The sequence below is a fragment of the Synechococcus sp. O70.2 genome, assembly GCF_047462135.1.
Lineage (GTDB): Bacteria > Cyanobacteriota > Cyanobacteriia > Thermostichales > Thermostichaceae > Thermostichus.
Genome location: NZ_JANSIS010000001.1, coordinates 114,888 through 172,230 on the forward strand (window position 1 = coordinate 114,888; position 57,343 = coordinate 172,230).

At 60.9% G+C, this 57,343-nt stretch carries 49 protein-coding genes and 1 other RNA gene (2 of these 50 only partly in view); 27 read left to right on the forward strand and 23 right to left on the reverse strand.

Features of this window, described 5'->3' with window-relative positions; all coding sequences use genetic code 11:
* Together NW812_RS00520 and NW812_RS00525 are read right to left on the reverse strand one after the other, a co-directional pair.
* Positions 1-136: the beginning of a nitrate reductase associated protein gene (locus tag NW812_RS00520; protein ID WP_011429093.1), read on the reverse strand. It extends 338 nt beyond the left edge of the window; 136 of the gene's 474 nt are visible here — the first part of the coding sequence; the start codon lies at positions 134-136; its stop codon lies off the left edge, out of view.
* Entirely contained in the window at positions 133-2,211 is a 2,079-nt protein-coding gene (locus NW812_RS00525) for a molybdopterin oxidoreductase family protein (RefSeq protein WP_414393104.1), read from the reverse strand. Before NW812_RS00525 ends, NW812_RS00520 begins: the two co-directional genes overlap by 4 nt.
* Before the next feature lie 501 nt (positions 2,212-2,712).
* Between NW812_RS00525 and NW812_RS00530 the strand changes: the two genes are divergently transcribed.
* The 7 genes from NW812_RS00530 to NW812_RS00560 all read left to right on the forward strand — a co-directional run bounded on the left by NW812_RS00530 (position 2,713) and on the right by NW812_RS00560 (position 8,203).
* Positions 2,713-2,823 carry a type IV pilin protein gene (locus tag NW812_RS00530; protein WP_414393106.1) on the forward strand — a complete coding sequence of 37 codons (111 nt, stop codon included), beginning with the start codon at positions 2,713-2,715 and terminating at the stop codon, positions 2,821-2,823.
* 42 nt (positions 2,824-2,865) lie between these two features.
* Positions 2,866-3,147: a hypothetical protein gene (locus tag NW812_RS00535; protein ID WP_414393108.1), complete on the forward strand. Its 282-nt coding sequence runs from the start codon at positions 2,866-2,868 to the stop codon at positions 3,145-3,147.
* 121 nt (positions 3,148-3,268) lie between these two features.
* Positions 3,269-4,591 carry a dihydroorotase gene (locus NW812_RS00540; RefSeq protein ID WP_414393109.1) on the forward strand — a complete coding sequence of 441 codons (1,323 nt, stop codon included), beginning with the start codon at positions 3,269-3,271 and terminating at the stop codon, positions 4,589-4,591.
* A 40-nt stretch (positions 4,592-4,631) separates the two neighbouring features.
* Positions 4,632-5,633: an RNase adapter RapZ gene (gene rapZ, locus NW812_RS00545; RefSeq protein ID WP_414393111.1), complete on the forward strand. Its 1,002-nt coding sequence runs from the start codon at positions 4,632-4,634 to the stop codon at positions 5,631-5,633.
* Positions 5,626-6,984: a gluconeogenesis factor YvcK family protein gene (locus NW812_RS00550; RefSeq protein ID WP_414393112.1), complete on the forward strand. Its 1,359-nt coding sequence runs from the start codon at positions 5,626-5,628 to the stop codon at positions 6,982-6,984. Before rapZ ends, NW812_RS00550 begins: the two co-directional genes overlap by 8 nt.
* A 257-nt stretch (positions 6,985-7,241) precedes the next feature.
* Complete coding sequence (locus NW812_RS00555; RefSeq protein WP_414393114.1) at positions 7,242-7,943, forward strand: protein-L-isoaspartate(D-aspartate) O-methyltransferase; 702 nt, start codon at positions 7,242-7,244, stop codon at positions 7,941-7,943.
* A 74-nt stretch (positions 7,944-8,017) separates the two neighbouring features.
* Positions 8,018-8,203 carry a hypothetical protein gene (locus NW812_RS00560; protein ID WP_414393115.1) on the forward strand — a complete coding sequence of 62 codons (186 nt, stop codon included), beginning with the start codon at positions 8,018-8,020 and terminating at the stop codon, positions 8,201-8,203.
* Here the strand turns inward: NW812_RS00560 and NW812_RS00565 are convergent.
* The 5 genes from NW812_RS00565 to NW812_RS00585 all read right to left on the reverse strand — a co-directional run bounded on the left by NW812_RS00565 (position 8,200) and on the right by NW812_RS00585 (position 11,519).
* Positions 8,200-8,769: a peroxiredoxin gene (locus NW812_RS00565; RefSeq protein WP_414393117.1), complete on the reverse strand. Its 570-nt coding sequence runs from the start codon at positions 8,767-8,769 to the stop codon at positions 8,200-8,202. The two genes, NW812_RS00560 and NW812_RS00565, sit on opposite strands and share 4 nt — an antisense overlap.
* 42 nt (positions 8,770-8,811) lie before the next feature.
* Positions 8,812-9,318, reverse strand: coding sequence for a GNAT family N-acetyltransferase (locus tag NW812_RS00570; RefSeq protein WP_414393119.1), 507 nt, complete (start codon positions 9,316-9,318; stop codon positions 8,812-8,814).
* Between the two features lie 188 nt (positions 9,319-9,506).
* A complete protein-coding gene (locus NW812_RS00575; RefSeq protein WP_414393121.1) occupies positions 9,507-9,659 on the reverse strand; it encodes a hypothetical protein in 153 nt (50 codons plus the stop codon).
* A 646-nt stretch (positions 9,660-10,305) separates the two neighbouring features.
* Positions 10,306-11,055: a precorrin-2 C(20)-methyltransferase gene (locus NW812_RS00580; protein WP_414393122.1), complete on the reverse strand. Its 750-nt coding sequence runs from the start codon at positions 11,053-11,055 to the stop codon at positions 10,306-10,308.
* A gap of 20 nt (positions 11,056-11,075) precedes the next feature.
* Entirely contained in the window at positions 11,076-11,519 is a 444-nt protein-coding gene (locus NW812_RS00585; RefSeq protein ID WP_414393124.1) for an STAS domain-containing protein, read from the reverse strand.
* Positions 11,520-11,923: 404 nt separating this feature from the next.
* Between NW812_RS00585 and NW812_RS00590 the strand changes: the two genes are divergently transcribed.
* Positions 11,924-16,717: a translocation/assembly module TamB domain-containing protein gene (locus NW812_RS00590; protein WP_414393125.1), complete on the forward strand. Its 4,794-nt coding sequence runs from the start codon at positions 11,924-11,926 to the stop codon at positions 16,715-16,717.
* 120 nt (positions 16,718-16,837) lie between these two features.
* Here NW812_RS00590 and NW812_RS00595 read toward each other — a convergent pair whose 3' ends face one another.
* The 3 genes from NW812_RS00595 to NW812_RS00605 form a co-directional block, all read right to left on the reverse strand.
* Positions 16,838-17,122, reverse strand: a complete 285-nt coding sequence (locus tag NW812_RS00595; RefSeq protein ID WP_414393127.1) for a hypothetical protein — start codon at positions 17,120-17,122, stop codon at positions 16,838-16,840.
* A 14-nt stretch (positions 17,123-17,136) separates the two neighbouring features.
* Positions 17,137-18,066 carry a hypothetical protein gene (locus tag NW812_RS00600; protein ID WP_414393128.1) on the reverse strand — a complete coding sequence of 310 codons (930 nt, stop codon included), beginning with the start codon at positions 18,064-18,066 and terminating at the stop codon, positions 17,137-17,139.
* 155 nt (positions 18,067-18,221) lie between these two features.
* Positions 18,222-19,670, reverse strand: a complete 1,449-nt coding sequence (locus NW812_RS00605; protein ID WP_414393130.1) for a carotenoid oxygenase family protein — start codon at positions 19,668-19,670, stop codon at positions 18,222-18,224.
* Between the two features lie 183 nt (positions 19,671-19,853).
* On the opposite strand from NW812_RS00605, the gene ffh reads away from it, so the two are divergent.
* The 3 genes from ffh (at position 19,854) to recF (ending at position 23,100) form a co-directional block, all read left to right on the forward strand.
* Complete coding sequence (ffh, locus tag NW812_RS00610) at positions 19,854-21,287, forward strand: signal recognition particle protein (RefSeq protein ID WP_414393132.1); 1,434 nt, start codon at positions 19,854-19,856, stop codon at positions 21,285-21,287.
* Between the two features lie 9 nt (positions 21,288-21,296).
* On the forward strand, positions 21,297-21,749 hold the full coding sequence (locus tag NW812_RS00615) for a tRNA (cytidine(34)-2'-O)-methyltransferase (protein WP_414393134.1): 453 nt from the start codon (positions 21,297-21,299) through the stop codon (positions 21,747-21,749).
* Positions 21,750-21,975: 226 nt separating this feature from the next.
* Positions 21,976-23,100, forward strand: coding sequence for a DNA replication/repair protein RecF (gene recF, locus NW812_RS00620; RefSeq protein ID WP_414393779.1), 1,125 nt, complete (start codon positions 21,976-21,978; stop codon positions 23,098-23,100).
* Here the strand turns inward: recF and NW812_RS00625 are convergent.
* Complete coding sequence (locus tag NW812_RS00625) at positions 23,097-24,656, reverse strand: YifB family Mg chelatase-like AAA ATPase (RefSeq protein ID WP_414393136.1); 1,560 nt, start codon at positions 24,654-24,656, stop codon at positions 23,097-23,099. The two genes, recF and NW812_RS00625, sit on opposite strands and share 4 nt — an antisense overlap.
* A 196-nt stretch (positions 24,657-24,852) precedes the next feature.
* On the opposite strand from NW812_RS00625, the gene NW812_RS00630 reads away from it, so the two are divergent.
* Together NW812_RS00630 and NW812_RS00635 are read left to right on the forward strand one after the other, a co-directional pair.
* Positions 24,853-26,709: a peptidase M3 gene (locus NW812_RS00630; RefSeq protein WP_414393137.1), complete on the forward strand. Its 1,857-nt coding sequence runs from the start codon at positions 24,853-24,855 to the stop codon at positions 26,707-26,709.
* A gap of 44 nt (positions 26,710-26,753) precedes the next feature.
* Positions 26,754-27,587, forward strand: a complete 834-nt coding sequence (locus NW812_RS00635; RefSeq protein ID WP_414393139.1) for a DNA adenine methylase — start codon at positions 26,754-26,756, stop codon at positions 27,585-27,587.
* Between the two features lie 10 nt (positions 27,588-27,597).
* On the opposite strand, the gene NW812_RS00640 is transcribed toward NW812_RS00635, so the two are convergent.
* Positions 27,598-28,029: a hypothetical protein gene (locus NW812_RS00640; protein WP_414393141.1), complete on the reverse strand. Its 432-nt coding sequence runs from the start codon at positions 28,027-28,029 to the stop codon at positions 27,598-27,600.
* A 186-nt stretch (positions 28,030-28,215) separates the two neighbouring features.
* On the opposite strand from NW812_RS00640, the gene NW812_RS00645 reads away from it, so the two are divergent.
* Positions 28,216-28,743, forward strand: a complete 528-nt coding sequence (locus tag NW812_RS00645) for an adenine phosphoribosyltransferase (RefSeq protein WP_414346831.1) — start codon at positions 28,216-28,218, stop codon at positions 28,741-28,743.
* A 12-nt stretch (positions 28,744-28,755) separates the two neighbouring features.
* Here NW812_RS00645 and NW812_RS00650 read toward each other — a convergent pair whose 3' ends face one another.
* The 3 genes from NW812_RS00650 to glyA form a co-directional block, all read right to left on the reverse strand.
* The gene (locus NW812_RS00650; protein ID WP_414393142.1) at positions 28,756-29,316 is read right to left on the reverse strand and encodes a hypothetical protein; all 561 of its coding nucleotides are present in this window, start codon (positions 29,314-29,316) and stop codon (positions 28,756-28,758) included.
* Between the two features lie 65 nt (positions 29,317-29,381).
* Complete coding sequence (locus tag NW812_RS00655; protein WP_414393143.1) at positions 29,382-30,476, reverse strand: MraY family glycosyltransferase; 1,095 nt, start codon at positions 30,474-30,476, stop codon at positions 29,382-29,384.
* Positions 30,477-30,500: 24 nt separating this feature from the next.
* The gene (gene glyA, locus NW812_RS00660; RefSeq protein ID WP_414393144.1) at positions 30,501-31,826 is read right to left on the reverse strand and encodes a serine hydroxymethyltransferase; all 1,326 of its coding nucleotides are present in this window, start codon (positions 31,824-31,826) and stop codon (positions 30,501-30,503) included.
* Positions 31,827-32,033: 207 nt separating this feature from the next.
* Here glyA and psaM point away from each other — a divergent pair, with 207 nt between their 5' ends.
* The 3 genes from psaM (at position 32,034) to purL (ending at position 36,985) form a co-directional block, all read left to right on the forward strand.
* Positions 32,034-32,126 (forward strand): photosystem I reaction center subunit XII, encoded by a 93-nt coding sequence (gene psaM / locus NW812_RS00665; RefSeq protein WP_414332959.1) that lies wholly within the window; start codon positions 32,034-32,036, stop codon positions 32,124-32,126.
* A 136-nt stretch (positions 32,127-32,262) separates the two neighbouring features.
* Positions 32,263-34,686, forward strand: a complete 2,424-nt coding sequence (gene recG / locus NW812_RS00670) for an ATP-dependent DNA helicase RecG (protein WP_414393146.1) — start codon at positions 32,263-32,265, stop codon at positions 34,684-34,686.
* 4 nt (positions 34,687-34,690) lie between these two features.
* Positions 34,691-36,985, forward strand: coding sequence for a phosphoribosylformylglycinamidine synthase subunit PurL (gene purL / locus NW812_RS00675; protein WP_414393147.1), 2,295 nt, complete (start codon positions 34,691-34,693; stop codon positions 36,983-36,985).
* An 8-nt stretch (positions 36,986-36,993) separates the two neighbouring features.
* Here the strand turns inward: purL and trxB are convergent, their stop codons facing one another.
* Entirely contained in the window at positions 36,994-38,412 is a 1,419-nt protein-coding gene (gene trxB / locus NW812_RS00680; protein WP_414393149.1) for a thioredoxin-disulfide reductase, read from the reverse strand.
* 283 nt (positions 38,413-38,695) lie between these two features.
* Between trxB and glnA the strand changes: the two genes are divergently transcribed.
* From glnA to NW812_RS00695, 3 genes are all read left to right on the forward strand, one after another.
* Positions 38,696-40,120, forward strand: coding sequence for a type I glutamate--ammonia ligase (gene glnA, locus NW812_RS00685; RefSeq protein WP_414393151.1), 1,425 nt, complete (start codon positions 38,696-38,698; stop codon positions 40,118-40,120).
* Positions 40,121-40,401: 281 nt separating this feature from the next.
* A complete protein-coding gene (locus NW812_RS00690; protein ID WP_414393153.1) occupies positions 40,402-40,983 on the forward strand; it encodes a hypothetical protein in 582 nt (193 codons plus the stop codon).
* Positions 40,984-41,049: 66 nt separating this feature from the next.
* Positions 41,050-41,778 (forward strand): SDR family oxidoreductase, encoded by a 729-nt coding sequence (locus tag NW812_RS00695; RefSeq protein ID WP_414393155.1) that lies wholly within the window; start codon positions 41,050-41,052, stop codon positions 41,776-41,778.
* 227 nt (positions 41,779-42,005) lie between these two features.
* Here NW812_RS00695 and recR read toward each other — a convergent pair whose 3' ends face one another.
* Complete coding sequence (recR, locus tag NW812_RS00700) at positions 42,006-42,605, reverse strand: recombination mediator RecR (RefSeq protein ID WP_414393157.1); 600 nt, start codon at positions 42,603-42,605, stop codon at positions 42,006-42,008.
* 4 nt (positions 42,606-42,609) lie between these two features.
* The gene (locus NW812_RS00705) at positions 42,610-42,939 is read right to left on the reverse strand and encodes a YbaB/EbfC family nucleoid-associated protein (RefSeq protein WP_414393158.1); all 330 of its coding nucleotides are present in this window, start codon (positions 42,937-42,939) and stop codon (positions 42,610-42,612) included.
* Positions 42,940-43,097: 158 nt separating this feature from the next.
* Between NW812_RS00705 and pyrE the strand changes: the two genes are divergently transcribed.
* Both pyrE and malQ read left to right on the forward strand, forming a co-directional pair.
* Positions 43,098-43,712, forward strand: coding sequence for an orotate phosphoribosyltransferase (gene pyrE / locus NW812_RS00710; RefSeq protein WP_414393160.1), 615 nt, complete (start codon positions 43,098-43,100; stop codon positions 43,710-43,712).
* Between the two features lie 83 nt (positions 43,713-43,795).
* Positions 43,796-45,424 (forward strand): 4-alpha-glucanotransferase, encoded by a 1,629-nt coding sequence (gene malQ / locus NW812_RS00715; RefSeq protein WP_414393162.1) that lies wholly within the window; start codon positions 43,796-43,798, stop codon positions 45,422-45,424.
* On the opposite strand, the gene thrS is transcribed toward malQ, so the two are convergent.
* On the reverse strand, positions 45,402-47,213 hold the full coding sequence (gene thrS, locus NW812_RS00720) for a threonine--tRNA ligase (protein ID WP_414393164.1): 1,812 nt from the start codon (positions 47,211-47,213) through the stop codon (positions 45,402-45,404). The two genes, malQ and thrS, sit on opposite strands and share 23 nt — an antisense overlap.
* Before the next feature lie 172 nt (positions 47,214-47,385).
* On the opposite strand from thrS, the gene NW812_RS00725 reads away from it, so the two are divergent.
* Complete coding sequence (locus NW812_RS00725) at positions 47,386-49,098, forward strand: HD domain-containing protein (RefSeq protein WP_414393165.1); 1,713 nt, start codon at positions 47,386-47,388, stop codon at positions 49,096-49,098.
* 285 nt (positions 49,099-49,383) lie between these two features.
* Positions 49,384-50,787 carry a pentapeptide repeat-containing protein gene (locus tag NW812_RS00730; RefSeq protein ID WP_414393167.1) on the forward strand — a complete coding sequence of 468 codons (1,404 nt, stop codon included), beginning with the start codon at positions 49,384-49,386 and terminating at the stop codon, positions 50,785-50,787.
* Between the two features lie 130 nt (positions 50,788-50,917).
* On the opposite strand, the gene NW812_RS00735 is transcribed toward NW812_RS00730, so the two are convergent.
* On the reverse strand, positions 50,918-52,528 hold the full coding sequence (locus tag NW812_RS00735; protein ID WP_414393169.1) for an S-layer homology domain-containing protein: 1,611 nt from the start codon (positions 52,526-52,528) through the stop codon (positions 50,918-50,920).
* A gap of 322 nt (positions 52,529-52,850) precedes the next feature.
* Between NW812_RS00735 and NW812_RS00740 the strand changes: the two genes are divergently transcribed.
* A complete protein-coding gene (locus NW812_RS00740) occupies positions 52,851-53,078 on the forward strand; it encodes an indolepyruvate ferredoxin oxidoreductase subunit alpha (protein WP_414393171.1) in 228 nt (75 codons plus the stop codon).
* A 3-nt stretch (positions 53,079-53,081) separates the two neighbouring features.
* On the opposite strand, the gene NW812_RS00745 is transcribed toward NW812_RS00740, so the two are convergent.
* On the reverse strand, positions 53,082-53,606 hold the full coding sequence (locus NW812_RS00745; protein ID WP_414393172.1) for a hypothetical protein: 525 nt from the start codon (positions 53,604-53,606) through the stop codon (positions 53,082-53,084).
* A 186-nt stretch (positions 53,607-53,792) separates the two neighbouring features.
* On the opposite strand from NW812_RS00745, the gene ssrS reads away from it, so the two are divergent.
* Positions 53,793-53,978, forward strand: a non-coding RNA gene (gene ssrS, locus NW812_RS00750) — 6S RNA.
* Positions 53,979-54,024: 46 nt separating this feature from the next.
* On the opposite strand, the gene NW812_RS00755 is transcribed toward ssrS, so the two are convergent.
* Complete coding sequence (locus NW812_RS00755; RefSeq protein ID WP_414393174.1) at positions 54,025-55,902, reverse strand: protein kinase domain-containing protein; 1,878 nt, start codon at positions 55,900-55,902, stop codon at positions 54,025-54,027.
* 123 nt (positions 55,903-56,025) lie between these two features.
* Here NW812_RS00755 and NW812_RS00760 point away from each other — a divergent pair, with 123 nt between their 5' ends.
* Positions 56,026-56,862 carry an inositol monophosphatase family protein gene (locus NW812_RS00760; RefSeq protein ID WP_414393176.1) on the forward strand — a complete coding sequence of 279 codons (837 nt, stop codon included), beginning with the start codon at positions 56,026-56,028 and terminating at the stop codon, positions 56,860-56,862.
* Here the strand turns inward: NW812_RS00760 and NW812_RS00765 are convergent.
* Positions 56,817-57,343 carry the 3' portion of a glycosyltransferase family 2 protein gene (locus NW812_RS00765; protein WP_414393178.1) on the reverse strand. It continues 457 nt past the right edge of the window, so the window shows 527 of its 984 coding nt (coding positions 458-984); the start codon falls outside the window, past its right edge — the gene reads right to left on this strand; its stop codon occupies positions 56,817-56,819. The two genes, NW812_RS00760 and NW812_RS00765, sit on opposite strands and share 46 nt — an antisense overlap.

Consider the following 57,343-nt stretch of genomic DNA (forward strand, 5'->3'; position numbering starts at 1 on the left):
TTTGGCGCTGCTGGTAACTAAAACGCAGCCACTGATGTAACTTGAGCTTGATGCCGCACTGATCGAGCTTTAAGCGCACGATCATGGGAATGCAGCGAAGGCTGTCGGCAAAGTCTTGCTCAAACTTAAAGATCATTTTGGTGGCAGCTCGATGCGACTAAGCTTGACGGCACAGGCTTTGAGTTCAGGTTGCTTTGAGCTGGGGCAGGCAACCGGGTGGGTGAGAGCGTTACAGCTTGTATCATTGCCCCACAATGCCCCCCAGTGCATGGGCATGAACACTGTGCCAGGGCTGATGGCGCAGGTAATTTTAACCGGCAGGGTAGCCTTGCCGCGCCGTGATTCAATCCTCACCCAGTCACCCTCAGTTAGCCCTACCTTGCTGGCATCGCGGGGATGGATTTCGAGAAAAGGTTGGGGGTGCATTGCTCGGATTTTGGCGACATGTCCAGTGCGGGTTTGGGTGTGCCAATGGCCATAGAGACGTCCTGTGGTGAGGATGTAGGGATATTCAGGGTCGGGCGGTTCGGCAAGGCCGCGGGAATGGCTGGGGATGAAGCGGGCACGACCTGTGGGCGTTGGGAAACGGTGATCGGTATAGAGGTTGCGGGTCTCCACTGAACCTGTGCGCGGATATGGCCATTGCTGAGGCCCCTGGCGCAGGAGCTCATGGCTGAGGCCAGACTGATCGCAGAGACGCCCGGCAGTTAGACCCACATATTCGGCAAAGACCTCAGCGCTATCGGCAAAGTCAAATGCCTTGGCAAAGCCCAGGCGGCGGCCTACTTCCGCCCAAATTTCCCAATCAGCCCGCGCTTCACCAGGAGGGTTACGCCAAGCTGGACAGAGGGTAACGCGGCGCTCCGAATTGGTCATGGTGCCTGTCTTTTCGCCCCACTGGGCAGCAGGGAGTACCAGATGGGCATAGGCAGTGCTTTCGGTGGGGAAGTAGGCGTCTTGGACAATCGTAAAGGGCGACCGCGCCAGAGCTGCTTCTACCCGACGTAGATCAGGCAGGCTCACCAGGGGATTGGTGGCGGCAATCCAGAAAATATCGAGGGCATCGGCTTCGAGGGCACGGATCATCCCCAGCGCATCAAGGCCAGGTTCAGGGTTAATTGGGCCAAGCTGCCAGTGCTGCTCCACTGCTGCCCGATCCTCTGGATTCGTAACCTTGCGGTAGCCGGGCAATAGATGTGCCAAGCCGCCCGCTTCTCGACCGCCCATAGCATTGGGCTGACCTGTTAGCGAAAAGGGCCCTGCCCCTGCAAACCCTATCTGGCCGGTGAGCAAATGGAGATTGATGAGGCTGGTCACCTTGGCCGTGCCTTCGCTGGACTGGTTAAGCCCCATCGACCACATGGAAAGCGTTTTCTGCGACTGCTGCCACAGTCGCGCAACAGCAAGTACCTCCTCAACTTCTAGGCCACAGCGGCTGGCTACTTGCTCAGGGGTGTAGTCGGCAACCAGGGCAGCATAGGCTTCAAAGCCTTCGGTGTGCTGGGCAATGAAGTCATGGTTGATGGCGCCCCACTGAATGAGTAGGTGAGCAATGCCATTGAGCAAGTCAATATCGCTACCTGGAGTAATCCTCAGATACAAATCGGCCTCCTCAGCCGTCTGCGTACGACGGGGATCCACCACAACAATCTTTAGGCTTGGGTCGCTTTTGTGGCGCTTGCGCAAGCGATTGAACAGAATTGGGTGGCATTCAGCGGTATTGGTGCCGATCAAAAAAGCCAGCTCGCAGCTATCGAGATCCGTGTAGCTACAGGGGGGGCCGTCCGAGCCGAGACTCTGGCTGTAGCCCTCTACGGCAGAAGACATGCAGAGGCGGGAATTGCTGTCGAAGTTATTGCTTCCTAGACACCCCTTAAGTAGCTTTTGGGCAATGTAGTAATCTTCGGTTAGCAACTGCCCTGAGCCGTAGATGGCAATCCTTTCGGGAGAGGTCTGGCGAATGCGCTCGACAATTAAATCCAGCGCTTGATCCCAGCTCACCGGCTGGAAATCCTCGCTGAGGCTAGGGCGATAGAGAGGCACCGTAGCCCGATTGCAATCGAGGGTTTCCAGGAGAGTCGCACCCTTAACGCAAACCATGCCCTGGCTGGACGGATGAGCTCGATCGCCGCGAATTTTTGTGCCGTCGGCCAGGATTTCTAGGCCACAACCAACCCCACAGTAGGGACAAAGGCTGCGTACGTTATCCATGTTCCCCCTCTGTTGTTACTTGGCTTGGTGTGGGCAAGGCGGCCGTAGGGAAAGAAGCTAGGGGTGTTGGGCCTAAGGCCTGCTTATCTAGCTGTCCTTGCCGCGGTTCTCACAAGTTCCAACGCCCCAGCCTAGAGACATTGACCTGGAACTTTTGTAGCTTGCGTTACTTTTTGCTCCTCACTATGCGGAAACATCATAGGAGGAATGCTTGAGCAGCATAGCCACCTCCTGCCAACTGCGGCTAGGTCTCTAGGCAAAGCAAGGGAGAAACAGGCAAGGAGTGCTCCTAAAGGCTCCGTCCTGCTAGACGAGGCGAGGAAAGTTTTAGGTCTGTAAAGGGCAACCTGAGATCAAGCTGCATAGGGGAGAAAGGCCCCCGAGTCGTTTGCACTTGGATACTGACGCTCCAAAGGGGAAGCAGACGCTGCTATGAGCTGACTTTCTCTTCATAAAGCCTATCTAATGCTCTGCCGTCGAGCAACTAAAGCTCCGCACGTCATGACCTTGATCAAGCTGCTGGCGGTAATCGTAATTGTCGGCATTCTCTCTGCTATTAGCATTCCCAATTTTCTTAACCACATTCGCCGTTCCAGAGTTGCAGAAGCCTAGACAGCTCTAGCAGCTATCGGCGGTGCTTCAGAAGTTTTCCGAATGGACTTCATGGTTTATCCTCCTGCCTACGCCGATATTGAATTTGGCGGGATCCACAGGGATCGCTATTTGCAAGATCCTTGGCAAGCCCCCAACTATCGTCTTCCTGAAGTTGTTCCTCCCACTGCCAGCTCAAGCGGCGTTCGTTGGATGACTGAGTCTCACACACATACAACTGTTAGTGGGGATCTCCTGCGCTGCGACCTTGGCTTAGGGGATCGCCAGCAAGAGGTTTTGGCCTCTGGCTACGACCTGCGCAGCTCTTGCAACCTCTATCGCTAGGAAGACAAGACTCGGGCAACTTGAGCTTGAGCTGCCGACTAGCTGTTCCATCGATTGGCCGGTTCTTAACCTGCTCGACAGGTGTTATCTTGAAAGCGCCTGTGAAAGGGGAAGCGGAGCTTTGGCCAGTAGCCTGCTGATCCGCAATGCCGAGCTGGTGGTACCGGAAGGGGATCCCTGGGTGGGAGATGTGCTGGTGCAGGAGGGGCGGATTGCCCAGATTGGCCAACATCTCTCCACAGAAGGGGTAGCTAGGGTCATCGATGCCGAGGGCCATACCCTGATGCCGGGGGTGATCGATCCCCAGGTTCACTTTCGCGAGCCAGGCCGCGAGCACAAAGAAGACCTGCAGACGGGATCCTGGGCCTGCGCTCGCGGTGGGGTAACTAGCTTTTTGGAGATGCCCAATACAGATCCGCCAACAATTGACCAGAGAACGCTAGAGGACAAATTGGCGCGGGCTGCCAGCAAGTGCGTCGTCAACTACGGCTTTTTCATTGGAGCCACTGCCGATAACTTAAAGGAGCTGCAACGGGTGCAAGGAGCCTGTGGCATCAAGATCTTCATGGGATCCATGCATGGTCCGCTACTGGTGGATGATCAGGCTGCTCTAGAGAGGATCTTTGCCGAAACGGATCCCAACCTGGTCATTGCTGTCCACGCTGAGGATCACGCGCGAATTCAGGCCCGCCGAGCTCTTTTTGCCGGACGTACGGATGTGGCGGTTCACTCCCTCATTCAGGACGAAGAAGCAGCCTTGATTGCCTCGCGCCGAGCTCTAGACTTGGCCACCCGCTACCGCCACCGCCTGCACATTTTGCACCTCTCCACTGGCCTGGAGGTGGAGCTGCTGCGCCAGCACAAGCCGGCCTGGGTCAGCGCTGAGGTTACCCCCCAACACCTGCTGCTGAGCACTGCCGATTACGCTCGCCTAGGATCCCTGGCCCAGATGAACCCGCCGCTGCGGGATCCCGCCAATTTGGAGCAACTCTGGCAGGGACTGCACGACGGCATTCTGGACTGCATCGCCACCGACCATGCCCCCCACACCCTGGCCGAGAAGGCCCAGCCCTACCCCCACTCCCCCTCTGGCATGCCTGGGGTGGAGACGGCCTTGCCCCTGATGCTGACGGCCGCGCAGCAGGGCCGCTGTACCCTACACCAGGTGGTGCAGTGGATGTGCGAGGCGCCGGCCCGCCTCTACGGGATCCCCAACAAGGGGCGGCTGCAGGTGGGCTACGACGCCGACCTGGTGCTGGTGGATCGGCATACGCCCAAGCCAGTGCGACGGGAAGAGCTGCTGACCAAATGTGGCTGGAGCCCCTTCGAGGGCTGGGAGTTGGTGGGCTGGCCGTTGCTAACCATTGTGGGCGGGCAGATCGTCTTTCAAAACGGCCAGGTGGATCCCTCGGTGCGCGGCCAGGCTCTGACATTTTGCCGCTAGCCAGTAGAGGTAGATCCCCCCTCGCCCTAGAATAGGCTGCATGGACAATCAGCCGACAAAACCAACCTCTGCAGCCCCAGCCGTTCTGGTGCTTGCCGGCCTGACCGGAGCAGGGAAAACTTTGGCCATTCAGCAACTCGAGCAACTGGGCTACACCGGCCTGGAAGGGATCCCGCCTGCCCAGGTCATCCCCTTGGTTGAAGCGATGCGGCCTCACCACGCGGCTTTGGCCATGAGTTTAAATCTCCACGCCCAGGAGTATCGGGAGCAGCTCCCCGAGCTAGATGCCTGGATGCGAGCCCAGGGGATCCCTTTCCTGTTCCTAGAAGCCCGGCCTTCGGTCTTGCTCAAGCGTCTTAGCGCCCACCGCCGCCCCCACCCCCACCACACCGGTGGCGGCCTGCTGGAAGCCATCGAGCAAGAAATCCGCGAACTAGCCCCCATCCGGCAGCGCTGCACCCACCTGCTGGATACCTCGGAGCTCAATAGCCAACAACTGCGGCAGCAACTGCAAGCCTTGGTGCAGGGGCTCCCCCAACCTCTCAACCTGCGGCTAGTGAGCTTTGGCTTCAAGTACGGCATTCCTCCTGAGGTCAACCTGCTGTTTGACGTGCGCTTTCTGCCCAACCCTTTCTTTCAGCCCCATCTGCGCCACCTCACTGGCCAGGATCGGCTGCTGCAGGAGTTTCTCTTTGCTGATCCGCTGACCCAGTCCACCTACCAGCAGATCTTTTCCCTCCTCCGGGCCTGGTGGCCCCACTATCGAGCAGAACGGCGGCCTCACCTAACCGTCGCCATCGGCTGTACCGGCGGGCAACACCGCTCCGTGGCCCTGGTGGAACGCTTGGCCCAGGATTTGCAGCCTTGGACCCTTCCTGCCAACGGCTCTGGCCTGCCCGAGCTCAACCTCCAGGTTCAGCACTGCCATTTGCTGGAGTCGCAGCGGGAGCTGGAAGCCTGCTTTGGAGCACCGCCTGCTGGCCCCAGCAAGGAGCAGCCAGAGGATAGGATCCCTTTGGCCGGCGTTCTTTCCCATGAGTAAACCTGAGCTCCGCAACAAGCCCCCCATCCGGGGACCTCGCCGCCGCAAGGCTGCCTGGTGGCGAAGTGGCTGGAAATGGCTCTTCCCTGGCCTGGCGGTCAAACGCTGGCTGAGCCTGGCGGTGGGAGGCGTACTCCTGATGCTGCTGGGCATTGCCATTTGGACGGAGCTGACCCCCATCTTTCGCCTGAAGCGGCTAATCGACATTACCCTGCGCTGGATCACCACCTGGATCCCGAACAACATCAGTGGTCCCTTGGTAACCGGGATTGGCTTGGTGATGGCGGTGCTAGGTTTTCGCAGCGCCCTGCGCTCCATCGAAGATGTGCTGATCCCGGAAGGGGACGAAGCGCTGGTGGATAAGCTCCTATCGCATCGGCGGCTAAGCCGTGGCCCTCGCATCGTGGTGCTGGGGGGTGGCACCGGCCTCTCCAACCTGCTGCGGGGGCTGAAGCACTACAGCTCCAACATCACCGCCATCGTTACCGTGGCCGATGACGGCGGCTCCTCAGGGCGCCTGCGGCGGGAGATCGGCGTGTTGCCCCCTGGCGACATCCGCAACTGCCTCACGGCCTTGGCCAACGAGGAAAAGCTCCTCACCGAGCTGTTCCAGTACCGCTTCCAGGCGGGGGAAGGGCTGAGCGGGCATAGCTTCGGCAACCTGTTCATCACCGCCCTCACCGCGGTAACCGGGGGCGACCTGGTCCGGGCCATCACCGCTACCTCTCAGGTTTTGGCCATTCAGGGACGGGTGCTGCCGGCTACTCTAGCCGATGTCACCCTCTGGGCCGAGTTAAGCGATGGCCGCCGCGTCGTGGGTGAGTCCAACATCACCAAAGCTAGGGGGCGCATCTGCCGCATTGGCTGCGATCCCCCCAACCCTCCCGCCTTGCCCGAGGCAATCGAGGCTATTGAGAAAGCAGAGTTGGTAGTGCTGGGGCCGGGCAGCCTCTACACCAGCATCATTCCCAACCTCCTCGTCCCTGAAATTGTCGAAGCCCTGGCCAGAAACATGGCGCCCCACATCTACGTGTGCAACATCATGACGGAGCCGGGGGAAACCGACGGCTACACCGTTGGAGATCACGTCATGGCCTTGGATCGGGTGGCGGGCCTGCGCCTGTTCGATGCCGTCCTGGTGCAACGGGATCCCCCTTCCCCTCGGACCCTAGAGCGTTACCGCCGCAACGGCTCCGAGTTTGTGGTTTTGGACCCGGATAAACTGGCCTACTTGGGCTGCCGGGCCGTTCTGGCCAACGTCATGCAAGAGGATCCCGCAACTGGCTTGGTGCGCCACAACCCTGAGCGCCTAGCGGCAATGCTGATGCGCTGGTTCGACAGACACCGCTAAGCCCTCCTGTAGCTCCTAGATTCTTCCATGCGGGGGAGGAGGAAAACTTCCCGGCGATGCCGCTTCGCTAGCAACGACTCACCCCGACGGATTTTGGCCACCCTGGGCCCTTGCAGGACCGGGGCTATGGAATTTCCGGGAGAGATTTGTGGCAGCAGGTTTAAAAGTGGGCCAGGATCGAGGTGAGGGATCCCAAGTTACGGCGCAGCATTCCAGGGAAATCCTGGCAGGCTGTTAGCTTTGGAGGTTAGACGCCAATGGTAAGGTTGTTCTCGTCCCTCTTTAGCAGGACGGGTGGGGTTCGCCCTCCTCAGCCCTGTGCCGAGAGTGGCTTGGATCCCTGGGCTGACCAACGGGAACGGATGGTAAGGGAGCAGATCCTTCAGCGCGGGATCCGGGATCCCCGGGTGCTGGAGGCGATGCGCAAGGTGCCGCGTCACCTTTTTGTTCCCCCCGAGCTGCGGGATCGCGCCTACAGAGATTGCCCCCTGCCCATCGGCTACGGCCAGACGATCTCTCAGCCCTATATCGTTGCCTTTATGACCGAGGCAGCCCGCCTCACGCCTGAGTCGGTGGTGCTGGAAATCGGCACTGGTTCCGGCTACCAAGCGGCCATTTTGGCTGAGCTGGCCCGACAGGTGTACAGCGTGGAGCGGCTGTCTCCCCTAGCCACCCGCGCTCAGCAAACTCTGGCCTCCCTTGGCTACCGCAACGTGGAGGTGCGTCAGGGAGATGGCTACCAGGGCTGGCCGGAACACGCCCCCTACGACGCCATTGTGGTTACAGCCGCACCCCCAACCGTGCCGACAGCGCTTCTGGATCAACTGGCGGTGGAAGGTACCCTAGTGGTACCGATAGGTGAAAGCAAGGCATCCCAGTCCCTGCTCATTCTCCACAAAACGCCGGAAGGAGTGGTGCAAAAGGAAGCTTTCCCCGTGCAATTTGTGCCCATGGTCTAGGGCAGGGGTTAGCAAAGGCCGCGATCTGACTAGGAAAGCGATAAGCTGGAGAAGCTGAGGCAACCACTGCAGCTATGGAGCCAGCGGAAATTGCCGCCCTAAAAGAGCGCATCAGACGTATTCGCGAGCGCCGGCCCGTCCTGGTCAAGCTTTTGGAAAGGCCGGATCTCGGGGACTTGCGCGTCGATGTCAACCAAGCCTTAGAGGAGATTGACGAGCTGCTGCAAGAGTTCGAGCAGACCTTTGGCCCCCAGGACTAGCCCTTCTTGGTAAGCTCCTGCAGTTGGGCCAAGACCTCGGCGCTGTGCCGGTAGGGGTTGACGATTGGGTAAATAGCCCGCAGGATCCCATCGGGATCAATGAGAAAGGTGTTGCGCAGGGCCATATCCCCCATCCACGAGCCGTAGGCGCGGCTAACCGTGCCCTGGGGATCCGACAGCAAAAGAAACTGCAGCCCCTCTGCTAGGCAAAAACGGCGGTGGGAGTCCACCGAGTCGGCGCTTACGCCCACAATCTCCGCTCCTAGGGCCTGGAACTTGGGCAGATCCTGCTGGAAGCGGCGGGCCTCGATCGTACATCCGGCAGTGAAGTCGCGGGGGTAGAAGTAGAGCACAACCCACTTGCCGCGAAAATCCGCCAGGCGCCGCACCTGGCCCGACTGATCTGGCAGTTCAAACTCTGGCGCTGGGGCCCCAATCGAGGGCAGGGGAGTAGTGCCCCACTGGGCAAAGGCAGCCTGAGTCCCTCCAAAGCTAACCAGCAAAGCTGCAAACAAAGCTACAAATACGGCCCCCCAGCCCCTCCTGCTCACGGTCTCAACGTCCACGGCAACGCCTCTCTCGCCTTTTCCCTCCTAGTTTACATAACTTTACGGCAACCACTTGCAGAGCAAAAGCTGGGGTGGGATCCCCAGCCACTGCCAAAGCTGAGGGGTGCGCTCGAGGGGCACGTAGCCCAGTTGGGTGTAGAGTTGCTGGGCGGGCAAGTTATCTTCCAGGACGTGCAGCTGTAACCGGCGATAGCCCCACTTCTGCACTACCTCCTCAGCGCTGAGCAAAAGCTGTCGCGCAATTCCCTGCCGTCGCCACTCTGGCAGCACCGCCAAGTTCGAAAGGTAGGGATACTTCCCGTGGGCCATCGCCCGCAGCGAGATCTCAGCAGTCCCCACCACTTTCGCCCCCACCGCCGCCGCTAAGCAGCAGTAGTAGGGATCCCTGGCTGCCAGCTTGAGGCGTAAATCCTGACGAATGATCCGTTTGTGAATGGGGTGCAGCCAGCGTTGCAGGCCTAGGGGCGGGTAAAAGACCTGGGCAAGAACCTCCACCACAGGATCCAGGTCGACGGCTGTGGCGGGATAGACCACGAGGGAGGGCACTGTGGAGGGAGCGCTTACGTATCCCTACCATTTTCGCAAACAATGCGAAGTGGCGGCCCTTGCTCGGGAACCGCCACCCCAGCACCAAAGCCAGAGCTTAACAGCCCTGAAACGAAGACCAACCCGCTGGCCACCTCTTAGGAGCTCAACCCCTGGACGTGGCAAACCCCTCTCCTTCCCCCCTCGTCCTACAGCTCACCGGCATAGCGAGCCGAGCGCTTGCCGCGATAGCGATAGATATCATCTGTGATGGGCTGGTAGCCAACTTCCACTAGGTCGGACTTGGCAGGGGTGAACACGCGAATAACTGCTCTTGCAATTTTCGACAGAAAGGTAAACATAGAGACCCCCCACCTCAAGAAATCTCAAGTTTTACTAAAAATCTCGGCTCGCTAGAGCCTGCAGGAGGAGCACCTGAACCTCACCGAAGCACCGGTTTTCCACGTCTTCTCCAATCTTCGCTGATTCTTGCTGGAGACTCGAAATAGCAGGCCGGCGCTTCCAGAAGCAGCAGAACTTACTGTCTTTTCACCACTCCAGACGAGGTAAGCGACCCCTCACGCTACAGTGCCTGGCTTCAGTAAACCCAGCCGCTATTTGATTTAACTCCCATGTCCCTTAGCTTGGGGGAAAACCTGTCGGAGAGGCCAGGTGCTCCACTAGGCAAGACAACCCCCTGCTTGGTACACCTGCCAGCACAGCCAATTGAGAGCTTACGTGGGATCAACTTGAGAGGTTGTTTTGCTGGCAGTTTTGAGGCTGAGCAAGTTGCAAGCCGGTGTCTTACCTTTCCGCTGGATCTACCTCCTTTCCTGAATCACTACACCTCTAATCTAGCCCAGGCCGCCTACCCCTGTAGCGGCTGGCAACTGTTTTTAACAGTTTGTGTTACTTCTTCAATTTGATTTCCATCTTTCTTCACGGGTAGTACACGCAGATCCTGCGGTCAAATCTTCTTGCTTTTTCTCCTGGAGAAAAGCTCATTTTTTAGGAGCTTTTTGGCAAGTCAGCCACTCGAGGAGAGCTGCGATTCTGAGGCCACAGGATTAATAGGGAAAAGTAGGGGGGGCGGTAGTCGGCCAATCCGTCGAGGGTGGGGAAAAGGGCTTGCTGGGGCCAGCCGGCCCAGACCACTAGGCTAGCCCGCTGCAGCCAGCCTTTTTCGGCCAGCCACTGCCAAACTTGGGGGTAGACGGAAGCCACCTTCATGAGGACAACCACCTCAGCCCAAGCACAGGCCTCCTCCAGCTCTGCTAGGGCAAAAAGAGCGGGCAAAATTGCCAATTTCTCGGGGCCGAGGGCCAAAGGGGATCCCAAAGCCGCCGCAGCAGCCAGAGGAGAGCATACCCCCGGTACGACCTGGATGGGCAGGTCAGGGAGCCGCCGCCGCAGGGCCTGGGCCAGGTAGGCAAAGGTGCTGTAGAGGCCCACATCCCCTTCGCAGACAAAGGCCACATCTTCTCCCTGCTCCAGAAGGGGAGCTAGTTGCTCGGCAGCCGCCTCCCACGCCGCCTGGAGGAGCTCAGGCTGGGTAACAAAGGGCAAAGGCAGGGGCAAGAGCGTTTGTCCCGGTTGCAGCCAAGGACGCACGATTTGGTAGGCCAAACCAGGCTGGCCAGCAGCATTTTGGGGACAGGCCACCCAGTTGACAGCCTGGAGAACCCGAACAGCTTTTAGGGTCAGCCACTCGGGATCCCCGGCGCCGGCGCTGATGCCCCAAAAAGTCCCCAGACCCATTCCAATATCCCAGCAGCGGCCTAAGAAGCTTCGCCCTTGGGCTCCTCCGGGCTAGATCCGGCGGCTTCGGAGCCAGCCTCAGAGGGGGGAGAGGCCTGCTCGGAGCGCCTTTTGCTCTCTGCAGCTAGATAATCCAAAGCTTCCTGGAGTGAATTGCGCAGGGACAAGAACTTCTCCAGCCGCACCAGCTTTACCGTTTGGGTAATGCGAGGATTGCTCACTACCTGGAAGATGCCCCCGCGCTCTTGCACCAGTTTGGCCAGTTGCACCAGGGCACCGACGCCGGAGCTGTCGATGAAATCGATCCCTGTCAAGTCCAGGATAAGGTTGGGGGATCCCTTTTCTAGGTGCCTGGTAACCACTTTCACGAACACCGGCTCAGAGAAGGCATCCAGAAGGCCGGCTAGGTGGAAAACCTGGCAGTCTTCCAGGGCCTCGTGGCTACCACGCAAGCTAACTGTCAAAGACAGAGGTTCCGGAATGGCTTCTCTCCTTTATCTCGACGGCTCCAAAAGGCTTATACAACCTTATACAACACACCAGGGGACAAAACTGTAAGCCCCTCGTACTGCTCCCTACTTACGTGGTAGCTCACACTGCCCTGCCAGAGGGATCCCCCCGGCAAGCTGGGGGTGTAGACAGACCACCCGTGGGCCTCATTGTAGAGGGCTGGATCAAGCCATGTCCATGGGCAGGGGATTGCGGCTGGGAGTAGGGATTTCTTCTCTCTGGCCCCTCATGGCAAGCCAGGAGTCCTTGGGTAGGATGGGGGCAGCTGTGGCTATCCCCAAGGAGGGCTTCTCAAGGGGGGTGCTTTGGATCCTGAGGGTAGGTGTTGGGCGAAGAGCGACGCAACAAAGAGGGTGAAGTGCCGCAGCAACCCTTTCCCCTCTCCTCCAAGACTTGGGCGAGGATAGGGGCAGGCCTGGGTTTGGGCTTGACGGCTGCCGCCTTTGGCGCTGCCTGGGGAATCGGCGTCTACTTTCAGGATCAAGTGCTGCCCCAGGTGGAAGCTGCCCTCTCGCAGGCGATGCGCCGGCGGGTGGAATTGGGAGAGGTGAGGCTTGTGGCTCCCTGGGGAGTGCGGCTGGGAGAAAGCTTCATTGAACACTTGGCCAGCATTGGCTCTATCGACCTCAGCCCCGACTTCTGGACATGGCTACAAACCGGCGAGTGGGTGCTCAATGTTACCCTAAACCAGCCCCAGTTGCTGCTCATGGAAACGCTGGATCGCGGCTGGGCAGACGTGCAGTTTCAACTGCCTCAAGGGGAGGGATCCCTGCCCTTGCAGGGGTTGAACATCCGTTTGCGGGGGGGATCCCTGACGGCCATCCCCTTAGTAGGGGAGCGACGGCAGTTCGAGGGGCTGCAGGGCCAGGTGCAGGTGAGGCTGAGTGCCCTGCCGGGGGAGAAAGCCGGAGGACGAGCCAGTTTCCAGCTTTCGGCGGTCCTGCGCCCGCTGGCAGGTAGAGGGAGGTACCCTCTGCAGTTGCGGGGGGTGGCGGATTTTGCCCAGGTTTCTGGTTCGGTGACGGTTGCTGCTGCTCGCCTGCCTCTGGATCTGCTGCCCAGCATCTTGCCGGCAGCGCCTTGGGCGGAGGTGGAGGGGGAAGCTAGTCTAGCTCTGCAAGTCCTTTGGGGAGGAGAAGGGACGCCGTCCCGCTTGCACAAACGCCCTTTGGAGTTGACGGGGCAAGCCCAAGTTCAGCAGGCGCGGCTGAGGCTGGAGAGGTTGCCTCGTCCTTTTGAGGAGGTGAGGGGCTCTGTTCGCTTTACCCTGGAGGAGCTGGAACTGGAGGGGATAAGCGGCCGCTTTGGCCAGCTTGCTTTTGAAGATCTCAACGGCTCCATCGCCTTCAGCGACAAGGGGTTGGATCTGCAAGCCGCCATCGCCCCGGCCAGCCTGCAGCAAATCCAGGAGACTTTCAACTTCAAGCTGCCAGTGGCGGCAGAAGGGGTGGTGGCGGGATCCCTGGCGGTCACCGGCCCCCTGGAGGGGCCGCAGATCCAAGGGCAGTTGCAAGGGATCTCGCCAGGTCGGGTGGATCGCCTGCCGGTGCCGCAATATGCTTTTGGCTTCCGCTTAGCCGACCAGACCTTGGCCTTTGAGGCCATTGACTTGCAAGCTGCAGGCGGACGCCTCCAGGGATCCGGCCAACTGCAGTGGGCTGGCGGCTTGGCAGGCCAGTTTGATCTGCAGGTTACCGCGGCCGACGCGGGGCAGGTGCTGTCCCTCTACGGCGTCGACCTGCCACAGAGGGGCAAGCTGCCTTGGGCGGGGCGGGTAACTGCTCAGGCCCAGGTGGTGCTGGCGGGATCCCAGCCCCAGGTGGAGGCCACTTGGGAAATCCAGGGGGAGGAGCTCGCTGGAAGAGGAAAGCTGCAGATCCTGCCTGGCAGGGACGGCTGGGTGGTGGAGGTGCCCCAGGCAGTGTTGGCCGTAGGGGAGGGCCGGATCCAGGCGGCGGGGCGGTGGGAGGCAGGACAGCTCCAGGCGCAGGTGGTTCCTCAGGCTGTGCCGCTGGCGTTTTTCAACCCGCAGTGGCCGGGATCTGTCTCTGGGGAGCTGACGGCGCAGGTGGACACAGGGGAGGCGGCGGAGGTGGGTCTCCTGGCGGCGCTGCGGGCCCAGGGATCCCTGACCCTGTCGCGGCTTGGGGAGGAAAATGGGCTAGTTGATTCCATTAGAGGCCAGGTGGCCTGGGATGGCGGGGGCTTGGCAATCCAAGCAGCAGAAGTCTTGGCCGACACCACCCGCTTGGGCAGAGTAGAGGGGCGCATCCTCGCGGATCCGCAGACCTTGCAGGTGGGGTCTCTAGATCTCAACTTTGCCGCTGACGGGATCCCCCTAGCCAAAGTGCCCGGCTTGCCGCCGAGGGTGGCAGGAGTGCTGCAGGGATCGGGGCGGCTCCGCGGATCTCTGGACAACCTGCAGGTGGCCGGCGAGGCCAAGGTGCGCGGCTTGCGGGTGGGAGAGGTGGCCTTTGCTGACTTGGCCGGGCCCTTTCAGGGGTCTAGCCAGGGGATGACAGTGGAGCTGAAGGGGACGCGGGAGCGGCTGGCGCTGCAGTTGGATCCCCAGTTTCGGCCCTTGCAGTTCGAGCTGCAGCTGGGCGAGGCGGAACTGCGCGGCCAACGCCACCAAGGTAAGCTTCAGGTGGCGGCGAACCGCTTGCCGCTGGCTTTGCTGGGGGGGGTTGCTGCTGGGCCGTGGGCCAGTCTGCAGGGGAGCCTCGATGGGGAGGTGACCGTTGACCTGGCAAGCGGCGCTACCCGAGGACGGGCAGCGGTGGCAGATCTGCGGCTAGGGGGGATCGAAGCCCAGGGCCTCTCCGTGGATTTCGCTTACCGTCCTGGAGACGGCTCCAGCCCCTCTTGCCTGACCATTGCCCAAGCCCAACTGGAGTTGTTCAAGAGCACCTACACCGCCAGCGGCACCCTGGAGCTGCCGGCGGCCTCCTTCCAGGCTGCTCCCGTTCCGCAAATTGACCTGCAGATCCGCACCCGCCAGGGTCGCCTGGAAGACATTGTCTCCGCCTTTAAGTGGCGGCAGTGGCAAGACCTCGCCACCCGCGGCCTGCAATTGCCCCCGCTAGGCCCCGCTGCCGTGCTAGAGACAGAGCCGGTTGGCCTGCTCGGTTCTCCCCTGCTGCAGCAATTGGAGCACTACGCCCAGGTCCTGGCCGCCCACCTGGAGGCCTTGGCCAGCCGCATGGATTCCCGCATCCCGCCACCCACCAGCTTGCAAGGAGAATTCCAGGCCAGCCTCAGCTTGGTTGGCAGTCTCGACCAGCCCAGCGTCAGTTTTCACCTGGAGGGCTGGAATTGGCAAGCAGAGGAGTTTAGGGTCGAAAGCCTCACCGCTGCCGGCAGCCTGGTCGAGGGGGCGGTGGTGCTAAAGCCGCTGCTGTTGCGCAGTGGGGAACGCCAAGCCCTTTTCACCGGCAAGTTGGGCCTGGAGGAACAGTCGGGATCCCTGCAAATTCAGGGGTTTCCTCTGGCTTTGCTGGATCGCTTCTTGCCCGAGGGGCTGGAACTCCAAGGGGATCTCAACTTGGATGTGGAACTAGCGGGCAACCTGCGGGATCCCCGGGCCCGCGGCTCCCTAACGGTGGTGAACGCCCGGATCCACCAGGTGCCGCTGCGGGAGGTAGAGGGGCAATTTGACTACAACCAGGGTCAACTGCGTCTGGAGGGTGCTCTCCTAGCCAACAGCGACGAGCCAATCCGCCTTTCCGGCCTGGTGCCCTACACCCTGCCCTTTGCCCAAGTGCGGGCTGCCTCGGATCAGATCGACCTTACCCTGCAAGCCAAGAAGGACGGCCTGCGCCTAATCAACCTCTTCACCGACCAGGTGCGCTGGGAAGGTGGCCAAAGCCAACTGGAGCTGGCCATCCGCGGCACCTTGCAAGAGCCTAGCCTGCAGGGAAACCTCAACCTCAGCTCCGGGATCCTCAAGCTGGCTGCCCTGCCGGAGCCTATCACCAACCTGACCGGCCAAATTGTCTTTAACCTCAACCAATTGGAGGTGCGGGAGCTACAGGGACAGGTAGGGGGCGGATCCCTGGTGGCTCGAGGGGTTTTGCCTGTCAACTCCCGCGGCGCCCTGCAGATGGACGAAACCTCGCCACCCCTAACGCTGCAACTGCAAGGGATCCAGCTCAACCTGCCCAATCTCTACACCGGCCGCTTGGAAGGCAGCGTATTGGTGGAAGGCTTGCTCTTGCGTCCTTTGCTCGAGGGTCGCCTAGAGGCCTCCAATGGGATTGTCGAGGTCAGCCCCCGCCAAGCGGCAGCTCCCGCCGACTCGACCCAGGCAGATCCCTTCTGGCAGCCGCGGCTGAACGGGCTGGAGCTGGTCTTAGGGCCCGGGATCCGCGTGCAGCGCCCCAACCTGTTCGAATTCAACGCCACCGGCAGCTTGCGCCTGTTCGGCACCCCCTCAGATCTCCGCCCGGCGGGCACTATCGCCCTGGAGCGAGGCCGCGTCAGCCTGCCCATTGCCAACTTTCGCCTGGATCGCTCCCGCCCCAACACCGCCACCTTTGACTTGGACAACCCCTTCGATCCTTTCCTCAACCTGCGTCTGGTGACCCAAGCCTTCGAGGTCTACCGCTTTCCCCAGGAGCTGTCTCCCTTCGACACCAACCGCAACCTGCCGGGATCCCAGCAGAGCATCGAGATCTTGGCCACCGTCAACGGGCGGGCCAGCCAGCTTGCGGCTGCGGATCCCCGCAACGGGGTTTTGACGCTTTCTAGCAGTCCCAGCCGCTCCCCAGAAGAGATCGTCGCCCTGCTAGGAGGAACAGCTTTGGCCCGACTCAATCCAGAAGCAGGGGTGGCCGGGCTGGCGGGAACGGCCCTACTCAACGATGTGGTGGAAACGCTGGGGGACACCCTTGGCCTGGATGAGGTTCGCCTCAGCCCTGTTCCCCCAGTTGACACCCGTGCTCCCAGACGCTCCTCGGTGGGCCTGGTCCTGGAAGTAGCCCGCGATCTGGGGCCGACCACTTCCGTCTCCGTGCAACGCAGCTTGACGGATCCCTTTCAGCCCACCCGCTACAGCGCCCGCTACCGCCTCAGCGACCAAACCCTCACCCGCGCCAGCACCGACTTCCAGGGCAACAACACCCTTTCCATCGAGTTTGAGACCCGATTTTAAACCTACTAGAAGAAACGGACGTGCTAAGTTGCTAGCTTGTTTCGTTGGCGAGGTTGCCCAGGGTGCCACAAAGCTGCTCCGCAGCACTGTCCCGAAGGAGGGCTAGAGGAAAGCCCTAACTCACTCTTCTTCTGGCAACTTGGGAGGAGGCTCGTTCCACTTAGGCTCGTCCAGGATAGCTTTTTTGGCTTGTTTGAGTTGTTTCCACAGCTTTTTAATTTGGCGGTAGGCTTCTTCTGGGGTAATCTTGCCCCCTGTCTCTAAGCTACAAATTAGGGACACCTTATGGCTGAATTCTTGTAAATTGGCATCAAAAACCAAGTTCTGCGGCTTGACCTCGCCCCAGTAGGGGTAGCGGGGGGAGATGAATTCATCTTTTCTGGGAGGAGGGTTTGACTCTGTCATGGCGAAGGTAGAAACTATGGACGTTTCTTCTTAGTGGGCTTGGGAGGTTTGGCTGCCTTGGCGGGATCCAGCGGCAGGCCAGGTTGACTGGGGAGCGGTTGTTGCGCGCGCCTTGGGGCGCTGGGAGGTTTCTTCTTGGGTTTGGAAGGGGAAGTTGAACGTTTTGCCTGGGGCTGTGGCCGCTCTCTGGGCACAGGGCCAATAGGAGTTGCCGACTCTATGTAGAGCTGGGAGCCGCGGCGGCGCGCCTGCAGATCCCAGAAGATACCTACTCCTTTGCCTGGCAGGGATCCAAGGAGGCGCAACTTAAAAGCCTGGGGCGCTGCCGGCAAAGCCGATCCTGCTTGCTGCTGGCCCCCCGGCCTAGCTACTTGCTGGTCGCTGGAGCTAGCGGCTGGCAGGGGATGAGTAGGGGAGGGCAACTGAGAGTGGGAGCGGCGAATTTTGACGATGATGAACCCTCTCTCCTGGGATTGAAAAACGACCTCGCCGCGAATGGAAAACCAGTCCGGCACCACCCTTGGGCAGGATCCCTCGGGCAGGGTTTGCCCCATTTCCTCCGGGGCCCAGACTCCCATCAGCTGGACGTGGAGATTTTGGCCTTTGTCGCGGGTGCGGGGATAGACCACCCACAGGTAGTTGCGCTCCGGCCTTAGGTGCTTGCGCACTAGGCTCATCACCCGGCCCAGGAGGACAGCATGGATGTCCAGACCATCCGAGGTGCGCAAAACCCCCCGCGTAAAGCGATCTGGCGAAGGAATATACCGACCCTCAATGAGGCCAATGGCCCGATACTGCATCACTTGCCCTGGGGGAGGGATGGGCTCTAGGCAGGGTCGCTGTCTTGCCACCGTTGCTTTTTCTCCCGACGTGGCGGCGTTACCTAAGCTGGAGAAGGTAGAGGCTACTCCACCCTCTGAGACCGGCAGAGTACCAACGCCCACCGCTGCTTCTAGTCCAGGGGAGCTCTTTGGCTCTGGGACTGGGCTTAGACGCTGTAGGGAAGGTTCCAGACCAGAGGCCATTCTGACACCCCCCCGCGGGAATTCTGACTCCCAGTCTAACACATAGCCTCTCGCCTACTGGCGCGGACAGGGCTCTAATCCGGCTCAGCCCAGAGGCAGGGGGTAAAGCTGCCGTGAAGGCCATAGGGAAGGTGATGCCGCAAGGGGATCCGGGCCACTGGACCGGCTGCCAGGTTAGCGGCTTCTAGGATCGCCACCTGCGAGCGCTGACTGGCTGCATCAAAGACCACTGTTACCACCCACCCGGCTTCCTCCGCAGCGTCTTCGGGATCGGGGATGAACACTGGCTCTCCCACGAAGCCGCGGGGGGCAAAGCTGTACTGCTCGCTGCGGCCTGTTGCGGTGTCCAGCTTGAGGATGGCCTGCAGGGGTGCGTTGGGGCCGGGAGCATGGGTAGCGCCAACGTAGAGGTAGCGGTGGGGTCGGCCAACGCAAGCCGGGTGGATAGCCGGGAACTCCACCGAACGATCCAGAAGCAGCTCCCGCTTGACTTTGCCTGCCTTGGGATCCAGCTCAAACCGCCATAGCTTGCCCGCTGGCACCTGGGCAAAGTCAATCTGCAGGTAGTCGGCTCCGGGCTCCAGGGCGGGGTAGGTCTCGTAGAGGATGGCATCGACTAGGACCTTTTCCCCTACCTCGTAGCCGTTGACGAAGTGAAAGACAAACCCCGGCTCCGTTTCCAGGTGCAGCGGCTTCCCCTTGGAAGGAAATAGCCAGATACGGGTGGGCTCCCCTTTTTTGAGGGTCAGGCAAGTGCCGGCTGGCTGCAGGCCCAGCATGTAGGGCCAGGGGTTGAAGGCCACAGGATTTTGGAAAAAGATCCAGTGGCGGGGCGTCCAGACAAAGTCGTGCAAAAAGGCAAAATCCGGCAGGCGGTAGTCCCACTTTTCCACCAGCCGCCCTTGGGGGTCAATGCGGTAGAATAGAAGCGTAGAAGGGGGGCCCGTCCGCACCCCAAAGGCCAGGAGATCTCCGGTTTCTGGATGGCGGCGGGGATGGGCTGTAAATGGCTGATTAGGAGCAAGGGCACCGCCAAAGGTCTCGACCCCCTCGGTGGCCAAGGTGGCTGGGTTTAGGCGGTAGGGAGCGCTGGCTTCCCAAAGGGCTAGGAGCTTGCCGCCGTGGTAGATGACGTTAGTATTGGCCGGATTTTTAAAGCGCAAATCGAGAAAATTGGCCCACCAGCCTCCTGGCTTCTGGGTGCCGAACACGCCGCGGTAGAGGACTCGACCCGCCTTCTCCTCTGCTTCAAACTCTGGCGTACGCACAAACCGGTTGCGGAAATGCACCCGCCCTCCCACAAAGGTGATGGCGCAGACCATGCCGTCGCCGTCAAAGGGATGACCGTAGCGCTGGGATCCCGCTTCCAGCTTGCCAGGCCCGTTGCGAAAGAGGGTTCCCTGCAGTCTTTTGGGGATCCGCCCCTCGATCTCCGTTACCCAGTAGTCGTACTCCTGGCGCAAAGAGCGATAGCCCAACTGCCAGTCGGAGATGCTGTAGGAGCAAGAAGCAACGCTGACCATGGCCAGTCTGCAAGCGACGCCTTCTATTGTTGCTTAAACTTTCGTAAAGTCGCTAGCCTTCCTCGGCCTAGGTAGCCGCTGGGGCCGGGATCCCAAGCTGGAGCGGCTCCAACTGGACTATGGGAGCGGCTCCAACTGGACTATGGTAGGAAATGCCCTAGCAGCCCTTGACTAACAGCACCCATGTTTGATGTCCTTGCCGAAAAGTTGGAACTGGCCTGGAGAAAGCTGCGCGGCCAGGACAGGATCACCGAAACCAACATCCAAGAAGCCCTGCGGGAAGTGCGGCGCGCCCTGCTGGAGGCCGATGTCAACCTGCAGGTGGTCAAGCAGTTCATCGAGGAGGTGCGGCAGGCAGCCCTGGGCGCTGAGGTGATCCCGGGGGTAACGCCGGATCAGCAGTTTATCAAGATTGTCTACGACGAGCTGGTGAAGGTAATGGGGGAGGCCAACGTGCCCATTGCCCAGGCCGAGCATCCCCCCACCATCGTGCTCATGGTTGGCTTGCAGGGATCTGGCAAAACCACTACTTGCGCCAAGCTGGCTTTGTATTTGCGCAAGCAAGGCAAAAAGCCACTGCTGGTGGCAGGCGACATTTATCGTCCAGCGGCCATCGACCAGCTCAAGAGCCTGGGCCAGCAGATCCAGATCCCCGTCTTCGAGCTGGGCAAAGCGGATCCGGTCGAGATTGCCCGCCAGGGGGTGGCAGCTGCGCGGGGACAGGGCTACGACTACGTTATTTTGGATACCGCCGGTCGCCTCCAGATCGACCTGGAGATGATGGCAGAGCTGGAGCAGATCAAGGCCGCGGTGCAGCCCCACGAGATCCTGCTGGTGGTGGACGCCATGATGGGGCAGGAGGCGGCCAACCTCACCCAGGCCTTCCACGAGCGGCTGGGCCTTACCGGCGCCATCCTCACCAAGCTGGACGGCGATACCCGCGGCGGGGCAGCCCTTTCCATTCGCCAGGTTTCCGGCCAGCCCATTAAGTTTATCGGGGTTGGCGAAAAGGTGGAGGCCTTGGATCCCTTTTACCCGGATCGCATGGCCTCGCGCATCTTGGGCATGGGGGATATTCTCAGCTTGGTGGAAAAAGCCCAGGAGGAAATCGACCTGGGAGATGCCGCCGCCATGGCAGAAAAGATGATGACCGCCCAGTTCGATTTCAACGATTTTCTTAAACAAATGCGCCTCATCAAGCGCATGGGGTCTCTAGCCAGCTTGCTGCGGCTAGTGCCGGGAATGAGCAAAATTAGCGACGAGCAGCTGCAAAAAGGCCAAGAGCAACTAGCCCGGGCGGAGGCCATGATCAACTCCATGACGCCAGAGGAGCGGCGCAACCCGGATCTGCTGGCCCGCAGCGTCAGCCGCAAGCGGCGGGTAGCCCTGGGCTCTGGCCATAAGCTGGAGGATGTCAGCCGCCTGGTGAGCGATTTCCAGCGCATGCGCGACATGATGCGCTCCATGAGCATGGGCGGCTTTCCGGGCATGCTGGGCGGACGGGGCCCGCTGCCGGCAGGTGGCCCCCAATGGCGAGGGCGTTCGCAGTCCAGCCGCAAGCCAGACAAAGGGGGGGGCAAAAAGGGGGGCAACAGCCGCGGCTTTGGCAGCAAGTGAGCTGAGCGTATGCCTTTCCACGTCGTCTTGGTGGCTCCGGAGATCCCGGCCAACACCGGCAACATCGCCCGCACCTGTGCCGCTACCCGCACACCCCTCCACCTTGTGGATCCCTTGGGGTTTCGCCTCTCGGATCGCTACCTCAGGCGGGCGGGGCTAGACTACTGGGAGCACGTCCAACTGCATCGCTACCCCTCTTGGGAGGCCCTGGTGCAAGCCCACCCTGAGGCAAGATTTTGGTGCTTTAGCGTGCGCGGCAAGGCCCTTTACACCGAGGTGGCCTATCAACCCGGAGACTGGCTGGTGTTTGGCAGCGAAAGCCGGGGCTTGGATCCCATGTTCTTGGAAACCTATCCCAGCGTGCGCATCCCCTTGAGCGGGCCGGTGCGCAGCCTTAACCTCAGCAATGCAGTCGCCATTGCCCTCTTTGAAGCCCTACGCCAACAGGGATTTCCCACCTAAACTTGACAGCCCTACGCCTGCCGCAACAAGCTGCACCTGCTCCAACCCCTGGTTCACTAGCTGACGCAGCTCTAGTGACTGGACTTGGCAGCTGTTGCGTCCAGGAGCCCAGCTTTCTCGGTCAGCCCCTCCTTGGCTGAAGCCAGGTGCGCCTGTTCCTAGGCTATGCGTTAAAGTGGAAACCCTCCTTGGCGAGGGCCGTTCCCCCAAGCCAAAGGCGCACCAAGTGTACCTATGTTTTCTCCATCTGTGGCACTTTCGCAACTACCGGGATCAAGGGATCCCCTTCGAGGCACCCAAGACCATCCTGGTGGGGGAAAACGCCCAGGGCAAGACGAACCTCTTGGAGGCAGTGGAGCTCTTGGCCACCTTGCGCTCGCGGCGGGCCGGTCGCGATCGGGAGATGGTGCAGCAGGGGGAAGAGAAGGCGCGGATTGCCGCCACCGTGGAGCGGCTAGGGGTAGCCCACGAGCTGGTGATGGAGCTACGCAGCCAAGGGGGTCGCTCCCTGAAGGTTAACGGCCAGGCGCTACGGCGACAATCTGAGTTCTTAGGGCAAGTGAATGCGGTGGTCTTCTCCAGCCTGGATCTGGAGCTGGTGCGAGGGGGGCCAGAGGCGCGGCGCAACTGGTTGGATGGGGTGTTGCTGCAGCTGGAGCCGGCCTACCTTGGCCTGGTGGAGCAGTATCGCCAGATCCTCAAGCAGCGCAATGCCCTCCTGAAACAGGATCCCGCTGCTGCCAGCGACAGGGACTTGCAGATGGCCTTCTGGGACGCTCAGCTGGCCACCAGTGGCAGTCGCATCATGCGCCGCCGCGCCCGGCTATTGCAGCGTCTGGAGCCGCTAGCCGCCCACTGGCACCAAGTCATCAGCGGTGGTCGGGAGACTCTCAGCCTTGCCTACCGTCCGCAGGTGCCTTTGCTAGATCCCCAGGCCAATCCCGAAGGGGTTCAAGCCCAGTTGTTGGCGGAGATCCGTGCCAAGGCCGCTGCCGAACGGGCCCTGGGCACCTCTCTAGTCGGCCCTCACCGAGACGAGGTGGAGCTGAGCCTCGACGGACAGCTTGCCCGCGCCTACGGATCCCAGGGGCAACAGCGCACCTTGGTCTTGGCCCTCAAACTGGCGGAGCTGGAGCTGATCGAGCAGGTGAAGGGGGATCCGCCCTTGCTGCTGTTGGACGACGTGCTGGCGGAGCTGGACCTGCACCGCCAAAACCAGCTCTTGGAGGCCATTCAAGAGCGGGTGCAAACTTTGGTAACCACCACCCACCTGGGCTCCTTCGACGCCGCTTGGCTCAAGGGAGCGCAAATCCTGCAAGTGCACAAGGGGCAAATTTCTCCCTCCCCTTAGCTTAAAGCAGGCCGACCGCGGTCCAGGCTGCGATACTGAATGGCCTCGGCGATGTGGGCAGGGGCAATGGCCTCGGCACCCTCTAGATCGGCGATGGTGCGGGCCACCTTGAGGATGCGGTCGCTCCCCCGCGCAGAGAGGCCTAACTTTTGGATGGCGCTCTCGAGGAGCTTGCGACAGGGATCCGAGAGAGCACACCACTGCCGCAGGTGGCGGGGCTGCATCTGGGCGTTGCAGTGGATCCCGGGCTCGTCCTGGAAGCGCTGCCGTTGACGCTGCCGCGCCTGTTCCACCCGCTGCCGCACCGCTTGGGACGACTCGCCACCCTGAAGGCGGACAATTTCTTCCGGCTTGAGGCGGTTGACCCACACCTGCAAATCGATGCGATCTAGCAGAGGGCCGGAGAGCTTCGACCAGTAGCGCTCCCGCTGTTGCGGCGTGCAGGCGCAAGGCTGAACAGGATCCCCGTAGAAGCCGCAGGGACAGGGGTTGGTGGAGGCCACCAGGGTGGTTTGGGCGGGAAACTCCAGGGAAAGGCGGGCGCGGGAGATGGTAACCTTGCCGTCTTCCAGGGGCTGGCGCAGCACCTCCAAAACCTCGCGGCGGAATTCCGTCAGTTCGTCCAAGTACAAGACACCGTGGTGAGCCAGGGAAATCTCGCCAGGCTTGGGGTAGGGGCCACCGCCCACCAGCGCCACCGCCGAGGCCGAATGGTGGGGAGCACGGAAGGGCCGCTGGGTGATCAGGGGGGTTTGGCCTCCCAAGTGCAGGTTTTGCCGCAGCAGGCCGGCTGCTGAATAGATGCGGGTGATCTCCAACATTTCCTCCCACTGCAGCCGAGGCAAAATGCCGGGCAGACGACGCGCCAGCATGGTCTTGCCCGCTCCTGGGCTGCCCACCAGCAGCAGGTTGTGCCCGCCGGCTGCCGCAATCTCCAAGGCTCGTCGGGCCTGTTCTTGCCCCTTCACATCGGCCAAATCCAACAGGGGTTCTGGTTCAGTTGCTAGCAGCTGCTCCGGCTGGATCCGCAGCGGCTCAACCCCCTGGGGGTTTTGCAGCCAGCTCACCACCGCCGCTAAGGAGGGCAGCCCGTACACCTGGATCCCTTGCACCAAAGCCCCCTCTGGGCCATTCTCCTGGGGCACCACCAGGCGGCGGATCCCCATCTCAGCGGCACCGGCGGCAATGGGCAGGATTCCGGCCACGGGTCGCAAGGTGCCATCCAGGGCCAATTCCCCCACCAGCAGGGTGTTGGCCAGCGCTTCTTTCTCGATGACCCCGGCAGCAGCCAGAATGCCGATGGCGATGGGAAGATCAAAGCTGGGGCCCTCTTTGCGCAGATCGGCGGGAGCCAAGTTGACGATGATCCGCCGCTGCGGCAGGGCAAAGCCGGAGTTCTTGATGGCCGCCCGCACCCGCTCTTTGGCCTCCTGAACGGCTGTGTCTGGCAGCCCCACTAGGATAATCTGGGGCAAGCCACCGCCCACATCCACCTCCACCGTGACCCGCACGGCCTTGAGTCCCAGGAGAGCAGCAGCAGTGACCTGAGCAAACAAAGGCGTCGCCTCCTCCGGAAAGCTTTTCCACCGAATGATTGTCTCCCGACACCTATCCTGGAGGAAGTACATTGGCTTGTGCAGGCTTATTCCTGGGAAGCGGTGACTCTAGAGTTGGCTGGGATCAGAGGCTACTGGGTCTGCTCAGCCGCCAAGCCACGGAGGGGTTGCCCCCATCTCTAGGAGGCTGGTGCCAGTGGTCTCTTCTGCTGCTGAACCCCCTTTTGAGCGTTTCTCCAGCTCTGGGCAAGAAGGCGCCCCAGCCTGGAAGGACCTGGAGGAGCAGGTGCAGGAGTTTGCCCGCTGCTACCGGGGGCAGGTGGCCCAGCTCAGCCCACCAGAGCTGGGGAAGGCGCTGCAAGTCTTGTCGCAGCTAACGCAAGCTCTGGCGGCTCAGCTTGCGGAGGGCAGGGAAGGGATCCCGGCTACCCCTCTTCAGGCTCCAAGCTGGCGGGATCTGGAGCGGGCTATCTCCCTGCAAAGCCACTTGCTGTTTTTCTCTCTAGAGCTGCAGTCGCTGTTGGGTGGTTCCCCCGACGACTCTGCCGCCGAGTTGCCGCCAGAGGATGGGCGCTTGGACCTTTTAGCTGCTGCCCATGTCGAGCCGCGGCTACGCCCCTTTTGTCAGTTTCTGTGTGGCCTCCTCCACCAGCGGGGTCACCGACAGGCGGAGCCTCTAGAGCGCTTACTGCACCAGCAGCGCCTGGCTGGACGCTTGGCCTGGCGGCAGTTGTGGCAAGTCACCCTCAGCTCCCTCGGCGACCAGGGCCTGTTGCCTCCCCAACAGCAGTCAGCTAACACCCTCGCCCACCTCCAGAACCTGCAAACCCATCCCAGTGCCGAGGCTCGCTGGGCGGCCTACCAGCGCTTGTGCCACCATCTGGAAGCCCATGCGGAGCTGGGAGGGTTTATTCTCAGCATCCTGGTTCGCGACCACCTCTGGGAGGCCCAGTGGCGGGGCTACGATTCTGCTGCCGACCTTTACCTGGCTCGCCACGGCCTCAGCCAGCCCTTTTGGGAACATCTGCTGGACGGGATCCACGATCGCTTCGACCTGTTCCAGCGCTACTACCGCCTGAAAAGCCGCGCCATGAGCCGCTCCATTCGCCTCTGCGACCTCTACGCACCCTGGGGGGAGCCTGTCCCACCCCTTGCTGCTGCCGAAGCCACCTCCCTAGTCTGGGCAGCCCTGCAAGAGTTCTGCCCTGAGTGCGCGGCCCAGGCCAAACCCTGGCTACTGGAAGTCAGCTCCGAACGGGAGGCACCCCCTGGCGATCCAGAGAGGCCATGGCCAGGAAGTGAACCCCTTGCCTCCCTGCTGCAAGCCCTTGAAGCCCTCAGCCGGCGGCTCCGGCCTGAGGGGCCTCGAGTTTGGCTGGATCTGGAGGAGCTGCAGGGATCTGTCCAGCCCTCCTGGGAAATTCGGGTGCATACCGCGTTTTTACAGCAGGTGCTGCTAGACTACCTGCTCGGGGCGGCACGGGGTACACCGGCGCCACCCCCTCTTCGAAATCGTGCAAGCGGGCTGGAGGTCTTTACCTTGGCCCAGGCCCTCTTGATTCACCACCTGGAGGCGCAGTTACAGGCCGTGTTTTACCAGAGCCTGATTGCCCGGCTGGAGCTGCTCCTCTATCGCTCGGAGAACACCGCTCCACTAGCTTCCTCCAAGGCCAGCCCTACCTCCTGGGTCGGCGAAGAGTGGCTAAAGCTGATCCAGGAGCTGTGCGGCGATGCGGTGGAGCTGTTGCCGGAAGACCAGTTCTGCTGGGTGGGGATGCCGGAGCTGTTTCTGCGACCCTTCAGCGCCCCTCAGGTCAGCCTAGCCAGCCTAGTGGCCCTGGCCTGCCACCGCCAGTATCATCTGTCTCCGCGTACCTTTTTGCCCCGCTACCGAAATTGGCTGGCTAGCCCCCCTGGATCCTTGACTTGGGGAGAATCGGCCCAGTTACTCCAGGTGGACTTGAGCGAGCCGGAGGAGGTGTTGCAGGGGTTGGAGGAACTGGAGCATTGGATCGAGGTGCTGGAAGAGCTGCTGGAAGAGAATCAAGACTAGGGGGCTGCAGCCAGCTGGCCTTTGACGTAGCCGGAAGGAGCTCCTTGCAGAGGGGGAGGGAGCACCTCAAAGCCCGCCCCTTCCTCAAGTGGGCAGGAGGGAAATGGGGGCTGCTAAGCCAGTACGAGCCCTTCTTCCCCCGCGACTGGGGCACTTATCATGAGCCCTTTTTGGGTGGCGGGGCGGTGTTTTTCCACCTGGCCCAGGTTTACCCTGAGCGGGGTTTTGTGCTATCCGACATCAACGCTGACTTGGTCAACGCCTACTGCTGTGTGAGGGATCGGGTGGAGGAGGTGGTGGCACTGCTAGCCTACCACCAGGCCCACCACAGCCGCGACTACTACTACGCCCTGCGGGCATCCAAGCCAGTTGACCCTGTCCAGCGGGCGGCGCGGCTAATTTACCTCAACAAAACTTGCTACAACGGGCTTTACCGGGAAAACGCCAGCGGCGAGTTCAACGTACCCCTGGGCCGCTACCGCAACCCGCGCATTTGTGATGCCGACAACTTGCGGGCTGCTAGCCGTGTCCTGCAACGGGCCAAGATCTTGGTGCAGTCGTTTGAGCAGGTGTTGGAGCGGGCCCAGCCCGGCGATTTTGTCTATTTGGATCCGCCCTACTACCCGGTTTCAGAAACCAGCAGCTTTACCGCCTATAGTCAGTACGCCTTTGGCCAAGCGGAGCAGATCCGCTTGCGAGAAGTTTTTGGGATCCTGGCCGACCGAGGCGTGCAGGTGCTGCTGTCCAACTCAGATTGCCCTTTTGTGCGAGAGCTGTACAGGGGCTATCCTATCCACACCATCGTGGCCAGCCGCGCCATCAACTGCCACGGCCGCAAGCGCGGTCCCGTCACCGAGGTGCTGGTCTTGTCAAGGTAGCCGGCCCTAGCTACTCGATCACCACATTCTTGGGCCCGCCATCGGGGCGCTCCTGGTTGAAATTGGCCAAAAAGGTATCCGGATCTCGGAGGCTGAAGACCAGCTTTTTGCAGGGTACTTGCAGCCCCAGGGGACCTACCAAGGGAATGAAAAGCATCTTTTCCTGGAGCAGCGGAATGGCAATCACCCCCTGGGTGCTGGTTACCGCGCCAACCAGTCCCTGGAAATCGGTGCGCACGCCCAGGCCGTAGAACCAGGGCCAAGAGAAGCGCTCCCCGCGTCCCAGCTCGCCTAGAGAAAAGGTTTCGTTGAACAAGTTGCCCGCCCGCACTACTAGCTTGTCCTGGAGCAGGTCAACGTAGGCCGACTCACTGCCTACCCCAAACAGCGCCAGGGGCAAACTTGCCAGGGGGTTGGAGTCAATGGCCATGTAATAGCGCATGGGAAATCTCCAAGGTCAGGAACAAAAAGAATGAGCCGCGGCCCCTAGCCTTGCAATTATAATCTCCGGCCTTGCCAGCTTGGCCAAAAGGAAACCCGTTCGCTAAGGCTTTGAGCGGCTATGATGGGTTGCTGGGAGCGGCCTTCTACACCCTTTGAGCTGGCCACTGCTGAGCCAGGAGAACTCATGGATCTGCGCCCCCTTGTCCGCCTAGTGCCCGATTTTCCCAAGCCCGGGATCCTCTTTCGCGACATAACCCCCTTGCTGCAGAATCCAGCGGGCTTTCGGGCCGCTATCGAACAGTTGGCCGCCGGCACTGCCACCATGGGATCCCTAGATTACGTGGTGGGCATTGAGTCGCGAGGGTTTATTTTGGGGGCTGCCTTGGCCCAACACCTGGGTTTGGGGTTTGTCCCCGTTCGCAAGCGCGGCAAACTGCCGCCGCCAGTGCTCAGCCAAACCTACACGCTGGAGTATGGCCAAGACGAGCTCCAACTACAAGCCCACGCCCTGCGCCCTGGCAATCGGGTGGTGATTGTCGATGATGTCTTGGCAACTGGCGGCACCGCCGCCGCCACAGCTGAACTGGTGGCTCAGAGTGGCGCCCAGGTAGGCGGGTTTGCTTTTCTAATCGAGCTAGCTTTCTTGTCGGGCCGCAAGCTTCTTCCTCCACAAATCCCAACCCACGTGCTGATGGTGGAAGACTCCAACTGAGGGATTTGCCCCTCACCGCAGGCGTAGCGGCTGGCGGACGGCTACTTCTGTTGCCTTAGCTTTGGGCAGAGGTTGAGTCAAGGGGCTGAGCTGAGCCTGGGCCTGCAGTTGCTCCTCAATCCAGTCGGCCAGCTCCCGCATGTAGAGGGCCACGTGGGGGGCGTAGTCGCGCCGCAGCGGCTCTACCCCTTTTTCGGCCAGGCGGGCCAGGATGACCGGATTGCTTAGCTCTTCGAGAGCGGCAAAGTCTTCTGGCTGGTCAAACCCCAGCTCTGCCATCTTTTCAAACACATATCCCAGCCGTAGGCCCGTAGCCCCGCAGTGGGAAGGATCCCTCGCGACATAGGCAGCAGTGCGGTAGGCCGTTTGGGCAATGGAGCGCCAGGTGCCGCGGTGGATGTGTAGGCTAAGCTGCTGCTGATCCCAGCCCAGGGCTTCCCGCACCAAAAGGCCACAATTGCAGCGGGTGCTATCCCGCCAGCAGTACTCGCGATCCCAAAAACCCCAGTGCTGAGCTTGCAGGCGATCGGCGGTGCGGCGCAAGAGGGCTGCCAGCTCCGGTGTAGGACGCATCGGTCAAGGCGGCAGACGGGATCCCCTCCAGTCTAGGCAGGCAGGCGGCTGGGAACAAGCCGAGCTTAATCCTTTTTTGAGTTGATTGGCTCTGCTTGAGCTTCGGAATCCTCAGAAGACTGTTGCCGCTGGCGATGCCGTTGCCAAGCTCCCCAGGCCACCCCCGCCAACACCAGCGAGGCCCCGCCCAGATAGGTGCCCCCTGCCGGCAAGCCCGCCAAGGCCAGGGCCAGGGATCCCCCCCAGAGGGTCATGGCGTAAATCAGCAGCACCGAATGCCGCTGGGACAGGCCAGCCTTGAGCAGGCGATGGTGCAAGTGGCCCTTGTCGGGATGGAAAGGGGATTTGCCTCTGGCCAAGCGCTTGAGGATCACAGCAGACATATCCAGAATCGGCACGGCCAGGATAAAAAACGGCAGGGCCACCGCCAGGGTGGTCACCCCCTTGGCCACCCCAATGACCCCGATCCCGGCCAGGGTGAAGCCCAGAAAGTAGGCTCCCCCATCCCCCATGAAGATCTGCGCCGGGTTAAAGTTGTAGCGCAAAAACCCCAGACAAGCCCCCGCTAAGGCTGCCGCCAGCATGGCTGCCGCCGGCCGATCCAAGAGCAGGGTTACCATCAGCATCACGACTGCCGCGATCCCCGACACCCCTGCCGCCAAGCCATCCAGCCCGTCCATAAAGTTGATGGCATTGGCCATCCCCACCAGCCACAGCAAGGTAATCACTAGGCTCAGCCATGCAGGGAACGGCCAGATGCCGATCCGCGGCAGGTTGATAAATTCGATGCGCACCCCCACTCCCCAAGCCGCCGCAGCCACTCCAAATTGCATCGCCAGGCGCGAAAAAGGCGACAACTGAAACAGATCATCCGCCAAGCCAATTAGGAAAAACAAAACGCCGCCAATCGTCACCCCCCAGATCTCGTACTCCTGCTCGGGGCGCAGGCCGGCAAAGGCTCCGGCTCCCCAAAGCACAAGCAGCGCCACCAGGTTGCCGAAAAAGATGGAGACCCCCCCCAGGCGCACCATCGGCTTCCGGTGGATCTTGCGCTCGTCAGGAAAATCCAACTGGCCGCTGCGGATCCCGACCGCCTTCACCACCGGGGTTGCCCACAAGACCACACAGGCAGCAGCGAGAAAGGCAACCAAGTAGGGCATGGCAGGCCGTAGCGAGGATGGCGGTTATCCCAAGTGAGGGTAGAGCGGAAAACGGCGGCAGAGCTGAGCAACCCGCTGACGACAGTCTTCAAGAACGCCTGGATCCTCCGGTCGGAACAGGCAATCGGCAATGATCTCCCCGATTTCCTCGAATTCTGCCGGCCCTAGGCCGCGGGTGGTCAAGGCCGGGGATCCCAGACGCAGGCCGCTGGCCACAAGGGGCGGCTGCGGATCGAAGGGGATGGCGTTTTTGTTGGCGGTGATGTGGATCTCGTCCATCAGGCGATCCGCCCGCTTGCCCGTCATCACGGGATCCGCCGCCCCGTTTTTCTCCAGCACCGCCGAGACCGAGCGCAGGTCCAACAACATCAGGTGGTTATCGGTGCCCCCCGAAACCAAGCGGATGCCACGCCGCTGCAGAGTCGCCGCCAGCGCCTGGGCATTGGCGATTACCTGGGCTGAGTACTGGACAAAGCTGGGCTGCAGCGCTTCCCCAAAGGCCACCGCCTTGCCGGCAATGACATGCTCTAGCGGCCCACCCTGGCTGCCGGGGAACACCGCCTTGTCCAGCTTTTTGCCCAGTTCCGGGTCGCGGGTGAGAATCAGGCCCCCGCGTGGCCCCCGCAGTGTCTTGTGGGTAGTGGTAGTTACCACATCGCAGATGGGCACGGGGTTAGGGTGGTGCCCAGTGGCCACTAGACCGGCAATGTGGGCGATATCGGCCATCAGATAGGCCCCCACCTCGTCGGCAATAGCACGGAAAGCAGCAAAGTCAATGACCCGGGGATAGGCCGAATAGCCGCAGATGATGAGCTTGGGCCGGTGCTGCAGGGCCAGATCCCGCACCTGGTCAAAATCGATTCGCTCCGTCTTGGGATCCACCCCATAGTGCACCACGCGGAACCACTTGCCGGAGACATTGACTGGCGAGCCATGGGTAAGGTGGCCACCGTGGGCGAGATCCATGCCCATGATCGTGTCTCCCGGCTGCAGCAGGGCCAGGAAAACGGCAAAGTTGGCCTGGGCGCCGGAGTGAGGCTGCACATTGGCGTGGGCTGCTCCAAACAGTTGCTTGGCGCGGTCGATGGCCAGTTGTTCGATCTCGTCGATAAACTCGCAGCCACCGTAGTAGCGCTTGCCGGGCAGCCCCTCGGCGTACTTGTTGGTGAGCACCGATCCCTGGGCCGCCAGGACAGCCGGCGAGGTGAAGTTCTCGCTGGCGATCATCTCCAGGTGATCCCGCTGCCGGTTCAGCTCCTGCTGAATCAGGCGGTAAACGATGGGATCCGTTTCCGCCAAGATGGCCAGGTTGTCCCGGGGGGTGGTCAAGCTTTGGGGAGCGGCTACCATGGTGACACCAAAAGCAAACGTTGCCAACAAAAAAAGCCCAGCAGCGCCCTGCCGTCGCGACAGTCCTACGGAGCAACATCGTAACACAGGGGGGCTAGGCCAGGGGATCCCCAGGGGCCAGGGGAGGCTTTGTAAAGAATGTTTTTCAGCCCTGGGTCTGGCCGCTGGCCAAGGTAAAGTGGGGGGCAGGGTTTTAGGGAGTTGGCTATGACCGACGCACAAGTTTTCACCATCCTGGCCATTGCCCTAGTGCCGGCAGTGATGGCCGTGCTCCTGGGATCCGCCCTGGCTCGCAGCTAGTTTCTAGCAAAAGGCTGCTCTGCGGGACCTACCCCTGGGTAGGCCCTTTTTAGTGGTCAAATGGGTGAGTGTTGCTATTGGCTAAAGTTGGATAAGAGACACTACCGGTAGCCAGCCCGGAAGCAACTTGAGCCAGGTGGATCTCCAGCGAGTTCAGCGCGCCCTTTCTCTAGAAGCAGAGGTGGGGTTTACCGACCTGCGAGGGCGAGAGCAAACCTTTTCCCAGTTTTTGCAAAGCATCTTTGGTCAAGATCCGCCTTCCCACTGGAGCCTGGATGGGGATGACCGACGGCGCTGGCGGGAGCTGGGATCCCGCTATCGCCTCTACCCCCAGCTAGAGCTGTCGGAGCGGCAGCACCTGGTGGCAGAAACCCGTCGCTGGCTGGAGCGTCTCCGGCGGCAGCAAGAACAAGCCCACTCCGCCCCACCCAGCCCTGCTTTGCCCCCGCCCAAGGGCCTTAGCTTGGAGCAGCCTCTGCAATTTCTCAAAGGCATTGGCCCCAAGTCAGCGGAGAAGCTGGCGCAACTGGGCCTGCATACTGTGCGCGATGCCCTCTACTACTTCCCACGGGATCACCTGGACTATTCTCGCCGGGTGCTCATTCGCCAGGCCAAGGTGGGGGAGACGGTCACCCTGGTAGGGACGGTGAAAAGCTGCAGCTGCTTCACCAGCCCCAAGAACCCCTTGCTGACCATCTTGAACCTCAAGATTGCTGACAAAAGCGGCATAGTCACCCTCAGCCGCTTCTACAGCGGGCGGCAATTTGCCCAGCGCAGTTGGCAGGCAGCCCTAGAGCGGCAATACCCTAAGGGAGCAGTGGTGGCGGCCAGTGGCTTGGTGAAGAAAGGCCGCTTTGGCCTGACGCTGGATAACCCGCAACTGGAGGTGCTGGGGGGAGAGGGCGAGGATCCGGACAAGCTGGGCAAGATCCTGCCCGTTTACCCGCTCTCAGAAGGGATCCCCGCCGATCTGGTGCGCAAGGCCGTTCAGCTTGCCCTGCCAGCAGCCGCCTTGGTGGAGGATCCCTTGCCAGAGAACCTGAAGCGGCAGTTGCAGCTTTTGGACTTGCCCCTTGCCCTGCAGCAGATTCACTTTCCTGAAACGCGAGAGCTGCTGGCCCAAGCCCGGCGGCGGCTGGTGTTCGACGAGTTTTTCTATCTGCAACTTAGCCTCTTGCAGCGGCGGCAGCGCTACCGCGCCCAAGCTCAGGCTGTACCTCGCTACCAGCCGGCCAGAGGGGAGCTCTTGGATCGCTTCTACCAAATCCTGCCCTTCCAGCTTACTGCGGCCCAGCAGCGGGCCATTGATGAGATCCTGGCGGATCTGCGGGATCCCTTGCCCATGAACCGCCTGCTGCAGGGGGACGTGGGATCCGGCAAAACCGTGGTGGCGGTGGCGGCCTTGCTGGCAGCCATTCAATCCGGCTGGCAGACGGCCCTCATGGCCCCCACCGAAGTCCTGGCCGAGCAGCACTACCGCAAGCTGGTGGAGTGGCTCAGCCAACTGCAAGTGCCCGTTGAACTCTTGACTGGCTCCACACCCCCCGCCAAGCGGCGCGAGATCCTGCGGCAGTTGCAAACCGGGGAGCTGCCCCTGGTAGTCGGCACCCATGCCCTCATCCAGCCGGCGGTGCAGTTTCGCAACCTGGGCTTGGTGGTCATCGACGAGCAGCACCGTTTTGGGGTAGAGCAGCGGGCTGCCCTGCAACAAAAAGGGGATCACCCCGATGTCCTGACCATGACAGCCACGCCCATCCCCCGCACCCTCACCCTGGCCCTGCACGGGGATCTGGACGTAACCCAGATTGACGAGTTGCCCCCGGGGCGCAAGCCGGTGCATACGGTGGTAGCTCGACCGGGGGATCGCCTGCAGGTGGTGCGGCTTATCGAGCGGGAAATTGCCCAGGGGCGGCAGGCCTACGTGGTGCTGCCTTTGATTGAGGAGTCGGAGAAGCTGGATCTCAAGTCGGCCATCGAAGAGCACCAGCGCCTGCAGGAGAAAGTCTTCCCCCAGTTCCGGGTGGGCCTGCTGCACGGGCGCCTGAGCAGCAGCGAGAAGGAGGCGGTTATCGAGGCCTTTCGCCGGCGGGAGCTGGATATTCTTGTTTCCACCACGGTGGTGGAGGTGGGCGTGGATGTGCCCAACGCCTCGGTGATGCTGGTAGAGCATGCCGAGCGCTTTGGCCTCTCCCAGCTCCACCAACTGCGGGGACGGGTAGGACGGGGCTCCGACCAGGCCTATTGCATCCTCATGACCTCCTCCGAAAGCGAAGAGGCCCTGCGCCGCCTCAAAGTCCTGGAGCAGTCCCACGACGGCTTTTTCATTGCCGAGATGGACCTGCGCTTCCGGGGCCCAGGGGAAGTGATGGGCACCCGCCAGTCGGGGCTGCCCGACTTTGCCCTGGCCAGCCTCATGGACGACCAAGAGGTGCTGCAGTTGGCCCGCCAGGCGGCAGAGCAGCTTATTGCCCAAGACCCTGAGCTGCAGCAGTGGCCCCGCCTGCGCCACATACTGGAAGAACGCCAGGCCCGCCTTTTGGGGCCCGCTTTGTTGACTTAAGCCTATGCCCTATACCCTTGCAGAACTCAAGGCCCACGGCCTCTCCCCGGCAGAGTACCAACAGATCCAGCAGCAACTGGGCCGGGATCCCAACCCCACCGAGCTGGCCATGTTTGGGGTGATGTGGTCGGAGCACTGCTGCTATAAGAACTCTCGCCCTCTGCTGAAAAACTTTCCCACTGCGGGCGAGCGGGTGGTGGTGGGGCCAGGGGAAAATGCCGGCGTGGTGGATTTGGGGGATGGGGACTGGCTGGCCTTTAAAATCGAGTCCCACAACCACCCTTCAGCCGTGGAGCCCTTCCAGGGGGCGGCCACCGGCGTGGGGGGCATCCTACGCGATATCTTTACCCTGGGCGCCCGCCCCATTGCCCTGCTCAACTCCCTGCGCTTTGGGCCGCTGACGGATCCCCGCAACCGCCGCTTGATGGCCAGAGTGGTGGAGGGGATCGCCCACTACGGCAACTGCGTGGGGGTGCCCACGGTGGGGGGCGAAGTAGCCGTGGATCCCTGCTACAGCGGCAACCCTCTGGTCAACGTCATGGCTTTGGGGCTTTTGGAGGCACCAGCAGTGGTGAAGTCGGCAGCGCGGGGGGTGGGCAACCCTGTCTTGTATGTCGGCGCCACCACCGGGCGGGATGGGATCCGCGGGGCCAGCTTTGCCAGCGCCGAGCTGAAAGAAGATGCGCACCAAGACCGGCCAGCCGTGCAGGTGGGGGATCCCTTCCTCGGCAAATGTCTCATCGAGGCCTGCCTGGAAGCCTTTGCCACAGGAGCAGTGGTGGCTGCGCAGGACATGGGCGCTGCCGGGATCACCTGCTCCACCGCGGAGATGGCGGCCAAGGGAGGGGTGGGGATCCGCTTCGACCTCGACCGGGTGCCGGCCCGAGAAAGCGGCATGGAAGCTTGGGAATACCTCCTTTCGGAGTCCCAAGAGCGGATGCTGCTGGTGGTGCAGAAAGGCCGGGAAGCAGAGGTCATAGAGATCTTCCACCGCTGGGGCCTGCAGGCCAGCGTGGTTGGGGAAGTCATTGCCGAGCCGCTGGTGGAGATCTGGCACCAGGGATCCTGCGTGGTGCGAGTGCCGGCGCGGGCCTTGGCGGAGGATACCCCTGTATACGTCCGTCCCGTGTTGCCAGAGCCGCCAGAGTATGTGCAGGCAGCCTGGCAATGGGATCCCAGTACCCTTCCCCCCTGCGACCGGCAAGGGATCCACCTACCCCAGAAAACGCTGGCGTGGGAGCAGGTGCTGCTGCAGCTTTTGGCAAGCCCCACCCTGGCCAGCAAAGCCTGGATCTATCGCCAGTACGACCACCAGGTGCAAAACAACACCGTCCTTTGGCCGGGACAGGGAGATGCGGCAGTCATCCGCATCCGCCCCCAGAAATTTGGCGTAGGCGAAGTGCCACCCCTGCAGGCTTCCCGCAAGGCGATTGCCGCCACCGTGGACGGCAATGGTCGCTGGGTGTACCTGGATCCCTATGAGGGGGCCAAAGCTGCGGTGGCCGAAGCCGCCCGCAACCTCTCCTGCGTGGGGGCGGATCCCTTGGCGGTAACCGACAACCTTAACTTCGGCAACCCGGAAAATCCGGTGGTGTACTGGCAGTTGACCCTGGCCTGTCGGGGGATTGGGGATGCCTGCCGCACCCTGGGCACGCCGGTAACCGGGGGGAACGTCTCCCTCTACAACGAGAAGGGATCCCAGGCCATCTACCCCACTCCTGTTATCGGCATGGTGGGTCTCATTTCGGACTTGAAATTCATCTGTGGCCAGGGGTGGCAGCAAGAAGGGGATCTCATCTACCTCTTGGGATCCCAGGCCGTCGCCAGCCTGGGGGGGAGTGAGTACTTGGCGGTCATTTACCAGAAAGTTACAGGCCGGCCCGCGCCCGTGGATCTGGAACTGGAAAGGCAGGTGCAAGCGGCCTGCCGCCACGGCATCCGGCAGGGGTGGGTGCGCTCTGCCCACGACTGCAGTGAGGGGGGACTGGCCGTGGCGCTGGCGGAAGCCTGCCTCAGCGGCGGACGAGGGGCCCAGATCTGGATCCCCTCTCCGTCTACCCGTTGGGATCAAGCTCTCTTTGGCGAGGGATCCAGCCGCATCCTCGTTTCCGTCGATCCAGCCCAGCGCTCCCCTTGGGAAGCCTACCTAGAGTCGCAGCTTCCCCGCCAGTGGCAGCTTCTAGGACAGGTGGGCGGGCCAGCGGATCCCTTGGTGGTGACTACTGCAGAAGGGGATCCCGTGTTGTCGGTCTCTTTGGCAGCTCTACAGGCCGCCTACTCCAGTGCCTTTGCCGACTAGCTGGTAGACTAGGCTGATTCGGACAAGTTGGCCTGGATCACCTCGCGGTAGTGGGACTTGGGCTTGACGCCCACCACCTGGGCCACCAGCTCCTTGTTTTTGAAAAACTGCACCGTTGGCGTACAGGTTACCCCGCCGGCCTCGGCAATCTCCGGCTCCTTCTCGATATCGATCTCCACCACGTGCAGCTTGTCGGCAAACTCTTCGATGACCTTGTTCAGGATTGGCTTGAGGGCATGGCAAGGGGTACAGGTGGGAGCCGTGTACTTGACCATCAGCAGGCGATTGCTCTCATGGTAAAGCCGCCGCAGGGCATAGCCCCCTTCATGGCAAGTTTGGTTGAAGTCGAGGTCCTCTTGCACCTCCTGCTCAAAACTGGCCTCCTCGACAGCGGAGCCTCCCGCAGGCTCTACCTCGATAGCAGAAGCAAGTTCCGGCTGGCTCGGCGGGACAACGGGATATTCCTGAGCTAGACCTCGCTCCGAGAGCCAGCGCTCCGCCAGCATGGCTGCCATACAGCCGGTGCCGGCAGCGGTGATGGCCTGACGAAACTCGTGATCCTGCACGTCCCCAGCGGCAAATACCCCCTCCACACTGGTGGCTACAGAACCGGGGCGGGTGACAATGTAGCCAGCTTCATCCAGCTCCAGCTGCCCCTTGAACAAGTCCGTGTTGGGTTTGTGGCCAATGGCGTAGAATACCCCCCCTACCGCCATCTCCCGCAGCTCGCCGGTCTGGTTGTTGCGCACCCTCACGCCCGTCAGGCGCTGGCCGTCGCCCAGAACCTCTACCGCCTCCGTGTGCCAGTGCACCGTAATCTTGGGGTGGTTGAGCACCCGGTCTTGCATGGCCTTGCTGGCCCGCATCTTGCCACTGCGCACCAGCATGTGGACATGGGATCCAAACTTAGTTAGGTAGGTGGCCTCCTCACAGGCGGTATCGCCACCGCCAATCACCACCAGTTCCACTCCCCTAAACATGGGCATGGCCCCATCGCAGACAGCACAGGCCGACATGCCCCGGTTCCAGTAGATCTCCTCCCCCGGCAGGTGCAGGCGCTTGGCCGTAGCCCCGGTGGCAATAATGAGGCTGTGGGTGCGCACTTCCCGTTCGTCGGAGCGAACCACAAACGGCCGCTGGCTGAGGTCCACAGAGGTAACATCCTCGGGGTAAAGCTCTGCCCCCCACCGCTCTGCTTGAGCGCGCATGTTCTTCATCAGTTGGGGACCGCTGATGCCCTCGGGAAAGCCCGGAAAGTTTTCCACCTCGGTGGTGGTCATCAGTTGCCCACCCGGGATCCCGCCCACTTGAAACCCCTCGAACACGACCGGCTTCAGGTTGGCACGCCCAGCGTAAATGGCTGCGGTCAACCCAGCAGGCCCCGAGCCAATAATGACCACATTCTCAACCCGACCTTGGTTTGTCATTGCTCTATCTCCCCTTCCGCAACGGGACTATCAAGTCAAACTCGTAATGACTACGCTTTAGCCTAACACGATTCCGCAGCCTCAAGGAGGCCAGGGCTTGTCAGTTTCATTTTCGTTCTCCCGCGGATTGCCGGTGAGCTGCTCTTTGACGAAGGGAAGGCTGGAACCAGGTCATCTTTGTATCAGAAGATACAAAAAGCTGGTGTTGGCCTTTCTAGGATGGGTGAGCGCTTTCGGCCTGTCTTAGTTTCAACCGCAACCCAAGTCAAGTTAGGAGAAAGGCATGGCATCCACCCCACAAGAAGTGCTCCAAATGATCCACGACAACAATATCCAGATGGTGGATCTCAAGTTTGTGGATCTCTTTGGCACCTGGCAGCATGTCTCCTTCCACTCTTCAATGCTGACGGAGCAAGCTTTTAGCGAAGGGCTGCCCTTTGATGGCTCCAGCATCCGGGGCTGGAAATCCATCAACGAGTCAGACATGTACATGGTGCCAGACCCCAAAACGGCCTGGATCGACCCCTTTTTCCAAGTGCCCACCCTCAGCCTCATCTGTAACATCATTGAACCCCGCACCGGCCAGCCCTACAGCCGTTGTCCCCGGAGCCTGGCCATGCGGGCTGTGGCTTACCTGCAATCGACAGGCATTGCCGATACGGCTTACTTTGGGCCCGAGGCAGAGTTTTTCATCTTTGAAGATGTACGGTTTGACCAAACTCAGAACGCCGGCTACTACTTCGTCGATTCCATTGAGGGCCGCTGGAACTCAGGCCGGGAGGAGAAAGGGGGCAACCTGGGCTACAAGCCGCGCTACAAAGAAGGCTATTTCCCTGTGCCGCCCACCGATGCCCACCAAGACCTCCGCACCGAGATGTTGCTAACCATGGCCAAGTTGGGGGTGCCCATCGAAAAGCACCACCACGAGGTGGCCACTGGCGGGCAAGGAGAGCTGGGCTACCGCTTTGCCGACCTGCTCACCTCTGCCGACTACATGATGATTTACAAGTACGTGATCCGGAACGTGGCTCGCAAGCACGGCAAGACGGTGACGTTCATGCCCAAGCCCCTCTTCAACGACAACGGCAGCGGCATGCACACGCACCAGTCTCTCTGGAAAGACGGCCAGCCCCTCTTCTACCAAGAAGGCAACTACGCGGATCTCAGCGAGATAGCTCTCTACTACATCGGCGGCCTCCTCAAGCATGCACCAGCCCTTCTGGCTTTCACCAACCCCACCACCAACTCCTACAAGCGCCTGGTGCCTGGGTTTGAGGCGCCGGTAAACTTGGCCTACTCGCAGGGCAACCGCTCCGCAGCCATTCGGATTCCGGTAACGGGCAAAAACCCCAAGGCCAAGCGGCTGGAGTTTCGCTGCCCAGATGCCACCTGCAACCCTTACCTTGCCTTCTCGGCTATGCTGATGGCTGGCTTGGACGGGATCAAGAACAAGATCCACCCCGGCGAGCCTCTCGACAAAGACATCTACGATCTAGAGCCGGAGGAGCTAGCCAAGATCCCCTCCACGCCCGGATCCCTGCTGGATGCTCTGGAAAGCCTGCAGAAGGATCACGACTTCTTGTTGGAGGGGGGCGTCTTCACTGAGGATCTCATCGAGACCTACATCGAGTACAAGATCGACAACGAGATCAACCCCATTAACCTGCGGCCTCACCCCTACGAGTTTGCCCTCTATTTCGACGCCTAATCGAGGTTTTCATCTAAAGCATTAGTTCTTGACCAAGGCTTTTGAACGGGATCCCTTCTTGCTGGAGGGATCCCTTTTTTGTGCCTGCTCTGGTACTCTGGGTGGGGGTGCTGAAGTTTACAGACTCAGGGGGGGTTTGGATGGGATGGCTTATAGCTCTTATTATTTGGGTCCTTATTCTCTTAGGCCTTCTGGCGCTTGTTGTCTATCTAGAGAAGCTAGCTGACTATCTAGAGAAGAAGCGTCGGGAAGCTTTGGAGCAGGTGGCCAGGAGCCTGGGCATGTCGTTTTCAGCAGAGCTACCCGAAGGGATCCGCTCCCGCTTGCTTCAGGCAGGCTTTAAACTATTTGAACAAGGCTACGATCGACGTTTCTACAACTCAATGTCCAAGCGGCTAATCGATGGAACTGAGATCGGTGCCTTTGACTATCAGTATAGGTACCCCAGCGGCAGGGGCAAGAGTCGCAGGATTGTCTGGGGCAAGAGTCGCGGCACTCATTGCCAGTCTGTTTTCTGGGCCTATTGCGAAGACCTACGGCTACCTCATTTTCGGCTGCACCCAGAAGTTCCCTTGTTCCACGACGTTGCTAAAGCTTTTGGCATGCAGGATATCAATTTCGAGAACCATCCCAAGTTTTCTCGCCGCTACCTTTTGCGCGGAGAAGATGAGGCCAAGATTCGCCTGCGCTTCCATCCTAGGTTTCTTAGCTTCTTGGAGCAGCATCCTCCTTGTTGCGCTGAGGGATCCGGGCCGCAGCTTATTGTTTGGCGGGACGACCAACAGGTGAGTCCAGAAAAAATGGCAGACTGGCTGCGCTTCGGGGAAGAATGGGTGCAACGACTGCGGCTGCGTCGCGTTTAACTCTCTGGATCGTCCCTCAAGGCCACTCCCTGGGTATGATGAGAGGAAGAGTTTAAAAAACGTAACGTGTCTTCCTCATTGTCCCAGGCGGTTGTTCTCATTACAGGGGCCACAGGGGGAATTGGCAGTGCCCTTGTGCCTCTCTTGGCCCAGGCCGGAGCCCATCTAGTGCTGGCGGCGCGGCGAGAAGGGCCCCTAGCCACCTTGGCCGAGAAAGCAGTAGCCCTCGGGGCTGCTTCTGGAGTGGGGATCCCCACAGATGTAACCGACTACGCCCAGGTCGAGGCGCTGGTGACCCAAACGCTGCAGAGGCACGGGCGGATCGATGTGCTAATCAACCTCGCCGGCGCCGGCATCCTCAAACCTGCCCCGCAAATTACCCCCGCTGACCTGGAGCAGATGCTGGCGGTCAACCTCAAGGGCAGCTTCTACACCAGCCAACTGGTGGCCAACGCCATGCGGGAGCAGAAGTCTGGCCATATTCTCAACTTCCCCGGCATTCTGGGTCGCCACCCCATGGCCATGGCCTCTGCCTACTGTGCTGCCAAGTTTGGCGTGGTCGGTTTTACCAAGTGCATGGCTGACGAGCTGAAGCGCTTTGGGGTACGCTTTACTCTGTTTTACTTTGGCGGCATCGACTCCCCCTTCTGGGATCCCATCAGCCTCAAGGTGCAGCGGGACAAAATGCTCAACCCTGCCACGGCTGCCGAGGCCATTCGCTTTGTCCTCACCCTGCCGGCCAATGCCGTGCCCAATGAGGTAGTGCTGCAGCCAGAGAGCCATCAGTTCCTCTAAGGCTTGCCAAGAGCACCTCCAGGCTAGAGGTGGGATCCCTGCTGGCTAACTTGGCAAGGCCCCTCTTGGCTGAGGGGCTAGAGAGCTACTTGCGGCTATTTGGGCAGAGTGTTTAGCGCCACCACCCGCCTCCCGGAACGCCTTGCCAGCTCTGATCCTATCTAGGAGAGTTTGGATCCTGGGCTTCACCGACTAGCTCCCCAGCCCGTCCTTCCGGCAGCCTGCTGCTACAGCTCCTGCCGCGCTTCCAAGGCTCGGGCCAGGGTAACCTCGTCGGCATACTCCAACTCCGATCCCATGGGCAGGCCAAAAGCTAGACGAGTCATGCGCAGGTTGGGAGCAACCGGCTTCAGGTAATCTTTAACCACATGCATGGTGACCTCCCCCTCTACACTGGGGCTGAGGGCAAAAATGAGCTCCTGGGGCTTCTCCCGCGCCACCCGTGCCACCAGTTCGCGGATGCGCAACTGCTCAGCCCCGATCCCATTCATGGGCGAGATCAAGCCCCCCAATACGTGGTAGAGACCCTTAAACTCGCGCGTTCGCTCTACGGCGATGAGATCCCTGACATCGGCCACCACGCACCAGAGCAGGCGGTCCCGCTGGGGGGAGCGGCAGATCTCGCAGGGATCCTCTGCCGACCAGTTAAAGCAGATGGAGCAGTGCTTAACGGTTTGCTTGGCTTCCAGCAGGGCTTGGGCCAGGGCCTCGACCTCGTGGGCAGGCCTGTTGAGCAAGTGCAAGGCGAGCCGCTGAGCGGTTTTGGAGCCAATGCCGGGCAGGCGCTGCAGCTCCTCGATTAGGCGAGCCAAAGGGCGAGTGTACACAGGATTAGCCCAGCCCCGGCAGGCTGATATTTGCCGTCAGTTCCTCCATGCGTTTGCGCATCGTCTCAGCCGACTGGGTGTAGGCATTCACCATTGCCGTCAGCAGCAAGTCCTCCACCACATCCACTGGCTCCTGGAGGACTTGGGGATCTATGGACACCTTAAGGGGCTCCTGGTTGCCGTTGACCGTCACCTTCACCAAGCCATTGCCGGCCTCGCCAACAATTTCCATTTCTTCTAGCTCTTTTTGCAGCTTTTGGGCGCCGTCGCGCACCTCTTGAGCTTTTTTGAGGGCTTCCTGAATCTTGCCAAAGGGTCCAAAGCCTCGCGTCATGGGATCCTCGTAGTTGAGAGACTCTGCTGTTCTACTCTACTCCTTTCCTTCCGTTGGTAAAAGTACCTGCCCTTCCAGATTGGATCGGGCTTCTTTGTTGGGCTGCCATCTTCGGCTATCGTTGCAACGAGTGCAGTGGAAAAACTTGGATCCCTGCTGTGTTGTTACTGGAGTGTTCCCCCTTAAACCTTTCCCCGGCTGAGGCGCGGGAGAAATTGCTCTATTTGCTGGCACAGCTGGCCTACCGCGAGGGATCCTTTACCCTCACGTCCGGGCGGCAGAGCTCCTACTACATCAACTGCAAGCCGGTCACCCTCCACCCCCAGGGGGCCTACCTGGCTGGATCCTTGCTCCATCGGCTATTGCCCCCTGAAACAGCGGCGGTTGCCGGGATGACGCTGGGGGCAGATCCCCTGGTGACGGCAGTGAGCTTGGCTTCTCTTCATGCCCAGCCGGCTAACCTAGCAGCCCTGATTGTCCGCAAAGAGCCCAAGGCTCATGGCACCCAGGCCTGGATCGAGGGGCCAGAACTGCCAGCCGAGAGTCGAGTGTGGATCTTGGAGGATGTCGTCACTACGGGTGGCTCTGCCCTCAAGGTTGTAGAGCGGGTACGCGCGGCAGGCTATCGGGCAGAAGGAATCCTCGCCTTAGTCGACCGGCAGGAAGGGGCAGAAGCTCGCTTTTGCCAGATGGGGATTCCCTTTCGCCGCCTGTTTACTCTCGAAGAGGTGCGGGCTTGCCACCGGGCTGTCGGTCAAGGCTTGAGGAGCTAGCTTGGGCGTGCGGGGACTTTCCATCAAGCTGCAAAAGTGACAGCATAGGCGGTGGAATACCTTTTGGGCAAAAAGGCACAGCCATGCGCAGGGGCAGACTCAGTGGGATCCTCTTGCACCCCACTTCGCTGCCGGGATCCTTTGGCATTGGCGACCTGGGGCCGGCCGCTTATCGGTTTGTGGATTTTCTGGTAGAAAGCGGCCAGCGCCTCTGGCAGGTGCTGCCTCTGGGGCCCACTGGCTGGGGCAACTCCCCTTACATGAGCTTTTCTGCCATTGCCGGCAACCCGCTGCTGATTAGCCCGGAGCTACTGGTCGAAGCTGGCTGGCTGGAGGCCAACGCCTGGGAGGATCTGCCCCAGTGGCCAGCCATCCAGGCGGGGGATGCTGAGCGGGTGGACTACGGGATTGTCATCCCCTTCAAGCTGGGTCTTTTGCAGCGGGCCTGGGCCACCTTCAAGGAAAAGGCTAGCGCTGCTGACTGGGAAGCCTTTCACGCCTACTGTGCCGAGGAGGCGGATTGGCTACCGGACTACGCTCTCTTCATGGCTCTCAAAGAGGTGTATGGCGAGCAAGAGTGGACTCAGTGGCCTCCAGCCCTAGCCCAGCGGGATCCCCTTGCTCTCCAGGAGGCCCGCGACCGCTACGCCGACGCAGTCACCCGCCAGATGTTTTGGCAGTATCTGTTTGCCCAGCAGTGGAGATCCCTAAGGGAGTATGCCCACCAGCATCAAGTGCAGCTCATTGGCGATGTACCCATCTATGTTGCCGCCGACAGTGCTGACGTGTGGGCCAACCGGGAGCTGTTTCAGCTCGATGAAGAGGGGCGGCCCCTATGGGTAGCCGGCGTCCCCCCCGATTACTTCAGCCCCACTGGGCAACGCTGGGGCAACCCCCTCTACAACTGGGAGGTGCTTAAGGCTCGCGGCTACGACTGGTGGATCCGGCGCATCCAGGCCATCCTCAAGCAGGTGGACTATGTGCGCATTGACCACTTCCGCGGCTTCGAGAGCTACTGGGCTATTCCCAGCAAGGCAGAAACGGCGGTGGAAGGCGAGTGGCAAAAGGGACCGGGAGCGGATTTCTTTCAGGCGTTGGCCGACAAGCTGGGGGAAATTCCAATCATTGCCGAAGATCTAGGAGGAGAGATTACGCCAGAGGTGGTGCAACTGCGGGATCAATTCAGCCTGCCCGGCATGAAGGTCCTGCTATTTGCCTTTGGCGCCGGCCCCGACAACCCACACCTGCCCCACAGCTACGAGCGCAACTTCGTCGTCTACACGGGCACCCACGACAACAACACCATAGTGGGTTGGTTTGAGGATCCGGATCGCCCGGAGTGGGAGAAGCAGAACCTGCTGCGCTACCTGGGCTGCCAGGGATCCGCTGGCATCCACTGGGATCTCATTCGCCTGGCCCTTGCTTCCGTGGCCGATCTGGCCATTATTCCCCTCCAGGACGTAATGGGCTTGGGGGCAGAGGCGCGCATGAACTTTCCCGGCAGAGCCGAAAACAACTGGGCCTGGCGCTACCGCGAGGAGATGCTGCGCCCAGAGCTGGCCCAGCGGCTGGCCGAGATGAGCGTGACCTATGGACGCATCTCTCCCCATGATCTAGAACAACGGCGGGCGGCCCTGGCCCAGGAACGGGCGGCTGCAGCAGCCGCAAGAAGCCATTCCCAGGCAGGTTCTACTCAAGCGCTTGCGCCTTAGCCAGGAACTCAGCCACTGTCAGGGATCCCAGGTCTTTTCCGTGGCGCTGCCGCACGCTTACCGTGCCGGTTGCCTGTTCTTGTTCTCCCACAATAAGCATGAAGGGGATCTTGGCCTTCTCGGCATTGCGGATCTTTTTGGGCAGGCGCTCGCTGTCGGCATCGATGTGGACGCGGATCCCGTGCTCCCGCAGCTGATCCCGCACCTGGATGGCATAGCCCAGGTATTGGTCGGAAACGGGCAAAATGCGCACCTGTTCCGGCGCAAGCCAAAAGGGAAAATCCCCCGCATACTCTTCAATGAGGATCCCGATGAGCCGCTCCAGCGAGCCAAAGGGAGCGCGGTGGATCATTACCGGCCGCTGCCGGGATCCGTCTTCAGCTATGTAGTACAAATCAAAGCGCTGCGGGTTTTGGTAGTCTACTTGCACCGTGCCCAACTGCCACTCCCGATCCAGCGCGTCGCGGAAGATAAAGTCCAGCTTCGGCCCGTAGAAAGCTGCCTCCCCGATCCCTTCAAAATAGGGCATCGACAACTTTTCCACAGCACGGCGAATGGCATTTTCAGCCATGTCCCATTCTTCCGGCGATCCCAGATACTTGTCAGACTTGGGATCGCGAAAGCTAAGGCGGGCACGGAAATTCTTGAGTTTGAGCTTGTCGAAGACTACCAGAATTAGATCCACAACATTGAGAAACTCCTCCTCCAACTGATCGGGCCGGACAAAGAGATGGGCGTCGTCCACCGTAAAGCCGCGAACGCGGGTCAGGCCCCCCAGTTCCCCCGACTGTTCGTAGCGATAGACAGTGCCGAATTCGGCATAGCGCAGCGGCAAGTCGCGGTAGGATCGCAGCTCCGATTTGTAGATCTGGATGTGAAAAGGACAGTTCATCGGCTTCATGACAAAGCCTTGCTCTGCCGCCCGCGCTTCCTCGCTTTCTGCCATCAGGGGAAACATGTCTTCCCGATACTTTTGCCAGTGGCCGGAGATCTTGAACAAATCCACGCGGGCAATGTGGGGGGTGACCACTGGCAAGTAGCCCCGCTTGAGCTGCTCTTGCTTGAGAAAATCCTCCAGCACCCAGCGCAGAAGGGTTCCCTTGGGAGTCCAAAGGGGCAAGCCCGGTCCCACCTCGTCGGAAAAGATAAATAGCCCCAGCTCCCTGCCCAGCTTGCGGTGATCCCGCTGCTTGGCCTCTTCCAGCCGCCGCTTGTATTCCTTTAGCTCCTCCGGCGTCTCCCAGGCCGTGCCGTAGATGCGCTGTAGCTGAGGTTTGGTTGCGTCTCCCCGCCAGTAGGCGCCGGCCACGCTGAGCAGGTCAAAAGCCTTGGGGTTGAGCTCGTTGGTGTTTTCCACATGGGGGCCAGCACAGAGATCCCACCACTCGTCCCCCAGGTGGTAGATGGTGATGGGCTCGCCTTCGGGGATGCTCTCAAGGATCTCCAATTTGTAAGGTTCGCCAAGAGCCTCGATGCGGCGTCTAGCTTCTTCTCGAGTCACCTCCTCGCGGATCACCGGCAAGCCTTTTTTGATAATGGCCTGCATCTCCTTTTTGATGCGCTCCAGATCTTCCGGCGTGAAGGGCTCGGGGTGGTCGAAATCGTAGTAGAAGCCGTAGTCGGTTGTCGGGCCGATGGCTACCTTCGCCTTGGGAAACAGCCTCTGCACCGCCATAGCCATCACATGGGAGGTGGTATGGCGAATGCGCTCCAGCTTGGGAGACTCCTGAGTGCGCAGCAGCTTGAGAGGACTACTGGCCTGTTGAGGCGATTCGGCTGGTCGAGACATCGGAACCCGCGGTAACAACTTCGTACTTAATCTTAGGCTGAGGCAAGGGCAGCCCCAAGGAGGACAACCAACAGCTGGCTGGCTGAGATGCCCTTAAAGCCAGCGGTTGACCAAGAAAAAGGGGCAAAAGCGCACAGTATTCTAGAAGTGTTGCCACCCCTACCTTCGCTTCATGAGCCTCTCGCCTGCCAACCTCGCTACACACTCTGCCGCCTCTGAACTGAAGCCGCTCTCCATTGCAGACGCGGGAGTTGCCCCCGTCATCGCCGCCATTGATGTGGGCAGCAACTCTCTGCATATGGTGGTGGTGCGCATCAACCCCCACATCCCCAGCTTCACCATCATCTCCCGCGAAAAAGCCACCGTCCGCCTGGGGGAGTTTTGCAGCCAGACAGGCGCCCTTACGCCTGTTGCCATGGAACGGGCGCGGACGGCTCTGGAGCGGTTTTGCCGCATTGCCGAAAGCTTTCAGGTGCAGGATATTGTTGCGGTGGCCACCAGTGCCGTGCGCGAAGCCCCCAATGGGCCGGAGTTTTTGAAGCGGATTGAGCGGGAGCTGGGCCTGCGGGTGGAGCTCATCTCAGGGCAGGAGGAAGCCCGCCGCATCTACCTGGGCGTGCTCTCGGCCATGGAGTTCCACAACCGGCTGCACGCGGTGGTGGATATCGGCGGCGGCTCCACTGAGCTGATTTTGGGCAACGGCCAAGAGCCGGAGTTTCTGCGCAGCATCAAGGTGGGAGCGGTGCGCCTGACCCAAGCTTTCCTGCACCACGACCCGCCTACGGCTGGTGAGCTGCAGGCGCTGCGGCAGCATATTCGCGGCATGTTGGAAGCTCCCATCGAGCAGATGCGGCGCATTGTCGAGTCGTCCCCCCAGGCGGGATCCCTGGCCTTGGTGGGCACCTCCGGCACCGTGGAGTGCCTGGCCCAGTTGGATGCCCGCCGCCGCCTGGGCGATCCCCCCACTCGCCTGCACGGGTACAGGTTTAGCCTGGAAGCCCTGCGCGGCTACATCAAGGAGCTGCGCTCCCTCACCGTGGCCGAGCGGCAAAAGCTAGCTGGCCTAGGGGAAAGGCGGGGAGAGATTATCCTAGCTGGGGCGGTCATTTTGGAGGAAGTGATGACCCTGCTGGGGGTGGAGCAGATCCAGTTTTGCGAGCGGGCCTTGCGGGAAGGGCTGATCGTGGATTGGATGATCAGCCAAGGGTTAATTGAAGATCGGCTGCGCTACCACAGCTCGGTGCGGCGGCGTAGCGTTCTCAAGTTGGCAGAGAAATACCAGGTCGAGATCCCCTATGCCGAGCGGGTGGCAGAATTTGCCCTCAGCCTTTTCGATCAAACCCGTGGCATCTTGCACGGCTGGGGATCCCGGGAGCGAGCTCTCCTCTGGGCGGCGGCCATGCTGCACAACTGCGGCCACTTCATCAGCCATGCCGCCCACCATAAACACTCCTACTACCTCATCCGCCACGGGGAACTCTTGGGCTTCAACGAGGAAGAGGTGGAGGTGATTGCCAACCTAGCCCGCTACCACCGTAAGTCGCCCCCCAAGAAGAAGCACGAGAACTTCCAGCGCCTCACCAACGAGCGGGATCGCCAAGTGGTACTGGAACTTAGCCCCTTGCTGCGCATAGCCTGTGCTCTTGATCGCCGCCGCCTGCAGGCCATCCAAGCGGTGCACTGCCGTTTCCAGCTTTTGGGAGAGGGCCCCCGCCGCATGGAGCTAATTTTGGATCCCAAGCATCCCAACGACGACTGCGCCCTAGAGCTGTGGAGCTTGAACGAGAAGAAAAAGGTCTTCGAGCAACAGTTCAAGCTGCAGGTAATTCCCAAACTATCCACCCAGATCCAGCCCAGCGCCGATCCCTTTGAGGTAGCCGTCTAGCCAGGGAGTACATTCTGCACAAGTAGACTCAAGACTTGGCTCTACTCAGACTGTTGGAATTGGCGACAGTTGGAGGGTCTGCTGATTACGGCAAAAATTTGTGGGTGTGGATTTCACTTCCATGGCGGCTGGGTGGGATCTATCTGGGCTCGGCTCCACTAAGTGCTCGTCTCTATCGGCCCAGAGTGCTTGAAAGAATCCCTGCTTTTGAGGGGGCTGACGTACTCTCACGAGGCAGCATGTGGCTGTTGAGGCCAAGCTAACGTCTAGCCAGGAGGCAGTACGGTGGCGGAAAACTTCAATACTGTTTCGGGCGGACAAGGGCCTGGCGGATTGGATCGAGCCTTGGGTAACCTGGTGGCTATTCGACAAGCCCTGGCCAGTCCGGATCCCCAGGTCCGCATCGAGGCCCTTAAAGAGGCTCTCCACCATGGAGAAGAAGGGGCGCAGCTTCTCATCAAAGCCCTGCACGAAGATAAAGATTGGGAAGTAAAGTTTGTTGCTTGGGAAACGCTTCTGAACTCGGGGGATCCCTGGCTTGTACAGGTGGCAAAGGCGTACCAGATCCCCCTGCGACAGGTTGGAGATATTCGAGCGAAGTATGGCGCTAGCGAGCGAGACTTCCGGTGGGCTAATTTGAGGGGGGCCGACCTGAGCAGAGCCAACCTGAGCGGTGCCGACCTGAGGGGGGCCAACCTGAGCAAGGCCAACCTGAGCAGAGCTAAACTAACCTGGGCCAACCTGAGTGGAGCCAACCTGAGTGAGGCCGACTTGAGGGGAGCCAACCTGAGGTGGGCCAAGCTGAGGGGGTCGGTTATTTCTGAAACGACTCAGCTAGACCCCAAGTGGCGGCTAGTCTGGGAAATCGTCAACGGTCAGGCTAACCTGAAGAACCTAAGTGGAGCCGACCTGAGCAAGGCTGACCTGAGCGGAGCTGACCTGACCAAGGCCAACCTAAGCGAGGCCAATCTGAGCAGAGCAGACTTGAGCGAGGCCAACCTAAGCGAGGCCAATCTGAGCAGAGCAGACTTGAGTGAGGCCAACCTGAGCGGAACCTACCTATGGGGAGCCAACCTAAGGGGGGCCAAGCTGAGCGGGGCTAACTTAAGCGGGGCCAACCTAAGGGAGGCTGACTTGGACAGAGCTGGCCTAAGGAGGTCAGTTGTTTCTGAGACAACCCAGCTAGACCCCAAGTGGCGGTTAGTCTGGGAAATCGTCAACAGTCAGGCCGGCCTGAAGAACCTAAGCGGAGCTGACCTGAGCGGGGCCAACTTGAGCGGGAGCAACCTGAGCAGAGCTAGCCTGGGTGAAGCCAACCTATATGGAACCGACCTGCGCGACGCTAACCTAATTGGGGCCGACCTAAGCAGGGCCGATCTGCGCGATGCCGACCTGCGCGGAGCCCATCTGCAAGAAGCTAACCTGGCTGGGGCCGACCTGAGAGGCGCCAACCTAAGAGGTGCCAACCTCACTGGGGCCAACCTGAGCAGAGCTCAGCTCATTGGGGCTGATTTGGACGAGGCTAATTTGAGCCAAGCCAACCTAAGTGGGGCCGACCTGAGCTGGGCCAAGCTGCTGGGCACTCAGCTTAGGGAAGCCAACCTAGCAGGTGCCAGGCTCAATCTTGGATGGGGATGGTTCAAAGATTTGACGGGCACAATTCTCCCCGATGGGACACGCCATCCTTGACTTTGTAGCCCCAAGGTCTATGGGGTGTTGGTTGGAAAAGCGGCAAAGGTGTACCAGAGCCCCCTGCGTCAGAAATCATGCTTTTAGTTGGCCCCTTCCACAGGGGGCAGCCCTGGAGAGACCGCGTAGGTCAAGGAGCAATGGTAATAGGCGAGGGGCTGGTTTGGATGGCCCTTTGCCCACCCCGCTCCAAGATTACCTCGATGATGCCGTTGTCAACTGGCTGCATGTTGGAGGGCAGTTGCTGCTGAGTTTCATAGAGGCCCGGTGCCACCTCCCGCATCTCTACCTCGGGAGTTACCCCGACAATACGAAAAGCGGCCCGCCCTCCGGGATCCCCTTGCATTGTTACTCTGAGGATCTCGCCCCTGCGCAGGTTGGTGCTGTTGGTGGTAACGCTGAAAATCCGAGGCGGCCCGGCGACCACAGGCCCAGAAGCCGGCTGAATGGTGGGGCGGGTTCCTTTGGATCCATCGATTGAGAAAGGAAAGATCTCCCGGTACTCCTGGCTGAGGCCGTCTTTGGTAAGCACAACCCGCAAGGTGGGATTGGTGGCCTGGTGGGTGGGAGCCACCACGTAGGTGCCCTCGTAGTGGTGAGGCCGCACCTCCCGCATTGGCTGGTTTAGGGCCAGGTTGCCCAGGTCAAATTGGGCCACTCCCCCTGAGTCCCCCCAGATGGCGATGGTGAGGATATCTCCTTCCACTAGGTCGCGCTGGGGATGCAGGCGAATGGCCGTGATGCGAGGGCCGTGGCTGGCGGCCAGGGGGGTAGGAGGGGCAGGGGCCGGCTGGGGCAGAGGGGTTGAAGAAGGGAACAGTGGCTCTACTCTCGGGGGAGCGACCTTGCCCAAGGCCAACTGGGGGAGCCGCCGCTGAACACGGGTCTCCAGCCCGTTGAGGCTAAGTTGAATGCGGATGTCGGGGCTAAGGGCGCTGTCTTGGGGGCCAAGGGTGTAAACGGCGCGGTAGTAGCCAGGCTGCACCTCCTCCATGGGCAAGCCCCGCACCAGGTCGCCGATATCCACGCTGGCCTTGCCGTTGGGGGTGCCCTGGGCCTCGACCGTCAGGGTTTGCCCTGGCAGCACCACTCCCGCTTCAGGAATGACTCGTGTTTGCAAGATTTCAGGCTGAACGCTTTTGGCCACTGGCGCCGGGGAAGGACGCAGTTGGGCTACTGGAGGCGGCAGAGGCGGCAGCTTTCCGCGATGTACCAGCGCCTGGTGCAGCAGCACTGCTCCTTCACCACGGCTGAGGATCCGGTTGGGCCGCAGCTTGGCGGGATCCGGCACATTCACCAATAGGCCCGCTTCCCCTGCCATAGCCACAAGAGCTCGCCCCACCTCTGGCACCTCAGCAGCGTCGGTGTACAGAGCCATCCAGCGCTCGATGTCAGCCTGGCTGGGAGCAGGCAATCGCAAGGCCCGCACCAGGATGGCTAGAGCTTCTAGGCGGGTGAGATCCCCTTGGGGGCGGAACTCGTTGCCTTCGTAAAGACGCATGGCCCCTGCCTGTAGCACCGCCTGCGCCGTCCAATAGTCAGGGGTGTTAGGCTCAAGGTCGCGAATCTCTTGCACCTGCTTGGGGTTGGGCACGTAGCCGAAAAATTCGGTTAACCACCGGGCCAATTCCAGGCGGGTGAGAGGGGCTGACAGTGGCTCCCGGGTCAGCACCAGGTCTGTTTGGCGCTCCAGCGCTGCCACGTAGGCTTCAGTCCAGGCCAGCGAGGCTTGCTGTTGCACACCTTGGGACCAGGTGGGTAGGCTAGCACTCGACCAGGCGAGCACCCAACCTAGGCCTAGCGCCAGGGGCCACGAGCACCGCATGGCTGCCGCTCCCGTTTGATTTGGATTCCCTCAGGGAAAGCTTAGCCCAAACTTCCACCCTCTCTCCCCGCCTTCGCTAGCAGTTGCGGGTGCGCTCTTTGGCGGTGGCTCCCCAAGAATTTACGCTCGTTTTCGCCTAGAATGACAAAGCCATCCGCCATGCAGGGGCAGAGGGCGAACAGACTTGGGGCTTGCTGCCTTGGCCAACAGGACTAAGAAGTGTCCGCGGGAGGGATCCATGCCGCACACCATTGTTACTGACGTTTGCGAAGGCGTTGCCGACTGCGTGGAGGCTTGCCCGGTTGCCTGTATTCACCCTGGGAACGGCAAAAATGCCAAAGGCACCGACTACTTCTGGATCGACTTTGCTGCTTGCATTGACTGTGGCATCTGTCTCCAGGTTTGCCCCGTAGAGGGCGCTATCCTCCCCGAGGAAAGACCAGAGCTGCAACGAGTACCCAGCTAACCTCTAGCCCAGAGAGGCCAAGGCCAAGAGGCCACTGGTCAACCAGTTCAGGGAAAGGATCCCTCCCAGAAAGGCCATCGGGATCAGGCCTACCAAACGCCACCACTCTAGATCCAGGGCCACCGCCGCCGCCCGCACCTGCCAAACCCCAAACCACACCAGGGCCACCAAGCCCAACAGGGATCCGGCAACCCCGCCCAAAGCTTGGGCAGGCCCCAGCAGAAGCCAGGGCAGGCCGGCAAAACCCGTCAGGCAAAGCAGGGCCGCAAAGGAGGGGGCAGCCCGCCCAAAACAAAAGGCCAGGCCCTGCAACAAAGCTGCCAAGCTCACCCAGCCCAGGAATCCCGCCAGGACTGCCAGTACTAGGCTCGGCAGGTTGAACCCGAAGCGGCGAATGGCCTCGAGGAGGTTAAGCAGCGCTACCACCCCAAACGCCTGCCAGAGGACAGGCTGTTGCCGCAGCAAGCGAAAGGTACGTTCTGGCAGGAACCAGGCGCCGTAGATGTTGTCCAACAGAGAACCCAGCATGGCTAGAAGGACGTTTCAATAGGGACATTCCAAAACGGATGCACGCAGAGATTCTCCCCTTTACGGGAGCTACCTGACCCGCATGCCCCTACCGTACCCCAAAAAGCCACAGAGCAAGGGATCCGAAGAGGGACTTCTTGCTAGGCCCTTGACAGATCCCGCAGGGGAATGGGGTAAGATGGCCAGAGGATACTGAGGCGTTGGTGACTGCCGTTATGTTTTTGCGATCGATACCCTTTGGCAATTAGGACGGGTGTGGATGTGAGAGTAGTAAGCCAAACTTGGTTTGGAAACTATCAATATCATCCCCGATGTCCTATCGTGGATTTTCCAGGTCGAAAACAACGGTAAAACGGCGCAAACAGTATCCCTAAGGAGGCCCTCAAGAGAGGGCTTTCTTGCTGTTTTGGAGTCTTTACTACCTGCGGCACCAATACAAAAGCACAAGAGCGCTAAGGGGACGGGTAGAGGCCAAAAGACCTGCAAGGAGCAGCAACCAGGGGTTCCCAGCAGAGCTAGCCAACAGCAAGCCCATGAGCAGAGCCGCTCCTCCCCCTTCTGCCCCTGCTGCTAAGAGCCAGGCCCAGGCAACTTTCCCCTGTCGAGCCAGTAGGATCCCTTGCAGCCCACCGACGCCAAGACCCACCAGCAAGCCGCGTAGGGGGCTAGCCATCGCTGGGAGGATCCTCTGGATCCAGGGATCGTTCGGATCCAAGACAGGGATCACCCCCTCCACCTGAGGAGCTAGGAGATCTGTTGCCAGCCAACCCACAGCTGTAGCCAGCAGCGTAGCCGCCACCCACCGCCAAGAGACCTGCCGCCGCAGCACTGCCCACTGCAGTAGCCCCGTCATCAGGCCAAGACCAGCCCCAACCACCGCCCCTTGGAGGGATCCGAAAGGAACCAGCAGCGGAGCCAAAGCCGCCAACCCTAGGTAGCCGCCGCCAGCTGCTGCCCCATTGGCCAAAAGCCAAGCCCAGGCCAACCTTCTGCCCCGCCGAGGTGTAGCTGTAGGAAACAGGGTAGGTCTGTGGTCAGAACCCACCTGCTGCTCGACCTCGCGTAGCCCCTGTTCTGCAAAGGGATTGCCCGGTTCCAGCCGCAGCACCCCTTGGTAGTCCATCTGGGCAAGACCCCAATGGCCTTGCCGTTGGTGAGCCAGGCCGCGGTAGAGATAGTAGCGGGCGTCGTTGGGAGTCTTCTGGATTAGCTCGCTGAGGAGGCGGACGGCCTTCTTGTACTCGCCTGCCTCGATCCAATGCACGGCTTGCTGCAGCTTTTTCTCATCTGCCTCCGAGCTGGAGGGAGCCTGTGGAGTCCCTTGCCCGCCAAAGCCCGCGGGGATACGCCGGGGAGGGGTCTCCTCTTGCCGCGGAGAATAGACAGCCTGGAGCTCTTGAGCCAGCTCTTCCATAGTGGCGGGGCGAAGGGCAGGGTCTTTCTCCAAACAACGCAGCACCACCTTTTCCAGCGCCTCGGGGATAGGGTGAGGCAGGGGATGGTCTCGCAGGGGACGGGGCTGCTGAAAGTTATGGACGTGGTACCAGCCCTGCAAGGTATCGGTGTCGGGCTCGAAGGGAAGCTTGCCAGTGAGTAACTCGTACAGCACCACCCCCAGGGAGTAGATGTCGGAGCGGGCATCTAGTTTTTCTCCTCGCATTTGCTCCGGGGAGGCGTAGACCATCGTGCCCAGAAAATAGCCCGTCTGCGTCAAGCGGCGAGAGGCTTCTCCCATGAGCTTGGAAATGCCGAAGTCGAGGATTTTGACCCGCTCCTTGCCGTCAGGACCCTTTTGCACGAAGATATTGCTCGGCTTGATGTCGCGGTGGATAACGCCGCGAATGGAGTGTTTGCCTAGATCCATGTGGAAGTTGTGGGCATGGTGCAAGGCTGAGCAAATTTGCAAGGCCAAGTTCACCACCCGCTCAGGAGGCAGAGGGCCCTCTTGCGCCAGCACGGAGTCCAAACCTTGGCCCGTGTAGGGCTTGGCGTTTAGGTACTCCATCACCAGGTAGGGCTGGTTTTGGTACAGGCCGTAGGAGCGTACCTGCACAATGTTGGGGTGCTCCCCCAGCAAAGCACTTACCCTTGCCTCGTCCAGGAAACGCTGCTGCAGTTGCTGGTAGTACTCCGGCCCCATGTCCGGCGGCGGCGGGCGCAGCAACTTGACAGCTACCACCTCGTTGCCAAGCTGGGTATCCACTGCCTCGAACACCTGGCCATACCCCCCCTCACTGATGGGTCGGATCAGCCGGTAGCGGTTGCCAATCAGTTGTCCAATCAGTTGCGGGTTCATGGAGGAGGAAGGCCGGTTGCGGCAGACCTGTCAGCGATTCTAGTCGGCTTGGAGCTGAAGGCGGTCGGGGAAGAGAGGATCTGGCTGATCCTGGGCTACTTAGGCTGCCGCTAGGATTAGAGCATGGAGCTTTCCTCCTTTTGGCGCGAGGTCACCGAGTTTGCCCTCCAGCTGACAGCCCGGGTGGGCTCTCAGCTTTTAGCTGACTTTGGCCAGGCACGCTCCACGGAAAAGGCGGATGGCAGCTTAGTAACCTCTTCCGACCAGTGGGCTGATCGGGCCTTTCAGGAGGCAATTGCCGCTGCTTATCCAGATCACGGCTACCTGAGCGAGGAGTCAAACCACATCTTCCCCGAGACAGAGTGGTGCTGGGTGGTGGATCCCCTCGATGGCACCACCAATTTTGCCCACGGGATCCCCATCTGGGGCAGCTCGCTGGCGTTGCTGCACTGGGGCCTGCCTGTGTTTGGCTGTGTCCATTTGCCACCTATCCGCCAGACTTTTTACGGCTATTGGCCCCAGTTTCCCGGGGATGCCCCAGCAGGGGCCTTCCTCACCCGCCACGACCGGCATCCTGCTTGTCCTCAACCCATCCGCCCCAGCACCGCTCCACCCGGCCCCAACCAACTGTTTAATTTTTGCTCCCGCAGCGGCCATTGGATTAGCCCAGAATTTCCCTGCAAGGCGCGCATGCTAGGGGGAGCTGCCTACAACTTGCTCTTGGTGGCTAGCGGCAGCCTTTTGGGCGCGGTGGAGCGCTCGCCTAAGATCTGGGATGTGGCGGCAGTGTGGGCTATTGCTAAAGGAGCTGGCGCAGTGTGGGAGCCTCTGGGCCCGGCTGACCCGGATCCCGGCCAGCCTTTGAGGGTGGGCAAGGACTATGGCCAGCTGACCTACCCGACGCTCTTGGTGGCTCAGGCAAAGTGGGTGCCGCTGTTTCGCGCCTTTATTTCCCTGTAAGCGGCATAAACTGCTTGCACGTTATACCAGTTGAGAAAGAAAATCCGACACAGCTCTAGGGCCAGTTGGGATTGTCCCTTCTGGATTAGCCAGCGCAGCAGCGGTTCCAGTCGCTTTTCGTTCAACCAGCCCCCCAGCGACAGCAGGCCCCAAAGGATTTGGTGCAGGGGCGTTAGCTGGATCATGAAACGCACCGCCCAGGTGGGGTGTTTTTGGTAGAAAAGGATGCCCATGCGGCCCCGCTGCCGCTCCCGCTCAATGAGCTCTGGAAGTTGCTGCAGCTCAAAGGGGGGGTGCCAGTGGTAGCCAGTGGCCTGGGGGCACTTGACCAGGCGCAAGCCCAGGCGCTTGAGCCTCACCCCCAGCTCCAGGTCTTCCCAGCCATAGAGGTGAAACCGCTCGTCGAAGGGGCCGGCAGGGGTTTCGCAGACCTGCTCTAGCCAGTGGCGGGCGATAGCCACATTGCCGGTGGCAAAAAAAG

Excerpts from the sequence above, each read along its gene's own strand:
- NW812_RS00725 (WP_414393165.1), top strand. The coding sequence starts at position 47,386 with ATGAGCCTCTCGCCTGCCAACCTCGCTACACACTCTGCCGCCTCTGAA.
- NW812_RS00535 (WP_414393108.1), top strand. The coding sequence starts at position 2,866 with ATGGACTTCATGGTTTATCCTCCTGCCTACGCCGATATTGAATTTGGC.
- NW812_RS00575 (WP_414393121.1), bottom strand. The coding sequence starts at position 9,659 with ATGTTTACCTTTCTGTCGAAAATTGCAAGAGCAGTTATTCGCGTGTTC.
- NW812_RS00530 (WP_414393106.1), top strand. The coding sequence starts at position 2,713 with ATGACCTTGATCAAGCTGCTGGCGGTAATCGTAATTGTCGGCATTCTC.
- NW812_RS00595 (WP_414393127.1), bottom strand. The coding sequence starts at position 17,122 with ATGACAGAGTCAAACCCTCCTCCCAGAAAAGATGAATTCATCTCCCCC.
- NW812_RS00755 (WP_414393174.1), bottom strand. The coding sequence starts at position 55,902 with ATGAACCCGCAACTGATTGGACAACTGATTGGCAACCGCTACCGGCTG.
- NW812_RS00690 (WP_414393153.1), top strand. The coding sequence starts at position 40,402 with ATGTCGTTTTCAGCAGAGCTACCCGAAGGGATCCGCTCCCGCTTGCTT.
- NW812_RS00745 (WP_414393172.1), bottom strand. The coding sequence starts at position 53,606 with ATGCTGGGTTCTCTGTTGGACAACATCTACGGCGCCTGGTTCCTGCCA.
- malQ (WP_414393162.1), top strand. The coding sequence starts at position 43,796 with ATGCGCAGGGGCAGACTCAGTGGGATCCTCTTGCACCCCACTTCGCTG.
- glyA (WP_414393144.1), bottom strand. The coding sequence starts at position 31,826 with ATGGTAGCCGCTCCCCAAAGCTTGACCACCCCCCGGGACAACCTGGCC.
- trxB (WP_414393149.1), bottom strand. The coding sequence starts at position 38,412 with ATGACAAACCAAGGTCGGGTTGAGAATGTGGTCATTATTGGCTCGGGG.
- NW812_RS00580 (WP_414393122.1), bottom strand. The coding sequence starts at position 11,055 with ATGGGTCTGGGGACTTTTTGGGGCATCAGCGCCGGCGCCGGGGATCCC.
- NW812_RS00740 (WP_414393171.1), top strand. The coding sequence starts at position 52,851 with ATGCCGCACACCATTGTTACTGACGTTTGCGAAGGCGTTGCCGACTGC.
- purL (WP_414393147.1), top strand. The coding sequence starts at position 34,691 with ATGCCCTATACCCTTGCAGAACTCAAGGCCCACGGCCTCTCCCCGGCA.
- NW812_RS00655 (WP_414393143.1), bottom strand. The coding sequence starts at position 30,476 with ATGCCCTACTTGGTTGCCTTTCTCGCTGCTGCCTGTGTGGTCTTGTGG.
- NW812_RS00705 (WP_414393158.1), bottom strand. The coding sequence starts at position 42,939 with ATGACGCGAGGCTTTGGACCCTTTGGCAAGATTCAGGAAGCCCTCAAA.
- NW812_RS00645 (WP_414346831.1), top strand. The coding sequence starts at position 28,216 with ATGGATCTGCGCCCCCTTGTCCGCCTAGTGCCCGATTTTCCCAAGCCC.
- thrS (WP_414393164.1), bottom strand. The coding sequence starts at position 47,213 with ATGTCTCGACCAGCCGAATCGCCTCAACAGGCCAGTAGTCCTCTCAAG.
- NW812_RS00560 (WP_414393115.1), top strand. The coding sequence starts at position 8,018 with ATGGAGCCAGCGGAAATTGCCGCCCTAAAAGAGCGCATCAGACGTATT.
- NW812_RS00605 (WP_414393130.1), bottom strand. The coding sequence starts at position 19,670 with ATGGTCAGCGTTGCTTCTTGCTCCTACAGCATCTCCGACTGGCAGTTG.
- NW812_RS00615 (WP_414393134.1), top strand. The coding sequence starts at position 21,297 with ATGCCTTTCCACGTCGTCTTGGTGGCTCCGGAGATCCCGGCCAACACC.
- NW812_RS00555 (WP_414393114.1), top strand. The coding sequence starts at position 7,242 with ATGGTAAGGTTGTTCTCGTCCCTCTTTAGCAGGACGGGTGGGGTTCGC.
- NW812_RS00650 (WP_414393142.1), bottom strand. The coding sequence starts at position 29,316 with ATGCGTCCTACACCGGAGCTGGCAGCCCTCTTGCGCCGCACCGCCGAT.
- NW812_RS00525 (WP_414393104.1), bottom strand. The coding sequence starts at position 2,211 with ATGGATAACGTACGCAGCCTTTGTCCCTACTGTGGGGTTGGTTGTGGC.
- NW812_RS00550 (WP_414393112.1), top strand. The coding sequence starts at position 5,626 with ATGAGTAAACCTGAGCTCCGCAACAAGCCCCCCATCCGGGGACCTCGC.
- ffh (WP_414393132.1), top strand. The coding sequence starts at position 19,854 with ATGTTTGATGTCCTTGCCGAAAAGTTGGAACTGGCCTGGAGAAAGCTG.
- NW812_RS00640 (WP_414393141.1), bottom strand. The coding sequence starts at position 28,029 with ATGCGCTATTACATGGCCATTGACTCCAACCCCCTGGCAAGTTTGCCC.
- NW812_RS00760 (WP_414393176.1), top strand. The coding sequence starts at position 56,026 with ATGGAGCTTTCCTCCTTTTGGCGCGAGGTCACCGAGTTTGCCCTCCAG.
- glnA (WP_414393151.1), top strand. The coding sequence starts at position 38,696 with ATGGCATCCACCCCACAAGAAGTGCTCCAAATGATCCACGACAACAAT.
- rapZ (WP_414393111.1), top strand. The coding sequence starts at position 4,632 with ATGGACAATCAGCCGACAAAACCAACCTCTGCAGCCCCAGCCGTTCTG.
- psaM (WP_414332959.1), top strand. The coding sequence starts at position 32,034 with ATGACCGACGCACAAGTTTTCACCATCCTGGCCATTGCCCTAGTGCCG.